Source organism: uncultured Vagococcus sp., assembly GCF_963518325.1.
GTDB lineage: Bacteria > Bacillota > Bacilli > Lactobacillales > Vagococcaceae > Vagococcus_D.
The window spans coordinates 1-57,671 of record NZ_CAUQJB010000008.1; the positions used below are offsets into that span (position 1 = coordinate 1).

51 protein-coding genes are annotated in these 57,671 nt (G+C 38.6%); 5 read left to right on the forward strand and 46 right to left on the reverse strand.

Annotated features, from left to right (window positions below):
* Positions 1-143: 143 nt before the first annotated feature.
* From RWN13_RS08790 to RWN13_RS08800, 3 genes are all read right to left on the reverse strand, one after another.
* Positions 144-1,619, reverse strand: coding sequence for a helix-turn-helix domain-containing protein (locus RWN13_RS08790; RefSeq protein ID WP_314062300.1), 1,476 nt, complete (start codon positions 1,617-1,619; stop codon positions 144-146).
* Positions 1,620-2,354: 735 nt separating this feature from the next.
* The gene (locus RWN13_RS08795; protein WP_314062302.1) at positions 2,355-3,260 is read right to left on the reverse strand and encodes a LysR family transcriptional regulator; all 906 of its coding nucleotides are present in this window, start codon (positions 3,258-3,260) and stop codon (positions 2,355-2,357) included.
* A 239-nt stretch (positions 3,261-3,499) separates the two neighbouring features.
* Entirely contained in the window at positions 3,500-4,090 is a 591-nt protein-coding gene (locus tag RWN13_RS08800; RefSeq protein WP_314062305.1) for a recombinase family protein, read from the reverse strand.
* Positions 4,091-4,425: 335 nt separating this feature from the next.
* Between RWN13_RS08800 and RWN13_RS08805 the strand changes: the two genes are divergently transcribed.
* Entirely contained in the window at positions 4,426-5,916 is a 1,491-nt protein-coding gene (locus tag RWN13_RS08805) for a helix-turn-helix domain-containing protein (protein WP_314062308.1), read from the forward strand.
* Positions 5,917-5,943: 27 nt separating this feature from the next.
* Here the strand turns inward: RWN13_RS08805 and RWN13_RS08810 are convergent, their stop codons facing one another.
* The 7 genes from RWN13_RS08810 to RWN13_RS08840 all read right to left on the reverse strand — a co-directional run bounded on the left by RWN13_RS08810 (position 5,944) and on the right by RWN13_RS08840 (position 13,129).
* Positions 5,944-6,531, reverse strand: a complete 588-nt coding sequence (locus RWN13_RS08810; RefSeq protein WP_314062310.1) for a hypothetical protein — start codon at positions 6,529-6,531, stop codon at positions 5,944-5,946.
* Complete coding sequence (locus RWN13_RS08815; protein ID WP_314062313.1) at positions 6,506-7,603, reverse strand: DUF916 and DUF3324 domain-containing protein; 1,098 nt, start codon at positions 7,601-7,603, stop codon at positions 6,506-6,508. Before RWN13_RS08815 ends, RWN13_RS08810 begins: the two co-directional genes overlap by 26 nt.
* A 67-nt stretch (positions 7,604-7,670) precedes the next feature.
* A complete protein-coding gene (locus RWN13_RS08820; protein ID WP_314062316.1) occupies positions 7,671-8,465 on the reverse strand; it encodes a WxL domain-containing protein in 795 nt (264 codons plus the stop codon).
* Between the two features lie 5 nt (positions 8,466-8,470).
* Positions 8,471-9,310 carry a WxL domain-containing protein gene (locus tag RWN13_RS08825; protein ID WP_314062318.1) on the reverse strand — a complete coding sequence of 280 codons (840 nt, stop codon included), beginning with the start codon at positions 9,308-9,310 and terminating at the stop codon, positions 8,471-8,473.
* Positions 9,311-9,339: 29 nt separating this feature from the next.
* The gene (locus RWN13_RS08830; RefSeq protein ID WP_314062320.1) at positions 9,340-9,585 is read right to left on the reverse strand and encodes an LPXTG cell wall anchor domain-containing protein; all 246 of its coding nucleotides are present in this window, start codon (positions 9,583-9,585) and stop codon (positions 9,340-9,342) included.
* Positions 9,586-9,607: 22 nt separating this feature from the next.
* Positions 9,608-12,547, reverse strand: a complete 2,940-nt coding sequence (locus RWN13_RS08835) for a MucBP domain-containing protein (RefSeq protein ID WP_314062322.1) — start codon at positions 12,545-12,547, stop codon at positions 9,608-9,610.
* 18 nt (positions 12,548-12,565) lie between these two features.
* Positions 12,566-13,129, reverse strand: a complete 564-nt coding sequence (locus RWN13_RS08840) for a recombinase family protein (protein ID WP_314062324.1) — start codon at positions 13,127-13,129, stop codon at positions 12,566-12,568.
* A gap of 347 nt (positions 13,130-13,476) precedes the next feature.
* On the opposite strand from RWN13_RS08840, the gene RWN13_RS08845 reads away from it, so the two are divergent.
* Positions 13,477-14,055, forward strand: coding sequence for a recombinase family protein (locus RWN13_RS08845; protein WP_314062327.1), 579 nt, complete (start codon positions 13,477-13,479; stop codon positions 14,053-14,055).
* Between the two features lie 103 nt (positions 14,056-14,158).
* On the opposite strand, the gene RWN13_RS08850 is transcribed toward RWN13_RS08845, so the two are convergent.
* The gene (locus RWN13_RS08850) at positions 14,159-15,049 is read right to left on the reverse strand and encodes a hypothetical protein (RefSeq protein WP_314062328.1); all 891 of its coding nucleotides are present in this window, start codon (positions 15,047-15,049) and stop codon (positions 14,159-14,161) included.
* Positions 15,050-15,435: 386 nt separating this feature from the next.
* Between RWN13_RS08850 and RWN13_RS23635 the strand changes: the two genes are divergently transcribed.
* Positions 15,436-15,798: a linear amide C-N hydrolase gene (locus tag RWN13_RS23635; RefSeq protein WP_399553646.1), complete on the forward strand. Its 363-nt coding sequence runs from the start codon at positions 15,436-15,438 to the stop codon at positions 15,796-15,798.
* Positions 15,799-16,008: 210 nt separating this feature from the next.
* Here the strand turns inward: RWN13_RS23635 and RWN13_RS08855 are convergent, their stop codons facing one another.
* The 13 genes from RWN13_RS08855 to RWN13_RS08915 form a co-directional block, all read right to left on the reverse strand.
* Positions 16,009-17,388 (reverse strand): polysaccharide biosynthesis C-terminal domain-containing protein, encoded by a 1,380-nt coding sequence (locus tag RWN13_RS08855; protein WP_314062330.1) that lies wholly within the window; start codon positions 17,386-17,388, stop codon positions 16,009-16,011.
* Positions 17,385-18,557 carry a hypothetical protein gene (locus RWN13_RS08860; RefSeq protein WP_314062332.1) on the reverse strand — a complete coding sequence of 391 codons (1,173 nt, stop codon included), beginning with the start codon at positions 18,555-18,557 and terminating at the stop codon, positions 17,385-17,387. Before RWN13_RS08860 ends, RWN13_RS08855 begins: the two co-directional genes overlap by 4 nt.
* Entirely contained in the window at positions 18,539-19,657 is a 1,119-nt protein-coding gene (locus RWN13_RS08865; RefSeq protein WP_314062335.1) for a glycosyltransferase, read from the reverse strand. The genes RWN13_RS08860 and RWN13_RS08865 overlap by 19 nt, the downstream gene beginning before the upstream one ends.
* 9 nt (positions 19,658-19,666) lie before the next feature.
* Complete coding sequence (locus tag RWN13_RS08870) at positions 19,667-20,155, reverse strand: glycosyltransferase (RefSeq protein WP_314062336.1); 489 nt, start codon at positions 20,153-20,155, stop codon at positions 19,667-19,669.
* 3 nt (positions 20,156-20,158) lie between these two features.
* Positions 20,159-20,608 carry a PssD/Cps14F family polysaccharide biosynthesis glycosyltransferase gene (gene pssD / locus RWN13_RS08875; protein ID WP_314062339.1) on the reverse strand — a complete coding sequence of 150 codons (450 nt, stop codon included), beginning with the start codon at positions 20,606-20,608 and terminating at the stop codon, positions 20,159-20,161.
* Positions 20,609-20,658: 50 nt separating this feature from the next.
* Complete coding sequence (locus tag RWN13_RS08880) at positions 20,659-21,258, reverse strand: Wzz/FepE/Etk N-terminal domain-containing protein (RefSeq protein WP_314062342.1); 600 nt, start codon at positions 21,256-21,258, stop codon at positions 20,659-20,661.
* A gap of 973 nt (positions 21,259-22,231) precedes the next feature.
* Positions 22,232-23,116 carry a hypothetical protein gene (locus RWN13_RS08885; protein ID WP_314062346.1) on the reverse strand — a complete coding sequence of 295 codons (885 nt, stop codon included), beginning with the start codon at positions 23,114-23,116 and terminating at the stop codon, positions 22,232-22,234.
* Positions 23,117-23,455: 339 nt separating this feature from the next.
* On the reverse strand, positions 23,456-23,755 hold the full coding sequence (locus tag RWN13_RS08890; RefSeq protein ID WP_314062349.1) for a hypothetical protein: 300 nt from the start codon (positions 23,753-23,755) through the stop codon (positions 23,456-23,458).
* A 122-nt stretch (positions 23,756-23,877) separates the two neighbouring features.
* Positions 23,878-24,108, reverse strand: coding sequence for a hypothetical protein (locus RWN13_RS08895; RefSeq protein ID WP_314062352.1), 231 nt, complete (start codon positions 24,106-24,108; stop codon positions 23,878-23,880).
* A gap of 336 nt (positions 24,109-24,444) precedes the next feature.
* Entirely contained in the window at positions 24,445-25,488 is a 1,044-nt protein-coding gene (locus tag RWN13_RS08900) for a sugar ABC transporter substrate-binding protein (RefSeq protein WP_314062354.1), read from the reverse strand.
* Between the two features lie 71 nt (positions 25,489-25,559).
* Positions 25,560-26,525: an ABC transporter permease gene (locus RWN13_RS08905; RefSeq protein ID WP_314062357.1), complete on the reverse strand. Its 966-nt coding sequence runs from the start codon at positions 26,523-26,525 to the stop codon at positions 25,560-25,562.
* A 65-nt stretch (positions 26,526-26,590) separates the two neighbouring features.
* Positions 26,591-28,096: a sugar ABC transporter ATP-binding protein gene (locus tag RWN13_RS08910; protein ID WP_314062358.1), complete on the reverse strand. Its 1,506-nt coding sequence runs from the start codon at positions 28,094-28,096 to the stop codon at positions 26,591-26,593.
* 31 nt (positions 28,097-28,127) lie between these two features.
* The gene (locus tag RWN13_RS08915) at positions 28,128-29,747 is read right to left on the reverse strand and encodes a glycoside hydrolase family 43 protein (protein ID WP_314062609.1); all 1,620 of its coding nucleotides are present in this window, start codon (positions 29,745-29,747) and stop codon (positions 28,128-28,130) included.
* 351 nt (positions 29,748-30,098) lie between these two features.
* Here RWN13_RS08915 and RWN13_RS08920 point away from each other — a divergent pair, with 351 nt between their 5' ends.
* Positions 30,099-31,265 (forward strand): ROK family transcriptional regulator, encoded by a 1,167-nt coding sequence (locus RWN13_RS08920; protein WP_314062361.1) that lies wholly within the window; start codon positions 30,099-30,101, stop codon positions 31,263-31,265.
* A gap of 313 nt (positions 31,266-31,578) precedes the next feature.
* On the opposite strand, the gene RWN13_RS08925 is transcribed toward RWN13_RS08920, so the two are convergent.
* The 6 genes from RWN13_RS08925 to RWN13_RS08950 all read right to left on the reverse strand — a co-directional run bounded on the left by RWN13_RS08925 (position 31,579) and on the right by RWN13_RS08950 (position 39,143).
* Complete coding sequence (locus tag RWN13_RS08925) at positions 31,579-32,178, reverse strand: hypothetical protein (protein WP_314062363.1); 600 nt, start codon at positions 32,176-32,178, stop codon at positions 31,579-31,581.
* 232 nt (positions 32,179-32,410) lie between these two features.
* Positions 32,411-33,007: a hypothetical protein gene (locus RWN13_RS08930; protein ID WP_314062366.1), complete on the reverse strand. Its 597-nt coding sequence runs from the start codon at positions 33,005-33,007 to the stop codon at positions 32,411-32,413.
* Between the two features lie 812 nt (positions 33,008-33,819).
* A complete protein-coding gene (gene yicI / locus RWN13_RS08935) occupies positions 33,820-36,078 on the reverse strand; it encodes an alpha-xylosidase (protein WP_314062369.1) in 2,259 nt (752 codons plus the stop codon).
* 58 nt (positions 36,079-36,136) lie between these two features.
* Positions 36,137-36,961 (reverse strand): carbohydrate ABC transporter permease, encoded by an 825-nt coding sequence (locus tag RWN13_RS08940; RefSeq protein ID WP_314062371.1) that lies wholly within the window; start codon positions 36,959-36,961, stop codon positions 36,137-36,139.
* Complete coding sequence (locus tag RWN13_RS08945) at positions 36,961-37,827, reverse strand: sugar ABC transporter permease (RefSeq protein ID WP_314062374.1); 867 nt, start codon at positions 37,825-37,827, stop codon at positions 36,961-36,963. Before RWN13_RS08945 ends, RWN13_RS08940 begins: the two co-directional genes overlap by 1 nt.
* 41 nt (positions 37,828-37,868) lie before the next feature.
* Positions 37,869-39,143: an ABC transporter substrate-binding protein gene (locus tag RWN13_RS08950; protein ID WP_314062377.1), complete on the reverse strand. Its 1,275-nt coding sequence runs from the start codon at positions 39,141-39,143 to the stop codon at positions 37,869-37,871.
* Between the two features lie 129 nt (positions 39,144-39,272).
* Here RWN13_RS08950 and RWN13_RS08955 point away from each other — a divergent pair, with 129 nt between their 5' ends.
* Positions 39,273-40,214 (forward strand): AraC family transcriptional regulator, encoded by a 942-nt coding sequence (locus tag RWN13_RS08955; RefSeq protein WP_314062380.1) that lies wholly within the window; start codon positions 39,273-39,275, stop codon positions 40,212-40,214.
* A 216-nt stretch (positions 40,215-40,430) separates the two neighbouring features.
* On the opposite strand, the gene RWN13_RS08960 is transcribed toward RWN13_RS08955, so the two are convergent.
* From RWN13_RS08960 to RWN13_RS09035, 16 genes are all read right to left on the reverse strand, one after another.
* Positions 40,431-41,138 carry an HAD family hydrolase gene (locus tag RWN13_RS08960; RefSeq protein ID WP_314062383.1) on the reverse strand — a complete coding sequence of 236 codons (708 nt, stop codon included), beginning with the start codon at positions 41,136-41,138 and terminating at the stop codon, positions 40,431-40,433.
* 20 nt (positions 41,139-41,158) lie between these two features.
* Positions 41,159-41,857: an HAD family hydrolase gene (locus tag RWN13_RS08965; protein ID WP_314062387.1), complete on the reverse strand. Its 699-nt coding sequence runs from the start codon at positions 41,855-41,857 to the stop codon at positions 41,159-41,161.
* 62 nt (positions 41,858-41,919) lie between these two features.
* Positions 41,920-43,923 carry a transketolase gene (gene tkt / locus RWN13_RS08970; RefSeq protein WP_314062390.1) on the reverse strand — a complete coding sequence of 668 codons (2,004 nt, stop codon included), beginning with the start codon at positions 43,921-43,923 and terminating at the stop codon, positions 41,920-41,922.
* A gap of 77 nt (positions 43,924-44,000) precedes the next feature.
* Positions 44,001-45,272, reverse strand: coding sequence for a class II D-tagatose-bisphosphate aldolase non-catalytic subunit (locus RWN13_RS08975; RefSeq protein ID WP_314062393.1), 1,272 nt, complete (start codon positions 45,270-45,272; stop codon positions 44,001-44,003).
* A gap of 53 nt (positions 45,273-45,325) precedes the next feature.
* Positions 45,326-46,378, reverse strand: coding sequence for a PTS fructose transporter subunit IIC (locus tag RWN13_RS08980; RefSeq protein WP_314062396.1), 1,053 nt, complete (start codon positions 46,376-46,378; stop codon positions 45,326-45,328).
* Between the two features lie 37 nt (positions 46,379-46,415).
* Entirely contained in the window at positions 46,416-46,730 is a 315-nt protein-coding gene (locus RWN13_RS08985; protein ID WP_314062398.1) for a PTS fructose transporter subunit IIB, read from the reverse strand.
* Positions 46,731-46,754: 24 nt separating this feature from the next.
* The gene (locus RWN13_RS08990) at positions 46,755-47,225 is read right to left on the reverse strand and encodes a fructose PTS transporter subunit IIA (RefSeq protein ID WP_314062400.1); all 471 of its coding nucleotides are present in this window, start codon (positions 47,223-47,225) and stop codon (positions 46,755-46,757) included.
* Positions 47,222-49,138, reverse strand: a complete 1,917-nt coding sequence (locus RWN13_RS08995; protein WP_314062402.1) for a BglG family transcription antiterminator — start codon at positions 49,136-49,138, stop codon at positions 47,222-47,224. Before RWN13_RS08995 ends, RWN13_RS08990 begins: the two co-directional genes overlap by 4 nt.
* Positions 49,139-49,481: 343 nt before the next feature.
* Entirely contained in the window at positions 49,482-50,633 is a 1,152-nt protein-coding gene (fucO, locus tag RWN13_RS09000) for a lactaldehyde reductase (RefSeq protein WP_314062405.1), read from the reverse strand.
* The gene (locus RWN13_RS09005; protein WP_314062409.1) at positions 50,623-51,213 is read right to left on the reverse strand and encodes an LPXTG cell wall anchor domain-containing protein; all 591 of its coding nucleotides are present in this window, start codon (positions 51,211-51,213) and stop codon (positions 50,623-50,625) included. Before RWN13_RS09005 ends, fucO begins: the two co-directional genes overlap by 11 nt.
* Positions 51,170-53,272: a BglG family transcription antiterminator gene (locus RWN13_RS09010; RefSeq protein ID WP_314062412.1), complete on the reverse strand. Its 2,103-nt coding sequence runs from the start codon at positions 53,270-53,272 to the stop codon at positions 51,170-51,172. The genes RWN13_RS09005 and RWN13_RS09010 overlap by 44 nt, the downstream gene beginning before the upstream one ends.
* Before the next feature lie 30 nt (positions 53,273-53,302).
* Positions 53,303-54,349: a 2-hydroxyacid dehydrogenase gene (locus tag RWN13_RS09015; protein WP_314062415.1), complete on the reverse strand. Its 1,047-nt coding sequence runs from the start codon at positions 54,347-54,349 to the stop codon at positions 53,303-53,305.
* Positions 54,349-55,770, reverse strand: a complete 1,422-nt coding sequence (locus tag RWN13_RS09020; RefSeq protein WP_314062417.1) for a PTS transporter subunit IIC — start codon at positions 55,768-55,770, stop codon at positions 54,349-54,351. Before RWN13_RS09020 ends, RWN13_RS09015 begins: the two co-directional genes overlap by 1 nt.
* A gap of 235 nt (positions 55,771-56,005) precedes the next feature.
* Complete coding sequence (locus tag RWN13_RS09025) at positions 56,006-56,302, reverse strand: PTS fructose transporter subunit IIB (protein ID WP_314062419.1); 297 nt, start codon at positions 56,300-56,302, stop codon at positions 56,006-56,008.
* Between the two features lie 17 nt (positions 56,303-56,319).
* On the reverse strand, positions 56,320-57,156 hold the full coding sequence (gene rhaD / locus RWN13_RS09030) for a rhamnulose-1-phosphate aldolase (protein ID WP_314062422.1): 837 nt from the start codon (positions 57,154-57,156) through the stop codon (positions 56,320-56,322).
* A 5-nt stretch (positions 57,157-57,161) separates the two neighbouring features.
* The gene (locus RWN13_RS09035; RefSeq protein ID WP_314062425.1) at positions 57,162-57,644 is read right to left on the reverse strand and encodes a PTS sugar transporter subunit IIA; all 483 of its coding nucleotides are present in this window, start codon (positions 57,642-57,644) and stop codon (positions 57,162-57,164) included.
* Positions 57,645-57,671 lie beyond the last annotated feature (27 nt).

Here is a 57,671-nt window from a genome sequence, read left to right on the forward strand (position 1 = left end):
ATTTTATCTCTAAAGAAGAAAACGATAGGAATATCTTCGTTTTTCAGCAGCTTCCTTAACACATCTGAAGGTTTTTTTGATGCCAGCCTATTCACTAGTTCACAAAGAACTCACCCATTACTACGATTGGTAAATGAAACCATCTAGCTCGTCAAAACAGACAACTCCTTTTTGATATTATCCATATCGCGGCCACAAATTGGATAGGAAATTAACAGACTATGGTCCGTCGTATCCATGGGAATATTGGTTAACGTTAAATCCGGCTTTTGCAAATTAGGACTGTCGATAAAGGCTAAATTAAATTGACCTTTGAATTGATCGTATACCCATTCTTTTAAGCGGTTTTCCTGCAACAATGGCAAGTCAGTCTGAATCTCTATTCGAATGGCAGTTTCAAGTCTGGCAGTTAGTTGAGTAATCGACACGACCATAAAATATTTTTGAATTAAAAAGCGTTCTTCTAAAAAAAGATCATTACCACTCATGTGCCATAACCGATTAATAAAAGCCCCTGCTTTTTCGTAATAGTTCATAAAATTCGCCTGAATCTTCTCAGTAAAACTATGACCACAATACTCAAAATCACCTTGTCTATACACTTTAGCAAAGAGATGAATCCGAAAAAGATACAGATAAATCTCGTCATAATCCCCAGGTGTAATTGGACATATTTGACTACTAAATTCACTAATAAATAAATTTGTCGCCCTTATGATATCCGAGTCATTCCTTTTATGACTGTCAATAATAATTCGTTTTAGATGGGGAACTTCATGTATATAAGAAAACATGGAAAGATTAAGAGCCATAAATCGAACTTCTGATTGAGAATAAATGTGAAAGTCCCCAAACATCGTTTCAACAATCTCATTCAGTTCAAAATGACTGCGAGGGATATAAGTTTCCCACGCCCCCTGATAACTAACCTCGTTGCCTCGTCTGTGCCTTAAAATATTAATGCCTAAAATATACGAGATTTCCCGCACTTTTATCATATTAGAATCTAGGTGGAGTGATGTAAACAACCGATTCACCGCCAACTCTAGTTTGAAAGGATCTAGCTGATGAAAATAAAAGGGCCATTCCCCTGAATTGTATAACATCCAGGTAACACTATAAATAACCCCTCTGACTTGCGATTCTTCTCCCTTAAGACAAAAACCACTAATCGACGCTTTTAAACCTACTGGTTCTAAAAAATTCCCAATTTTTTCAAATGATTGTTTGATCGCATAAGTACAGATGATTCTTTTCTGAGAATATTCTTGAATAGACTCATATCGTTCAAATAAGAGATCAATAAGTAACTGAAACGTATGATCTTGTTCGTAGATATACGTATTTAATTGCTTATGACTGGCATTTCTCGCAATTAGTAATTTAATGCCTTTATTTTTTCTCATTTCTAGAACAAACTGTTCTTGATTTTCCCCATTAAACTCGCAGATAGTGTCCTCAAGTGAAAGAACATAACGCTGAAGACTCCTTTCTACCAAGCCAACCTCTTGGCTTAATTCTTGAATCGAAAACCATCTTTCCTCTTTTGCAATAATTTCTATTATTTGAATCAGTATTTGATTTTTATTCGTTAATAGTTGCTGTAATTGATGATGCATCAAAATCTCCTCCAATTATTTATATCAGTGTCACTATAGCTCTAAGAAACCTGTCTCTATACTAAAAGAGCAGAAATTAGACAGCTTAACGCTAACACTGAATTTATTCGATTAACATTTAGATAAACACCTTTTCTCACTATTACAACCTATCACCTATAACGATTCGAAGTATATCACTTTGTGAAATGTTTCTCAACTAAAAAAGCACTGAATGATAAAAAACACCTAAAAAAATACCGTTTTAAAAAAAGTGAAACCTGCCACTATATAACTGCATCACATTAAGAATAATAGACTAAAGCGCTACATCACTACGATAAGCAAGAAAAAAAAATTATCAATATCAAATAACCTCCCTAACTAACACTACTACGAATAAAAAGTAAACAAACTCCTTTTTTCCTTATATAACTATTAGTAATACGGATTATAAAAAATAGATATTGGAAAAAAGACGGAATTAGGGTTATATTACAAAGTGTGATGGAGCATATGCAACTTGCTAGATTCATAATTAACCTTATAACCTATAACATATTTCTCACCTTTCCATTGCTCGTTTTTTAACAAAGACAAACAAAAAACTCTACCTCTAGCCGCTTTTTGGACAAAAACGGCTAGAAGTAGATAAAAAAACGCCACAGACTTACTCACCTTAAGCACTGAAGGAAATTAGCTTCACAAACATTTGACATAAATTGAACTCCAAAAGGAGGGGATTTAATCACCTGTTTAATATTTCTTAAACTCCGTCGAAAAATACTTGATAAAAAACGTTTCAACATAGTCGATGATGGCGTTGTGATAAGAATGATCAAGCCGACAGATTCTAACCGTCCATGTAAACTTTGGCTCTAAATAACGACAAACCAGCTCATCTCCAGCATAATAATCAATAATCGGAGCTGGTAGTAGCGTTACCATATCAAGATTCTCACAGATGCTCACAAGTAAATCCCAGGAGCCCGATTGGAAAAAAATATTAGGGGTCACATTATTAAGGGCGAATCCTTTGATAATTTGATGATGCAACATAAAGGTATCGTTAAGAATAACCAACCGCTCCTCGGCTAGATCCTCGTATGTTAAAAATGATTTTTTTTCAGCTAGACGATGATGTTTATTAATAACAATAGCTATCTCATCTTCTAAGACTTTTTTGTGTTGAATATTAGGAATCGAAATAGTATCAATTAAAAAAGCAATATCAATTTCCCGTAACAACAACATTTTTTGAAGTTCCGACGCACCAGCTTCCACAATTTCAAGCTCGATATCAGGATTTTCAATAATAAACTTAGGAATAGCTTGACGAAATAAGACGGTTAGAATCACCGGTGGGATTCCCACCTTCACTTTACCAGTAAGTTCACTCTTTTTTAGTCGTAAATCTCTCATTAACTTACGATAATTTTCAGTCACCTTAAGGGCATTTTGATAAAATTCTTTGCCTATAGTCGAAAGATCAACTAATCGTCCTTTCGAGTGTACAAAGAGTTTAACCCCCTCTTCCTCTTCAAAATCTTTAATGAATTTTGTCAGCCCTGGCTGAGAAACATGTAATATCTTAGATGCTTTGGATAAATTATAATTACTTTCAACAATCGTGATAAAGTATTCTAACTGCTTAATATTCATAATCGCCTCCTTATGTCTCGAAAATGGCTTGTATTTGGCCTCAATGCCATTGTAACTAAATAGCCGACAAATAGGAAGTTGAATGCACCTCGTTGCATAAGGTCTACCGGAAAAGCTATCTTTTTATTCAATAAGGTGTTTAGTTAGTCACCTATTACCATAGATTTCACGAATTAGCCGAAACTTTCTAAAACATTAATACTGAGTATTGAAAAATAAAAATCCAGCTCATTCACTACCTAACATCTCTTTTTGCTAATAGTTCGGCGACGTAAGGGTACCTTATGCTGCTTCAAGTGACTGTATAAGGTTGCTTTAGAAATACCACACGTCTCAATAATTTCAGAAATAGCCATATCAGATGTTTTATAAAGTTGAATCGCCTGATTCACTTCTGCCGTTAAAAGCGGACGCCCTAGTTGTATTCCCTTTGATTTAGCCGCTGCAATGCCTGAATTTATTCTTTCTCGAATTAACTCAGCCTCCATCTCGGCAAATGCACTCATAATAGTAAAGATTAGCTTCCCCATTGGAGTTGAGGTATCAATATGATTACTGATACTGACAAAGTGTATGCCTTTTTTATGAAACAGCTCAAGCATCTTCAACATGTGCTGCGTCCCTCTTGCTAGTCGATCTAATTTGTAAATTACCAGTGTATCTCCCATTTTCAGTTCTCTCAATAGCCTGTTCAATATCTGTCGCTCTTTAATACGACCACTCTGACATTCCGTATAAATCTTATCAACCCCGTATTTTTTCAACGCTTCAATTTGTGAATCGAATTTCTGATGGCTGGTGCTAACCCGCGCATATCCTATAATAGCCATAATTAACCTCCTAAAAATACCGCCGCTCACGGCTAATCATTTGTGCGATTTCTTTAACACATGGTTTTTTGATTACTTTGACAGTTTAACATGATAAATTAACTTATATTTCTTGAATTATGGCAAAAAAAGTGGTCAACCTCCATAATACGAAGGTCTAAATGAACGAATCAAAAAAGTATTAACATCAGAGCCTCATATAGTATAATCAGTTAATATATCTTACTAGATAGCTCCTGTTAACTAATCACACTAGACCAATGGAACTACCTGTTCGAATTATTTTACGAGGATGTATATTTAAAGATTCTTACCGTGATTAAGGAGAGGATAACATGTTTTTAGAACCCAAGCACCTTGCTAAGTTAGCTATTTTCAAATCCTTATTATTTTCTGAAGAGCCAGTTTTGATCAGCTCCATAGCCACAGACTTAGGGATCTCCCGAAAAACCTTGCTACGTTATTTAGATCAGTTAATAGCGGATATCCTCCACTATTTTCCCGATTTTGACTTAAGATTTAAAATCAATCACGGAAAAATAATCATTTTCACCATAGAAGAAGAAACTGCCCTTTATCTTCTAAGCTACATGCGCCTTTCCTATATAGAAGAAACAAAGGAATTTAAAATGATTCATCTACTCTTGGATCGAAAAATAAAAAATGTGACCACCTTAGGAAAGGAACTACACCAAAGCCCTTCCAGCGTATATCTCACCCTAAAGAAAGTCACTTATTTACTCGATCATTTTGATATCCAATTGGATTTTTCGACTCACAACCGTATTTCCAACTTTGTTTACGAAGAAAAAAAATTACGCCTATTTGCCTATTACTTCTATTGGTTAACCTACGGAGGTATTAAATGGCCAACAGATTGGAAAGAAAATCATTGGGCTCAACCCCTTTTAGGTAAAACTCAAAAACACTTAATTTCGCAACTAGTCCCATCCAAACAAAACCAACTCCATTATATCGGCATGATTTGGTATCGCCGGCTACTATTGCGAATACAACCCATTCAAATGGACGAGCCCTATAGGACTATTATCGCCACAATGACAAGTATTCACGATCTTACAGAAACATACTTGTCCCTACCTTTAGGTATTGACACAACCTATCAAGAAGATGAACACCTCTTCATAAATATTTTTTTACGTCATTTAGTTGGAGACATTGATACAGCAACACAACAAATAGAAATGATGGCGCAGTTAGTAACACTTGATAATCCAATTAGTAACTTTTGCCAATCCCTTTTAAGCAATCTGATAAAAGAGTTTTCCCTCATCAGTTCAGAAGAAACACACGCTTTTTTCTTTTATCATTTAATCTTGTTTTTTATCTATATTCAATACTATGACATCAATCTACCCAGTTCTTTTTTTTCCGAAATCGTCTTTGAAAAACAACCGCCCAGAGCAGAACTAAACACTCAAATTAGGTATTTTTTAACTGATTTTTTTATTAAAGATCCCTTAGGAGAGACCTTTAAATTAACTGATTTCTATTTAAATCTGTTAGTCTCCCAGATTTACACGTATATTGATATGTCTACCGCTCACCCCTTAAGAATTGCTACTCAATTTTCTAAAAATGCCCTGGGCGAAGAACTTATCAAGCAACGACTTAGAAAAGTCTACACATCTCAGGTAGTGGTCTTCACTAAAGATTATCAACAAGCTGATTTAGTTATTTCAGAAAGTTATGAAGGCTTAAAAAAAGAGAAAGACTATTTTTACATAGATTCTCTGACAGATAACGCCGCTTGGTCTCGGCTCTTTAATTATATTCAAGAACGAATTTTAGACCGTAATTTTTAAAACGCCTCATCACTCTGGTCCAATGGGTCAACTTTTCAAAAATAGCAAGCGTTCTTCACTAAAAAAAGGGTTATTAAGATACAACACTGGCTTTCCACATAAAGGAGCGCCAGTTAACTTAAAATGGAAAAAAGAATCAATGTTTTGTCTGCCAAACATCCCACTGATTCCTTTTTTTGTATAAGTCACGACTAATTTAGTTGGGGTATCAATCATTACCTTAAACAGCTCATTGTCCTGAAAGAGTGGCTCAATCGTATCTCGATTAACTTCCTGAGAAACTAATTCTACACTTCCTGAGATATCCGTTCCCTCATAAATTTGACTAAAACGAGTCTGCCATCGCCCCTGATAGCACATCGTGTAGCCAGCAATCCCTTGGTAATTAGGGATTGTCAATTGCCATCTGTCATTTTCACTTCGCAATCTCATCTGCCCCTCCTTATATTCCCAACTACCAGTCACCTTTTGGCTTAGGGGCCAAATACTATATAATCCCAAGTCTAAAATCAATAAAAGAACCAAAATAACTCCTACTAAGATACGCTTCATCCTTATCACCCCACTAGCATGTTCTGTTACATCCCCCTTAATGCCTTTTTCTTCGATGACCATGCCCGCCCTTTTTTCTTTTATCGATGACTCGTTTACTCTTTTTTTGTTGCCCCTGTTTTTTTCTTAAGACCACTAAACAAATAAGTAAACTTATCACGCTCAACACTAGCACTACTCCCGCCATAATAATATAAGGTAAATAATTCTTTTCAAGATCAATAGCACGCTTATTTAAATTTTTCGCCTCTTTGGCAGAAATGGAAAACTCCTGTTCAAGGTTCCACTCATCACCAGTCTCTTCTGACTTTGCCTTTAATTTATAGAGATAAGTCCCTGCTTCAAATTCTTGATTATCCCAGCTAACAGGAAAATCAAAACGCGTATTTGGCGCAACCCGATACCCCTCGACCTTATTCTCATGTAGCACAGTCTCTTGGCCTTTTTTCATTACTTGACCGTGGTAGCTAACCTTATCAATAATCGTTGGAGTAGGATTAGCCAAGGTTGCCTTTACTGAATTTCGCCCCACAACCTGACTAGCCTGAACACTTTTCAACACAAGATCAGATGATGGCAATTCATCCTGTTCCTGCAAACGAATGGCAATCGTATAAGCGAAAGTATTACTGACACTAAACCCTTCATTTGGTTGCTTTTTCTGTTGTTCCTCAGCTGGAGAACTTTTGACTCGAATCCCCCCTAAAATAATGCCTGCAAAGGGCTCTTTAGGCAGTCTCAATTTAATGGCAACCTTCCCTTCCCCTTTGGCTGGTACACTAATCGTATCAACAGTTGAAGCTATATCTGTAATCGAAACTTTCATCGACTCATCTCTGTCGGTGTTCTTTAATGTATAAATAAAGCCGCCACTTTCACTTGTGGCTGCCGGATTGATTTCAACCTTAGTAGTGATTCCTTGATCACTCTTATTATAGACCATTAAAATTAACTCTTGTTCGGTTCCTGGGACAACCTTCAAATCATAAAAGCCTGAGCTAGCAGATACTTGATTGGTCGGTAATTCTGGTTTTACGGTAAAAGCCACTTCTTCCGCATAAACCTGTCTGCCGAACACGAACAAAAAGGTCCCGCAGATGAACAGCAGCCACTTCTTTACTTGATATCTTTTCATAGTTTGTTTCTCCTTCAAGACAAAATAGAGAAAATTCCCGGATTAACTCCGAGAATTCTCAGGTAATTTATGGTTCAATGGTTAATGTCCATGTCAAACTTGTACTATATGCTTTGGCACGAGCAGTGTCAACACTTGGAACTGACAATTTCACATCAGTGTTTTTATCTGCTAAAGAGGGCGCACCGGCTGCTTTTGAACCGTAGTCCTCACTATCATAGCCCTTCTTAAAGACCACCGATGAAATGGTTCCGTGAGTCGACGTTGCATCAGCTTGCCCCCCTTTGGAAGTCAAAATCGATAAACTCCCCCCATCTTTGCCCTTTACTGGAATTGTTGCATAGCCAGCTGTCATGACCGGTCCTGTGACCAGTGCCGTTACGTCTTTTAAGTTATTTGTCAGTGTCGGATTGTGAAGATGAATTCGTGATAAAACCAATTCATGGCCTTGTTCTGTCGGTGCTTTAAAGAGACTGTCCTGCTCCACATTGATCCGCCAATTAGTTCCCACATCTCCAGAAAAATCACCAACCTCAACAAAATGAGGAATCGCATAGGAAACGGTATTCTCGCCCTCCTGATAGTTTTCAAAGATCGCGTCAAAGGTTCCCCCTGCCTTTAACGCATTTTGACCAAAATTAAAGTTTGGAACATGCAGTAACTGAACGCCCTCAGTTTGAGTCTGCTCTCCCCCAATTACAATACCATCATCAGTTCCAGGTTTTATGACATCACCGATCTCAGTTGGCACAGTAAAAGAAGCATGTCCTGTCGTTTTAACCCCAGCCTCAACGGTGGTTGCAGCAAGAGTTACAGCTAAGCAACTAGCAACTATTGCTTTCATCCAATTATTAGATATCATCCAGCTTAAGGTTCCACTGTTAGTGTCCAAGTTAGATTCGCAACATAAGCTTTTGCTTGAGATTGATCTGCAGCTGGAACATTCAATTTCACACCCTCGTATTTTTCAGCTGTTGGTGTTTTCACTACTGAATAATCAGCCGCCAGATAACTGTCTTTAAATACAGCAGAACTATAAGAATTTAGCGTAAATCCAGCTGTCTTATTAGACAGAACAGCAAGAGAATCTGCGTTACCAACTGGAATCTCTGAGTAAGTGCCAAAAACATCAGTACTCCCTAATGCTGCACCCGATAACTTCCCACTCAACTCTTGGTTAGTATGAGCGCTACTTGTTAACGTATTGCCATAAATTCTAATTCGTGAATTGGTTAAGGTCTTTGGTTTGTCCCCTGCAGTTTTAAAGGCCTCGTCTTGACTAACCGATAATTTCCAAGTGGTTAAGTCATTTCCGGAAACATCAGCGACTTGGACAGAATGAGGCATGTGGAAAGTATCCGCGCCCTGATTTTTCGTACGTTTCTCCAATTGAGCCTGATATTCAGCTGTTTTTAAATCCGTTTTATTATCTGCCCCAAAACTAAAATTGGGTAAATGAGTCACATAAACACCATTTGATTCCGGTAAGGGTTTTGGTTTAGATGGATCTTTTGGATCCGGATCCGGATCTATTTGTTCAGGATCTTTAGGACCTTCTTCTGGTTTCCCCGGAGTTGGACGAGAACCTGTTAAAAATTCAGCATCAGCTGTTGTACTACCTTTACTTTCTGCGGCCAGTGCTACGCCACTTAAACCACCTAACACTAATGCACTAATTGTTACACTCGTTAATAATTTTGTTTTCATTTTTCTTCCTGCTTTCTTGTACCATTATTTTATGATTTTCTTAACTGACAATAGCCACCTGTTACGCTTAGTATCAGCATAACCAAGCCAGCTAATTGAAAAGACTGCTGCTGTTCACTCGTTTGTGGTAAACGAATAGGTTGTTGTTCTTCCTCATGAGTTCCTTGACTAAAGCCAATAGTTCCCTGAGTTTTTCCTTCTGTCTGAGCTGCTGCGACCGGTGAACAAAGGAAACAGATCAGTATCAATAAACAAATTATCTTTTTTTTTTCCATGTCAGGCATCTCCTCCTTTGTTCTATGGCCCTTGAATGAGTTCCCACGTTATCTCAGCTTGATAGGTTCCCTTACTCACGCCACTCCCCTTTGGCACTTCTAAACGCAATTCATTATTAGACTCGTCCGATAACTTTATCTCGTATGTTTTTGCCGGGTTTGCAGTGTTACTACGATAGATTTCATTCCCTGTCGTTGAAATTTCTCTTTCCATTGTGCCATCATTATAAATTAACTTGGCCCTGTTCAATGTTCTGCCATCAGCTTGTTTAAACGGCACTGATAGCACGCCAACAATTTGAAACTGCCCTCGCTTAAACCCTTCTGCCGGTGTATTCTGCGCCCGAAAATCCTGAACAGTTAACTTAAATGGCACGTTTCCCTCATAAGGAAGACTCTGATCTAGAGGTCCAATCAGTCCTGGTTTAAAGAGCATTTCCTTTGTGACATCCACTAAACTGATCAGCCCTTTAAAAGTAAAGACGATAGTAGTCTCATTCACTTCAATTAGCTGCTCGTTTGCTGGTGAATGAGTTAGCTCATACCCCTGGTTTTTGAGAGCTGCCAACCTTAATTGCAAATCAGCCATATTACTTAATTCCACTTTGTCATTAATAACCACTGGAATGCTTAAAGGTGCCGCCAAGTCTTCACCATCTTCATCCCGAAAGCTTATTGTGAGACTAGCCCCAGCTTTTGGTTTTAAGACAATAGTTTCACCTAATGAACTCAGCCCTTCATTATCATGAGCATAAAAAGTTATTTTGTGGTTGCCGATGGGTATTTCTGAGCTTGGAATCTGATAGCTAAAAGGCTGCCAAGTTCCCGGTTGTAAATTAGGGAAAACTTTGGCCAGTTTCAATCCCTGGTCATCCACTTTGTATAGTATTAAGACAGAAGAACTATCGTCTTTCCAAATACCCACAACCGAATAATCCTTTCCATCTGAAACCCCCTCTTTCACGGCTAACTTGAGATTTGGCGCCAAATTTCCACCCTCAGCCTCTACTTTTTGATAGACATAAATAACGTCTTGATTGAGCTTGCCATAAGTACCTTTACCATTAAGAGGTTGCTCAGTTAATTGATAGCTATCTATCACTGCTTCTGAAGATTGATAGCTTGCTCCTAATACGCCCGACAAAGTCTCCTCGGGAGCTAACACCTCGCCATTCCCCCCAACATGCTTAACTGTAACGGTCTGAAGTTGAATACGACCAACAGTTTCATTGCTCAACAATTCAAGAGTTTCTCCCGTCTTTTTTATCCCAATAAAAACCGTTGCTTTATTTGGGAACCATAATTCTCTCCCCGTTTGATCCATAAAAGGTTGAATCTCTTTCCCACTAAGATGTGTTTGAATATCCATACGATAAGTAGTGTTATAAAATAGGCTATTAGCCAGATAAGTTGGATTGGCTAGGACAAATACATTTTGCCCAGATTGAGTAATATTAAACATATAGTCTACAAGAGTTCCTGATTGATTATACATATGAACACTGTCAATCGTTAAAACAGACGGTAATGCGTCTTTAATAGCAAAATTAGTTAAAGCAGTTTCAGTTGAGAAAGCTGGTACTTGCTGGCTGATGGAATAGAGGATCCTAGTATCATCTAAAATACCATCTGCATCGGCCTGCTTCAGTGGATTGGTGTATTCAGTTTCCCTTTCTGCCTCATAAACAAATATCACATCAGAGTTTACCCGGTCGATCATACCAATTCGATTAGTTGGTTCCTTTGTTAACTTATAACCAGTAATAGTTTTTGGCTGAGCTTGGTAAATAGTCCCAATGTCACCTGTTAGTATCTCCATCGGCGCTAATTCCACTCCATTACCATTCTTGTGAAAGACTCGAACGGATCCCTGATTTTCTAAAGGTTTATCCATCTGCTCATAAAGATAAGTCACACTCGGAGTCTGGATAGCGAAAAGTCCAATCGCATTACTAGGTGCCTTAAGTAATTTATACCCAGGAATCGTCTTAGGCTGTGATTGATAGATCGTGCCAATTAACCCATGGAGTTGGACCTTTTCGGCAATCTCGATTCCTGATTCATTTTTGTGAAAAACATCTACCGTTGCTAAGTTATTCGGAGGCTCTACCTCTTCAACATAATCAAACTCTTCAAACTCCTGATAGCCAAAAAACAATCCCGTTCGAAAACAACTATAAGTTATCAGCAGATGACTGGCATTTTCATAAGCAACAGAAACCCACGCTCGTCGGTCTGTCTCAGAGACATCCTTACTATTTTGAGCTCGAATAATCGTCTTCTCTGGAGTAGAGGAACTATCAGTATTAAGAATCGTATCACTTAGAGCATAAATACTATCTACTCGGCTCCCAACGGGTTCAATAACAATCATTTCACTATTGTCCACATCACCAATGGTTAAATTACCTGACATCATTACCGGTTGTTTGGTTTGAGAATCAAGAAATTCTAGTTTAAATAAAGGATCAGAAGACCCTGTATCAGACACCGTTAATAAGGCATACTTGGTTGTCGTGTCATTTTTATCCAATCCCACAAAAAATGTATCTAGAAAATTAACCTGAGGATGAATAGATACTGGCGTAAAACGAACATCAATGGAGCGTCCATTCATAATGCCCATATTGGTCGCTATGATATACGGTTTATTAGCGGCAATAATCTCTTTATTAATGGTTGCTCTTTTTCCATCGTTTGGAATTTCCTTTCCATTATGATACACGCTGACTTTTGTCTGCGCCGTCGCCCTAGGCTGAAAGCCAAATTTACTGGCAATTGGTGTATTGACCCCTGTGTATATGGGCTTATACAAATCAGAACTTTGCAGCGAATAAATAGCTCGAGTACTAGCACGTAACTCTTGCCCAAACGCTACCAATTCATCCCCATATATTTTGAAAGGTAATAAAAATAACAACAAGCTGCTCACAATGTAGAAGAAGACAATCTTTTTTTTCATGGATATTCTCCCCTGTCTTTACCCTCTTATGCGGCTGTCTACTTGTTTAGTAAGACGAGTATACTTGTGAACTGTCCCCAAAGATACTTGACACTTATCTGCAATACTTCTTAGGGATTGGCGTTCATGAACAAAAAGATGCTGAATCTCTTTCACAATTTCTGCATCTATCGTCGGCCGTCCAATCTCTTTCCCCATAGAACGAGCCTTATCCAAACTTTTACGGATGCAATAACTGGCATTCTTCTCATCAGTATTTAAAATGAGCTGACACACTTTAAAAAATTGATGGTCAACCTCCGTGTCAACGTCATCCTTAATACTTTGAAGATGCAAACCGTGTTGCTCAAGATACAATAAAAAGACTTTTAGTTTTTTTAATCCCGTTCCAAATACTTGCAAATTATACATAATAATCTTATCACCCGCTGACATGCGACTCATTAACCCCGTTAATTTTTTATAGGTTGTCGTTTCACCACTTTCAATGATGACTTCCTCACAATTGCATTTCAATACTTCCTGTAACTGGATGACTTCCTTAATCGGATATCCCTCACGCACATAACCATACCGCACCATATCCGTTTCCTCCTTTCGGCTTTATTTCGCTAGAACAGACCACTGATGAAGTCTAATAATCTAAAGTTTGTTAGAACAGTGAAATAATTTGATTTCTCATACAAACAAAAAAGAGAAACCCCAGTTAATCGGGATTTCTCCTTTGAGAAACAAGACTCATCTCACTTAAAAATGAAGTAAAAAAATCATTAGTATAATTGACTAACAAGGATTTGTCAATATCTTTTTAACCATTAATAATAAAACAAAAAAACCGCCTTAGACTGGCCATTATTCTGACCTATCTAAGGAGATTCACTAAAGAAAAGAGTGGTTAACTTTACACTTATTGAAAGGAAGTGAGGATTATGACAACGATTGGCTATATGCGCGTTAGCACCCTGCATCAAAAATTTGATTCGCAGAAAAAAGCACTGGATCGTTACGGCGTTGATCTTATTTTTCAAGAATACGAAAGCGGTCGAAAACAAGAAAGAACCCAATTAAATGAAGCATTAAAAAAATTAAAACCAGGGGATACCTTTGTCATCTATAAATTAGATCGGCTAGCCCGCAATACTAAACAACTCTTGCAACTAGCTGATTTCTTCGAGTCACAACAGATTAATTTTGTCAGTATCGAAAATAATATCGATACCTCAACTGCCATGGGCCGCTTTTTCTTTACAGTAATGGGAGCATTTGCCGAAATGGAGGCCGAACTTATTCGCGAACGTGTCATGGCTGGTTTAGAGGCCGCTCGAGATAACGGAAAAACCCTCGGCAGACCCAGTCGAACAAAAGCCGTCACCAAAGCGATGAAACTCTATCAGGAAACAGAGCTCCCAGTCTCCTTAATCGCCCGCAGATGTCGCCTATCAATCCCGACAGTCTATAATCACCTACAAAAACAAGGCATTCCAAAAAGGAGAGACGTCAAAAAATAATAAAAAAATACCGCCAAATCAAGTAAACATACACCTTAATTTGGCGGCATTAAATTTATTTTTACATTTTGTCTCAGCCATTAACAGGCAAGACTTTTTCTTGTTACCCTTTCAATTCTCCCGACTCCGAATCCTCTTCTTTCTGATCCATCAATAGAAGAAGTAGGGCCGCTTGTTGTTCAGCCACCTCAACTAAGCGCTCATTTAGCTCAATCTGACGACTTGCCTTTGTACGACTAAGACGAGTTTTGGCTTGCTGATACACCTTCAAATGAGTGATTCCTTCCATGACATGCCCAACTAAAATAACCATCACAGCTAGGACACCACAACCAATCAACCAATTTTTAAGGACAAGCAATGATTGCCAAGTACTGTCTATTAACTGCGGAATCCCCGCAATAGCCTTAGTTTTATTAATAAACCCCTTTATTTGTCCAATTAAATCCAATCCGCTTGGAATCAGGCTGTCTAGAGATAAATCAGTCTGTCGAACTAACTCTTGAAGATAATCTCGGATACCAGCCAATTCATTCACACTTAAACGAGACAAACGCTGATTAATCGTTTCATAAGTATGATAGGTGTTCAGGGACATTTTAGTTAAAATAATCACCATAGATATCACTAAAAATAAATAACCTAGACCAACAAGTTTATCACTGAGACGCCAGCCATCTCGTTTCCTTAAAGCCCAAAACAAATAACCGATAACAGCCAATCCTAATATAATAATCACTAGTTCAACAATTATCAGAATCACCATATCATTTCCCATCAACTTGAACTGCCTTGTTAAACTTGTCAACCAATCATCGGAGGAGAAAAAAACAATAATACTGCCCACATTTAATTTAAAATACCTCGCAACAATCTTTTCAAAAAAAGCCTGTTGATTTATCACCATTGTAAACACTATCAGCAAATAACCAAGACTACTCAGGTGAAGGGCTGTGCGCCACTTCCCCACTTTTTTCATTTCCCCAACATCCATTCGTTTACCTACTTTCCAAGTCCGACATTATTCATTGTTATATGGTTAGTTTAGCTTTAAATCCTTCATTTAGCAAAAATAAGAGCCTTATCACCTTAATTGTTAGACTAACACAGTTAATTTAGTGATATAGCTCTTACTAGCAAACAGATTATTAGGCAACGCAATGAGAATATTCGGAGGGACAGTTATGATATAAAAAAAACTTATGACTAAAAATCCTGCCATTCATTCTTCCTTTTTTCTCTCAAGTTGTTCCTCTTCAAATATTTTAACATTTTTATCAATGCTGGCTACATATTCAGATCGTTTCGAGCCTTCTTGGTCATATCATTCCGGCGGTACAAATCTAATTCCATGCTCAGGTATTATTCATAAAATTTGTCTTGCTCGGCTATTTCAGTTACGCCAATCAGTGTATCAATCACCTCTTTAATCATAACGGATTCACCTACAAAATAAAATTTATTGCCACATTTAGTCTGAGTCTTAACTGTACCATCCGCACTACTGACAGTCCGCTATCAGGTGACAATGCTTCAATCGACGAGGTAGTCGCACCCCTAAACCACGTGGGCTTATTAGACAATCCTGTGCCCTTATTTAACTTAACCGTTCCTTTACATTTTCTTCTAATAGATTGGACTGACACCACCCTTCACATTAAAACTGAAAATCAACAATTAACAGGAAAAGAACATTCAATTGGTGTGATGGTAAATAGTCCTAATTTAGAATGTCATTTATAACCTCTTAATTCATTCGTTGGAATTCGGCCACATAATTTACCGCCTCAACCATTAGGCCAGCTGACATTACAAGCTTTCGCTCAAAACTCAGGAAGCTTACCACTCCCTAGCCGTTAAGTGTCCACTAATTCCTTTATCCAGGTCACCTTCTAATTTATCAATCTACGAGAATAATCGAGTCTATATAATTTCCTTGGAAGAAGAGCAAACCTAGCTTTTCACCAAAAAAACTGCCAGGCTCCTCCGATTAACCACTAAAATCAAAAGAAAAAAGATCCCATTTAATAAAAAACCATTTGTCATATCCAGAGTCACAACTGTTACCTGAATCCCAATGATTGCTAAGGTCTTAAACAACGAAGAGTGATAGAGCAATCGGCACCACTTTTTAGTGTCCTTAACACGATAAAGCCACACCGTCAACATGGTGAAACAATGGGCGATGGCCGCTCCTATCATGCCGATAGACGGCACTAATATCAGTGACAGCAATACAGATGTTATTGCACCGATAAAAGTAGAGACAAACATCCCTACGTTTCTTTTTGAGGCACTGTAAATCGTGCCAATAAAGGAAGCAAAACAAGAAAAAACAACACCAACCAATAAGATTGGCACATACTGCCAAGCCTCATAGAAATTTTCTCCAATAAATACAGCCATTATTGGCTTAATCAACATGACAATGAGTGAAAGCAAACTTAGTAGACCAAAACTCACATATTGAAAGACGGATGAAAAATAATCGCTGATGTTCTTTTCTGAAAAGACCTCAATGGCTGAAATTTGCCAAGCCTGAAAGAAAAAAAGATAAAAAGTTTCAAGTATCATCGGTAATTTATAGGCAATAGCAAAAATACCACTAGCTGACTCCCCTACTAGGTAATAAACAAGCAATCGATTCGAGACATTGATTAGCCACATTAGAGTCGCATTTAAAATCAACGGAAATGAGTAGGTCAATAACATCTTTAACAATTCCACATTATAATTCTTCGAATTAAATAACCCTTTTATCGGGCAAAAAAAAAGGAAAAATAAAACCGATACTAAATAAGATCCTACCCAAGCGATCATGTAACCAATCAGTCCTAGATCCAACCTGACCATACAAATAATATTGCCCACAGCGAGAATAATCCCCATCAAAAACCCATTAAACGAATAGATTTTGACCAAGCCTATTCCTCTAATAAACTGGCCAAGAAAATTTTGAATCACTTGAACCACCACGATAATGCTCGTAAATAATACCAATTGATTAGAAGTCTGTTGATAGGTAAACCAGGAAATAACGATCACAATCTGACACATGAATACATTAACAATCAGACCTGTGGCAAATAATTTTTCCGTCTCTAAGCCTTTTTCTAAAGTGAACCGCAAAATGCCTTCATATAAACACAAACTAGTCACAGGGAGTAATAAATTAGCAAACATTGTGACCAAATCCACATTGCCATATTCGACTGTCGTTAAATAACCTGTATATAACGGCAGCAACAAAAAGCCAATCAGTTTACTGCCGATATTTCCCATTCCAAAAATAATGGTATTTGTGACTAATTTTTTGACCGGTTGATTCATCATATCCTACTGCCCCCTTCTATCAAAGGCCTCCCTCGGATTGAGTCCCCTTGATTTGGAAAGAGGAGTCCCGTCACCAAAATTAGCGAATAATTAATAAAAATATTTGGTACTAGAACCTCTGTTGTGCCATAAACTAACATAATGATAATCAACAACACTTCCTTATACTGGTGATTTTGACACATCCTTCTCAAAAGAATAAAATAAAGACTCATAATCAGCACCGTAAAAATTAAGCCATAATTAATTAGCATCAACACATAACTATTGTCGATCATTTTAAAGTCTGTTTGTAAACTTGAGGACATTTTCCAGTTTGACAATTCCACAGGCTGCCCCCATAATTTAATCGAGTATTTAGTTAAATAATAATGAGATAAACTAATCCGTTGCTGCATGGCCTTGTCCAATAGATTTAACCAATTATCCGCGTCATATTGATACATAAACGAGAAAAAGAGGTTACTACTTATATAAACCATCATCAAATAAGGAACAAGGGGATTAAACATATATCTTTCCATCCATTTCCTAACTTCCGGTATCAAACAGAAGATAAAAAGCAATAATAACAAGGTTCCCGTTCGTGATTTAGTAATATTATAAACCAGTCCAATCATACCAAGACTAATCCAAAACCCCCGCCTAGTTAATTTATGAACAAAAAAATAACTGGTAACAGCAACAAAACAATAAACAAACAGCGTATTGGCATGGAAAAAACCTAAAGCATACCTATATTCCTGATAACCAATCCCAAACAGAGACCGATTAACCACACTTACCACATTCTCTCTAATTCCCATCATCATTAAGTAGAAACTTAATATCATGACAATCAGGCTACTGATACAAATCGTATGACATAATTTTTCCATTGAAGTGTCCTTTAAACAAAAAACAATTAGGACGAAAAGCACAGGTTGTTGTTTACCAGAAAATAAGTAAACAATGCAGCAAAGAACCATCAAGAAAAATGCTAACAGCCATTGTTTGACCGAATAATAGGTATGGTAAATTTTCAGAAAAAAAACAGCCCCGCTAGCAATTAAAAGGACTAGTTCCAGTTCCACAAAGCCGGCACCACTCCACTCCATGCCCCTCAAAATAAATAACACAGCAAAGAAGAGGTAAGCAAATACTGAATGATCTATTTGTTCCTCTGCCATCTTTTATCCCCCTGAGTGTGGTCCCATACAATCTCACCATATAGTTTTGCCAGCCCTTTAACATTGCGATCAGCATCAAAAGGACTGTTCTTTACTTTTATCTGACCCTTTTTCCGTGACTCTAGCTTGCAAGTCTCTTGATGAATTAGCCTTGCCCATTCTTTCAAACTATCCTCAATCGGTAAAAAAAAGACATCCTGACTTATTTTGACAATTGAAGGAATACGGTTTGAAGCATAACAAGGCAGACCTGCGCATTGAGCCTCCAATAATGCTGTTCCAAAAGATTCAAATAACGACGGCATAACAAAAATATCCGCGACGTCGTAATAATCGGCTGGATTAGTTAGTTGCCCTAGATAGGTCACATGGTGATTGACACCTAAGCGCTCACCGTATTCAACTACCGATTCAGCCAGCTCCCCATCACCAATTAAAATCAACCGGACATTTGAGCTGGTTTTAAGCAACGCTCCTAATAAATCCAGTAAAAAAAAATGATTTTTTGCCGGCGTAAAATTTCCCACATGGAGTAATACTTTTTGATCCTCTAGCTGCATTTTACTTCGCAGTTCCTGCCGTTTAATCGGCTTAAATCTAAAATCAGCACCCTCAATAAAATTGGAGATAACCCTATAAGCATCCCCCTGACAAATAAATTTCCCCGCCTCATGACTGCAGGCAAAAATCTGATCACACGAGGCCCCTAAAAGTTTTTTTGCCACCTTGTGAAACAAAGGATGGTCTGAATGAACGGCATGCCCATGGGCAATTATTTTAATCCGTTTACCTGACAATTTTGCTGAAAGAGTTTCTACCAACATGGTGGCACTATTTCCATGAATATGAATAAGCTCATAATTTCCCTGGCGAATGATTCCGATCAACTCTCTACAATAAGAAAAAAGATTCTTTTTCCTCCTTGAAAGAATGAAAAAGTGACTTCCTTCTAACTGACTTTTTGAGGAGTCAGCGATTGTCTCATTAACAACAAAATCAATGATAAAATTGGTCTGATTCAAGCGACGACAGTAAGCTAGTATATGTTTGGAAATACCATTATTATCGAATGCCACGGTGTTAACCACCAAAACCCTCATATGTGCCACCTATATTCCCTCAATTAAGTAACTTAATTGATTATTAAAATTCATTGTATTTGACTGATATCTTTGCTGATTACAACAATCTTCCTCAAAGTTAACGATGGAATTAGCCAGGTCGTCAATTTGCTCAACCAATAAAAAGCTATGATAAGTTTCATTAAATTTTTGACAAAATCTTAACTGATGATCATTAACATGTTCATTGTATTGGAACTGTCGTGGCACCACAATCGGAATTTTATTTTCATTTAAAATCTCCATAATCGTCGAAGGCCCACCATGACAAATTACAATTCGAGCTTTGCGAATAAAGCTTTTCATCTCTTGGGTGGTTAACATCTTAAAACAAGTACAATCATCGAGTTTCAATTGGCAAAAACCTGACTGAATAATAACTTCTTCACTCACTTGTTTGTTTTTTTTCAGCCGATCGATTTCTAAAATCAAGCGATCAAAAGACTGCTCGTGGGTTCCCACTGTTATAAAAATCATCTTTCAAAAAACACCTCCCAAATAAACCGCCTTCGGGTAAACTTGAAGCATTTCCTCCCACTGCACAATAAATAAATCAGTAATCGGGTACACGATTTTCCCAGTCAACGTTCCCGAGTCTAGCCGGTCAAACACTTCGAGAAAAATTAACTTAATGCCAAATAATTTACCAATATAGAAAAAAGGAATGCAAGAACCTGCTCCAGAGGAAATAATCACGTCTGGTTTTTCCTTAACCAATACCTTAATGGACAAAAAGGTATTGCGGATTAAATTAATCAGGTTACGATTCGTTGGAAAATAACAATGATAGACTTGCTCTTCTTTCAAAGCTGCCCGAGAATCTTCTTTGTCAAAGGTCACCCAAATTCGATGATGCTTTTCCCATAACTGTTCAAGTAATAATAAATGCTTTAAATGCCCACCACTGGAACCTACTAACGCAATTTTCATTGGATTCTCCTTTAAACTAATTTTTTTGAATCAAACCGATTACTTTTAAGTTAGGCCGGATGCCGTTTCAGAAAGATTGAGACAAACATCACAATAAAGCCTAGAACTGTCCCAACGACAATAATCACAGGTTTATTTGGTGGATATTGCCTGATTTCCACATCTGCATTCCCCAATTGTTTAACTCTAATTTGAGCAAAATTCTCGTCAACCGACGATTTAAGAGATGCGTACAACAGATTAATGATTTCTTTTGTTCGTGCTTTTTTAGAATTAGAAACGGTCACACGGACTAATTGAGAATTATCTTCATTGGTAATTGCAAAACTCTCTCTTAATTCAATCAAGGAGATCTTATCCATATTTTGGTTTGACAGTTCCTCAAGAACCGTCAATAAAATCGTATCTGAGAGAATCATATCCTTTAAAGTCGTGACTAATCGAATACTATTATCTGTATTGGATAAATTGTCATCTTTATTGACCTTTGACTGAACAATTAATTCAATGGTGGCAGAATATTTATCCGGAATATAATAAAATGAGATTGCCCCACTAATAACGGCACCTAAAATCATGCCAATGATGATCCTTTTAAAATGCAGTTGAATCAACATAAGAAGATCTTTAAAACTATATTCTGTTTTCACTTATTCTCTCCCATTCATTTAAGCTAAGCATAAGGCAGATAATACCAAAATCTTACCTAACACTAGCTAAGGATACTTAATACCATCAGATTGTCACACGTCTCTAAGACATCATCTTAAACAGTCAATTAATGAATCAAACAGCGAGCTTCGCATGACCAGCTTAACTAATTTTAGCTAGTGATATATTTATACAAATACTGTGTTACCTTATTCATGGTCATGAAACAAAATTCACAATCGTTAGTAAACTACCCCTTAATTAAACAGTCTGCTTCACAAGCTTAGCGGATTAACTAACTGAAACATAGGCAACTTGCTTAAGTAGTTGCTGAAAGTTCAAATTCGGTCAACTTCCGACCAAATCCATCCAAAACCAAGGCCATTTAACTAACTTGACAGTCGAATCCTCAATAATAAATGAAATTAATTAACCACTTAAAAACAAGCTGGGACATAAAGTCATTTTTTTTCCTCGTTGGACAACTCGTCACAGATAAACACATGCACCCAGCACTGCACAAGTTTCGATACCTTAACTCTTGCATGTTTACTTCCTTAGAAGTTTAGGATAACGAAACGAAGTAAAGTGAGCCTCATCTCTAAAGTTTAAAGACCTAAGAATGACGGCAATAATTAGAGACAAGGGACAGCGAAGCGCTGTTGTTCTTATTGCTTTACTACGTTGTCCCCTATTTCTAAGCCAATAAATTGGCAAGAATAACAGCAGCAATTAGAGACAAGGGGCAGCGAAGCGAGCAGACTTTTGGAACGCGTCTATCGCACAATGTTCGTAAAAGTATCGGAGGCTGGAGCCATTGTTCCAGCCTCCTTACTTCGGTTGAAAAAATGGTTTAAAGATCAGTTGACTAAAAAAAACAACCCCTTTTCCAATTGGATTAAGGTTGTTTCTACTGTGACTCTAATAAACAGGCAAACCAACTCATCCCTTAGGCGTAACCTAAGCTCAGGTCTACCCAATACCACAAGTCTTTGAAATCCATTGAACTAATAAACCACTTGCTGTATTTTTGAAAAAATCAGACGTAAATACTGAAGAATACGTTTGAATAAAGCCTTTAAATTTCGATTCATTTTTCTCTTTTATGATAACTAAAGCTTCCTCAGAGGCTTCTTTTAAGGTAGACTCAATTTTTAATTGCCCTAAGACCTTCTTGAATTCCGATTCTAACATCGTCCAATCAAAATCGGCACCAACTGAATTTAGTTCGTTATTCGAACCAAAGTTTGAGCCTTGGATTTGACTATCGTGTATGTCCATGGAAAAAGAAGACTGATCAATCTCATTATTTGAGTGAACTTGTACATCTTTTTGAATCCCTGTGTTCAAATTATTATTGTCGCCAGTAATTACCTGGTTATTACCACTCATAATGATACGATCCCCAACATTAACGGCAAAGTCAACATCTCCTTTAAGTATGGATGTTTCAACCACATCTCTGACATCTGTCAAAAATATCTCATCACTAAATGGCACGATATAACTATTCCCAGAATTCATAAAAAATTTCAATAAAAACTTAGAGGCCAAGTATTTTTTATAAACCACGTAGCCAATAAAAAAAGTGATGACAATCCCAATAAAACCGACAACTTTAATAAAAGGAAATTCAACTGAAAAAAATGCGATAACACTGATAATGCCCAATATTATGTGACTCATTGAAAATTTAAGTTTATTTTTACCAGCAAATATCTGAGAAATATTGCTAATTTGAACCGTGACATTTTGAAATTTCAATAAATTATCTTTAATAATAAAATTTTCTGTCACCAACTCGACCTGACTTCTTTTATTAAACCCTTCTATGACCCTTTTTAGTTCTTCTTCCATCTAAATAGTCTCCTTTTTATTTTCTAACACAATAATTATATCAAACAAATAGCAAATGCTTTTTTATTTGAATATATTACTCCTTAAGTTCTTTGAAATAAAAATGTGCTTAGAAAAAACTCATCTGGTATTTGATGGTTCACCATTATTCTTATTCATATTTTTCAGGCTAAAAAAACAGAGTAATTCTAAGAGATTGTTTCAGCAAAATCAGAGGACTCCTTCAGCTGAAAAATCTTTATCTCATTCTTAATTACTATGGTGCAAATTGTGTCCTCTCGCTTCATCATTAAAAAAACTAGTTATAATGATTATTCTCGGAATACCAATAAATAAGAACTACTTGTAAGATGAAGGGTTAACATCAAAAAATTCTCTTATATGATGAACTGAATCATAACCAATTGATACATGGGTAATTTCTGAATGCCCAAAGATGATAGGAATCTCCCAAGTATAAAATGTCGTGGTTTGAACTTCATATTTGGATGATTGATCATCACTCAAATAGGTTTGCAAAAATTCTTCGGCCGTATATCTGTTAATAACATTGCTACCGATCATTTGCAAAAACCAAATGTCATCAACCTTATCAATAATTGTTTTGCCATTTATTAACTTAACAGTAATGGTTTGCATAAAATGATAGAACGCTCCTTTCAATAATCGCTATGAACTCACTTTAATAACGAATCAAAATGGTTATAATCTAACCAACAATTGGCTAAAAAAACAGACTAACTCTATTTTTATAATACCTGTTATTGTAGCCCTAGTAATGAGCTTATTTTAGAATAGATAAAGACTAAGATATCAGGTAAAACGGAAATAATAAACGTCCAAAAAAGGGATTTTGTCAGGTCTTTATCTGAAATCAAAAAATACCAAAATAGAAATAAGCCTATCGTAAAAGCTAAATGATTAACCCACCTTCTATTTCCTAATACGAAAGTATATGATGTTGAAACAGATTTACCATAAAATTTTTTCATTGTAAAACCTCCCTATAATAGTCATTGATAAGTATAAACAAAAGGAACCATAGATACAATCACTAATAAACAAATAACCTGATTACCCATCAACCGAAAGGGATTGAACAGACTTAGAGATCTCTTCTCGATTGCAAATAAACTTATCCCACTATCATCATTAGATTAAATAGGCCTTTTCTGCGATTCCCTCACTAAGACTCATTTAACCCCTCAAAATTTTATCACAAATTCCTTTTTATTATCTGAACAGCCCCATCAAACCATTGTTTGATGGGGCTGTCTCATGACTCCGAACTCTCTAGTATTTATCTAAATCGCGCTCAAAAAAATTGATTACTTTGTACTTTCCTTTGTCTCATCTTCAGCAGAATCAGTCTTAACTTTGCTCTTTTCCTCACCATAAGCTTTCAATTCGCCAGCTGGGACATATTTGACATCGATCGGAATAGTTTTATCAATTTTTTCACCATCAATCGCTTTAACAAGATTTTCAATCACCTGATACCCAATTTGATAAGCGTCTTGATCGACGATTGCAGTGATTCGACCATCCTCCACTCCTTTTAACCAAGTGTCAGTATAATCAAAACCATAATGAAGAATATCCCCAGATTTACCTTGAGATTCAATCGCACTCATCACTCCAACATCTGGCCCTTCAGAACCAAGAGAAAAGACAGTCACTAAATCCTTGTTAGCTGAAATATAACCTTCCAGTTGTTTTTTTGATTCAGATGGCTGATCATTATCCTGAATGGTCGCTAAGAATTTAAAATTTTTGGCATCTGCCCCATAAACTTCTTCAAAGCCTTCTTTTAGTCCTTTTTCTCTATCAATCATGGTCGGTTGCGCCACATCTACACAGACAATGGCGATTGAGCCACTGTTAATTCCCTTGGCCTTCATTTCTTCTGCTGCACGTTTACCCAACTCTTTGCCAGCGGAATGATTATTTGTCCCCACATAAGCCGTACGATCTGCTTCATTTTCCAAATCCGCATCAAAGGTAATCACAGGAATATCTTTTTCCTGTGCCGCTTTAATAGAATCCACAAAAGATTTTTTCTCGATCGGGGCAACAGCAATTCCTGCTACGCCCTTCGCAGTGGCTTCTTTAATAAATCCGATATGCTTTTCTTTCTTACTTGGTTCAGCTGATGGCGAGGTTTTAGTGACTAAAGTATAGTGATAGTGCTTGGCAGCATCTTCTGCGCCTTTTTTCATTGGGTTCCAATAAGCACCCGTATCAACAATTGGAATAAAATAAAGTGTTTTTTTATTGTCTCCAGCTGCTGACTTTTCTTTGCCACATCCGGCTACTACTAACAACGTTACTGCTAACAACGCAATAAGTAATCCTTTTCCTTTTCTTAACATCGTACATCGTCTCCCTTGTTTAGTTTGATTGATAAAACACCTGTGATTTTTCTAACGAACACTGTCCCTTCCTAAGAGTAGCGACTTGCTTTACGTTTCAGATAATCAATAATGATCGCAAAAATAATGACGCCTCCCGTTACGGTGTCTTGGAGAAATGAGTTTACACCCATTAAGGTTAAACCATTTTTGAAAATCTGTAGTGTCATAATACCTGCTACCGCACCACCAATGGTTCCAATCCCACCACTAAAGGATGTTCCACCCATAATCGCCGCTGCCATCGCAAACAAATCAAGTCCATTAGCATCCTTTGAAGCACCACCATTCAAATTAGAAATAATTAATAAGCCTGCAATCGCAGCTAACATCCCTTCAATCATAAATATTTTAACAATGTGCAAGTCAGTATTAATCCCTGACAAGCGGGCAGCTTCTTGGTTAGACCCAACTGCATAAGTATACTTTCCTAATCTCGTCTTTTTCATCACAAAAGCAAAAACAATAATAACTATCACAAAAATTAAAGCATTGCTTTTGAAGACCTCAGTCCCAATTGGCGTTTTTGCCAAACGATTAAACCATTCTTTTTCCGATCCGATAAATTGCTCATCCGTAAAAAAACCAAGCATGCCTTTAATCACGTAGCTTGTCCCCAATGTTAAGATAAAGGCAGGAAGGTCAAACTTTTTAATCAGCAAGGCGTTCATGGTTCCTAAAAGCGCCCCAACAGCTAACGCTAGCGTAATGACCACAACAGGTGGTAAGCCCCGATTAGCGGCATATAGTCCGACCATTCCGGCGGCCATGCCAACATAACCAATTGATAAATCAACATACCCACAAATTAAAACCATCGCGTAAGCCACTGTCAAGATTCCCACTGGTGGAATCTGTTGCAAGAAATTTTCCATATTGTAACTACTTAGAAAATCACCATTTGCTAGGGAAAAATAGACAATCAAAACAATTAAGACGAGGTAAACAGAATAATTCATAAAGAGCGTTTTTAGATTCATTTTTTTTTTATTTTTCATTTTTGCACTCCAATCATTTCAGGTGCCCAAAACCGTTGATTCACCTTTCATCAAATCCTTTCTAATTAACTTGTGGTTGCATACTTCATGATAATCTCCTGGGCTTCATCTTTACGAGTCAGATAATCTGACACTCTGACAGTCCCAGTTATTTCACCTTCACGAAAAACATTGATTCGATCGCAAATTCCAAGAAGTTCTGGTATTTCAGATGACACAATCAGAATCGTTTTTCCTCTGAGAGCCAATTGATTGATGATGGCATAAATTTCTGATTTTGCGCCTACATCAATACCTTTGGTTGGTTCATCGAAAATGTAAAGTTGACTATCTGTATTTAACCATTTGGCTAAGACCACCTTTTGCTGATTACCACCAGACAAACTTGAGACTGGATTGTCAATTCTGCTAGTTTTAATGTTAACCTCTTTGACAGAATCATCGGCCATTTTTGTTAACGCCTTATCATTTAAGAGAAAACGTCTTAATGTGGTAATCGTAATATTATCGCGAATTGACAACCCAGCGAATAACCCCTGATGTTTGCGATCTTCGGTCAACAAACCAATGCCATTTTTTATGGCATCCACTGGTGATTTAATCATCACCCGGCGATTATCAATGACAATCTCACCCGATTTTAAAGAATCAGCACCAAATAATAAACGCATGGTCTCAGTTCTACCACTTCCAACTAATCCAGCAAAGCCTAATACCTCTCCCCGTTTCGCCTCGAAGGAGACATCTTTTATTTTGCCCAGCTTGTCTGTTAAATTTTGTACCTTTAAATAGATTTCTCCAGGCTCTGTTGCTTGTTTTGGGTATAAATCCTTGATTTCCCGTCCAACAAGCATCGTAATAATTTGATGTTCGCTTAAATTTTCCACCTTATCCGTTGCGATATATTCACCATCACGCATAATGGTAATTCGTTCACCTAAATCAAAAATCTCTTTCATTCGATGAGAAATATAAATACTTGAAAAACCTTTTTCCTTTAACCGTCGAATGATGATAAACAACACTTCAACATCTTTATCAGACAACGAGGTCGTTGGTTCATCAAAAATAATAACTTTAGCATTTAAACTTAAGGCCTTAGCAATCTCAATTAATTGTTTATTGGCAGTCGAAAGCTTACTGACCAAATCAGTCGGCGATACGTGGACTCCGACCATATTCAACCAATATTGTGTCTCTTCATTCAGTTTCTTGAAATCCACAATTCCTAAAAATTGATTGAGATATGGCAGTCTGCCAATAAAAACATTTTCAGCCACCGTTAAGTCTTCTGCCAAATTTAATTCTTGATGGACAAAGCCAATCCCTAGTTCCGTTGCCAGTTCCGGCGTCATCTTTTTAATTTCCTTGCCTTCAAACACAATTTTTCCATCGTCTTTGGGCAATAACCCCGCTAGAATATTCATTAACGTGGACTTTCCTGCGCCATTTTCGCCCATAAAGGCATGAATTTCGCCTTTCCTCACTTCCAGCTGTGCTTGTTTAAGAACATGCACATTGCCAAAACTTTTTTCAATATTCGTCATAGAAAACAGAATATCATCCGTCATTTTTTTCACCCCATTCAACAATCAGTTACCTTCACTGAGACTCGTCTTTCTCTTGATACCTGAAGTAATCAAATTTAGCCTCTAAGTCATAGCCCGAGTAATCCATATTGACCATTCCCACAAAAGCACCCGTAAAGAAGCCACCATGGGTTTGATTAACATAATCATCAGACAGTACTTTAGCATCTAAGCGAACTGGTACATCATGCCATTCCTTACCGTCAAATGAATACGAATAACCGTAATAATTCGTCTCAACCTTTGTTTTAAAATAGACATATTCAACTGTTTTAGGTACCGCAATCGCTTCCTCCTGTAAATAAGAAGTCAATCTCCCCTGATTAGTTTCGATGACTTCAATCACCCGCCCCTTGCTTTCATTCCACGTCAGTTGGATCATCGACCAATGCTGGCTATTATAATAATGAGTCAAGCCCGCCATTTGTTGATAAGTGACAGGATAATAACTCAGTTTTGTTTCAGCCTCAAAGTTAAAAGCTTGCCATCTTCTCGCCACTAGCGAATTATCATGCAGATTGGCCAAACTCCCTGAGCCCTTCAAAATTAGGTGACTATTTTCTAATCTACCCACTTTTTCAGTAAATGGAACACGCAAGGTATTAAAATGAAGATTTAATTGCGATTCTTCAAAGTCATCCTTCACTAGATAATTAGCTGGATAAGGTGCTGCCACCGTATGAGGGGCTACCACTTCAGTACTACCTTGTTTGCCACCGACAATCATCGGCCACAAGGCTTGACTCCATTCAACTTTTTGAATTGCGGTTTCTCTTCCCAATGTACACCAACCGCGAGGATCATGGATCGATTCTTGTGGATGATGCCATGGCCTTCCTGTTAAGTGGGCAAAGTACCACTCACCATCTGGTGTGTCTACTAGAGAACCGTGTCCACACTTTTGTAACGTATTATCAGGATGCCCAAATGCTGTTAAAAAGGTCTCTGGTTGGCTCTCGTAGTTACCATAAATCGACGTCGAGCGAGCTACAACTTCTTGATGGGCATACAATGTGCCACCTTCTGCACAAAATAAATAATACTGTCCAAATAATTTATACAAATGAGGGCCTTCCACTAATTTGACATCCGTCCCCCGCCAAATAATTTTGCTAGTTTCTGGAAGCAATCTTTCTTCTTCAGTTGAATATTCCGTACACTTAATGCCATTAAAAGGATGATGGTACTCACGATGATCCCATTCCATTTGCAGCAAGTATTTACGGCCATCCTCATCATGAAACAAGGAGCTATCAAATCCAACACCATTTAGCTTGATAGGCGAACCCCATGGACCATGTATTGTTTCGGCCGTTGTCAAATAGTTGGTACAATCTTTAAAAGCTCCGTTCACCACCTTGACATCTGTGTAAACTAGCCAGAACTTACCATCAGCGTAAGACAAATCCGGTGCCCAAATACCTCCTGAATCAGCATTGCCTCTCATGTCTAATAACTCAAGTGTTGATAGCGGGTGCGTAATCAACTGCCAGTGAATCAAATCCTTTGATTCATGAATTTGAACGCCAGGAAACCAGTCAAAAGTCGAATTTGCAATATAATATGTCCCCTCAACACGAATGATTGACGGGTCAGGATTAAAGCCCTTTATTATTGGATTTTTTATCATCATCATTTGCTCCATTCATCATTATTTATTTCACGACTAACTACAGTCTCTACCAAATATAAAGCCCTTTCAGTTCATTTTCTCGACACCTCCGTTACTTAATTATGGGCGTAGAATCAGCCATCTCAGCTCGGACTTAACTAAATACTAGCGTTCATGTTCACCACCTAGGTTGGTTCATTCACCTTACTAACTAACTCAATATCCATATTGTATCCGTTTTATTGCAGTTGGTCAAGTTCTTTTTTGATCAACCACCTTTTGTCTAAGTTCTTTCTTTATGACTAGTATTCTCTAAATAAACTAGGTATACTGTTAGTAAGTACACTAAATAAACAAAAGGAAGGTTTTCTAATGACAAAAAAAAAATACCTAATTGGAACACCTAGTGAAACCTTATGCCTGGAGACCATTATTAATAACCGTGGTATGTCACGGGCTGATTTAGCGAATGTCACGGGGTTAACCAAAACTACCATTTCGATTATCGTAAAAAAACTATTAGATGATCGTTTAGTCACTGAAACTGGCATTGGGAATGCCAGTGCATTAGGCGGTCGAAAGCCTATTAAATTGCAATACAATGGACACTCTGGCCTCTCAATTACGATTGATGTGGGTAAAAATTATATTCACGGCCTCTTAAGTTACTTGGATGGTGAGGAAATTTCCTTTATTCAAAAGAAAATAGATCAACTTGATGACGTCATCGTCACTACTCACTTCGCTGCCATTTTCGCCCATTTTGAAGAGATAAAACCTACAACAACCTATGATATAACTGGCGTAGTCATCGCGATACATGGACCAGTCTTCCAGGGGGAAACCATATTTACGCCTCACTATGCTATCGGTAGTATCCGAATTCGTGAAATCACAGAAAACCTTGTTCATTACCCGATTTATTTGGAAAATGAAGCGAATCTATCAGCCTTAGGTGAGTATACCTTCACCTCAGAATCTTCCAGCTTAATTAGCATTAATATGAATAGTGGCATCGGAGCAGGCATTGTCCAAGAAGGCATCTTACACTTAGGCGCCCATGGATTTGCTGGGGAAATAGGTCATCAAATTGTGGTGATGAATGGCAGGAAATGTGATTGTGGGAACATGGGCTGTTTAGAAGCTTACGCCAGTAATCAAGCCTGTTTGGCTCATTTTGCCAAAGAAAAACAACTTGACTTTGTCAATGCAGTGATTTTACGAGAGTATTTTTATAATCATGATTCAGATGCTGAAAAAACCATACTGGAAAACGCCCATTACCTAAGCCTTGCCATTAACAATATGATTGTCCATCATGATCCGGAAGTCATCGTCTTAAACAGCCCGCTCTATCGAGAAATTCCAGAAATGATTACCCTTTTAAAAGATAATTTAAACGAATATTACAAAGAAAAGGTGATAATTCGAAACAGTTCTCTCAATCAAAAGGCCACCGTTTTAGGAGGGGCAGCCTTCAATATTCAAAAATTTTTACACATCAGTCGCTTAAAATTGAAAAAAGAAATAGCTGAATAAAGGAACGACTCATAAAGTTAATTCATTGTGCATTTGCTAAAAATCCTGTCAAACTGATGACGTCAGTCTCTTCTTTTTACGCCTCCCTATGATTAAACCCTTAACTATGACATAACAATAGCCAAGTAATCTCCCTTAACTACTGGGAAACCACTTGGCCATATTGTTGGTTTTTATCAACTAATCAATAGACGGCTTCATTCCTAAAATAAAAGCATCTGAACAAACTTTATCAGGGAACCTAAGGGACTAGATACTTTCTTAGTTTCCTCTGGTCATAATAGATATGGGACTCCTGAAAGTAACCAACCATTTATAAAATCAAAAATGTATTAATGATATCGATAGCGATTGATATCACTCCTTGCAAACCAATCGCAATCGCAATTACCCTAGATACGTAGTACTTTTTTTGTTCCAAGTAATAGGACTGATAATAATCAAAGGAACATACCAACCTAATTAACGTATATAAGCAGGTCATGACAAAAGGGGCATAATAGTGAGTAAACAGCTCTAAACGAAGACTCTCTGTTAGTGGTGTTGAAAAGATGTACCACTCTATCATGCCTCTCAGTGAAAAGCAGATCCAAAAGTAAAAGAGACTTCCTAAAAGAAACCCTAAACTAAGTATAAGATTAGCCTTTCTTCGATTCTTTTTTGGTTTACTAAACCAACTAAAAACAAAAAAAATAATTGGCACCGAAAGAAATGAAAACGGTAGAATATAATAAGGAGATCTTGCCCAACCTACCTGTCTACGCCACTCCACGCTAAACATATCACTGGCAACTCCAGTATAGTAGACACAGAGGCCAAAAATAAGATAATCCACATAAACCATAACCTGCCCGATTTTACTCCGCTTGCCTCGTCGTTGCTGACGACGTACCTCTTGCTGAGAAAATTTCACTCGCTCCTCCGTTCAATGTTAAGACAGATATCGTTGGATGACTAATATCTCTCCTTAATCATTAAGTTTCATTACCCCACCAAGAATCGTAGTGTCTCATGGTCAACCTTAATCTACGGGAATACCCTAATCCCAATATCGCCGCTTTATCTGCCACTGAAACTGCCGTCGCCACAACAAACGAATGATAAAGAGTTGGAATTTTAGATAGAGCTACTTTAGGTACACCGTATCACTCCAAAAATGTATTAATGATATCGATAGCGATTGATATCACTCCTTGCAAACCAATCGCAATCGCAATTACCCTAGATACGTAGTACTTTTTTTGTTCCAAGTAATAGGACTGATAATAATCAAAGGAACATACCAACCTAATTAACGCATACAAGCAGGTCATGACAAAAGGGGCATAATACTGAGTAAACAGTTCTAAACGAAGATTCTCTGTTAGCGGTGTCCAATAAACAAACCACTCTATCATACCTCTCAATGAAAAACAGATCCAAAAGAAAAGGAGGCTCCCTAAAAGAAACCCAAAACTAAGTAGAAGATTGGCCTTTCTGCGATTCCTTTTTGGTTTACCAAACCAACTAAAAACGAAAAAAATAACCTGCACCGAAAAAAATGTAAACGGTAGAATATAATAAGGGTACCTTCTCCAGCCTACTTGTCTACGCCACTCAACCCCAAACATATCACAAACAGTCCAGCTATAATAGACACAGAGGCCAAAAATAAGATAATCCACATAAACCATAACCTGCCCGATTTTACTCCGCTTGCCTCGTCGTTGCTGACGACGTACCTCTTGCTGAGAAAATTTCACTCGCTCCTCCGTTCAATGTTAAGACAGATATCGTTGGATGACTAATATCTCTCCTTAATCATTAAGTTTCATTACCCCACCAAGAATCGTAGTGTCTCATGGTCAACCTTAAACTACGGGAATACCCTAATCCCAATATCGCCGCTTTATCTGCCACTGAAACTGCTGTCGCCACAACAAACGAATGATAAAGAGTTGGAATTTTAGATAGAGCTACTTAAGGTACACCCTTGATAGCTTCCATAGTAATCTCTAGCAGTATCTATAAAATTGTCGACAACGTCGGTGCTTATCTCTGATTCTATTTTCATAGTAGCAAATGACTCCTCCATATATCCCACCATTCCTTCTGGCGATGAAATTTCTATTAGATCCTTGCCATTATTCCATGTATCTTTAAACGTTTTAGATAATGCACCCCACAATATGTTAGCAAATTAATACCGGTAGTTTATTTACTAAACCTATCATACAGAAAAATGATAACGGTCTCAACAGCAGTTCGTAGCAACTTTTTCCCCATACTGGTAGAAAATTGCAACAACTAAATAATCTGGCGGCTGAAATACTCACAATGGCGGCTATTAAAATAACTTCCATTAAACCAAGTCACGTTTGTCACAGTTTGAATAGGATGAAAGTCTTTGTCTTTTATATTTGAAATACCTGCTACCTAACGAAAATACCACCAAATTAAGGAAATGACTTCCTAAATTTAGTGGTATTTCCTAAAAAAAATTTCTGATGCATCTGTCTAGCTTATCCAAAAAATAATTCGTCGCCCTAAGTGACACTTCGACTCACTTCAAAATTCATGATTCCAAATAGAGACAAGAACCCAACTCATGGCTTTCCATGCCCTCAATCGCCCGATTTCTAAAGATAATCTCAACCTTCTCTAACCCAGTCAGTTGCACCTCATAGCCAGTTCCCTTTGGTGTAATCAAAACAGCTCCGATATAGTTCCCCTGATGATCATAAACCTCCGTACTGGTTGACTCACTTATCTCAAATGCGTGAACCGTCAACTGCTTACCGTAATCATAGTCGGCCGTTTGATCCGTTTGGCCTTCGATAATCAAGCTATTCTGACGAGCTAGTAACGGTAGTGAAAAGTAATCATGAACCTCCTGATGCCACTGCCCCCCTTCATAAACCTCGTTGGTTAAATAATTGGTCCAACGTCCTGCAGGCAAGTAGAAATCCACCCTCCCTGCTTCATTAAAAATTGGCGCTACTAATAGTTGGCTTCCCAACATGTATTGTTTATCAATTGTATGAACCGTATAATCTTCCTCAAACTCTAAAACTAATGGTCGCATCATTGGCACACCTGTTTTGGCCGTCATCACTGCCTCTTTATAGATATATGGCATTAGTTTATTTTTTAATTTGGAAAACTGTTGAGTAACTAAAGCTGACTCTTCACCAAAGTTCCATGGGACTCGGTACTCGATATTGCCATGATAGCGACTATGCGTTGATAACAAACCAAATTGAGTCCACCGCTTGTACAAATCATGACTCGTATTTTCTTCAAAACCGCCAATGTCATGACTCCAAAAGCCAAATCCCGAAAGGACAAACGAAAGACCTCCCCGTAAAGACTCAGCCATTGACGAGTATTGCGAAAGATTATCACCTCCCCAATGAACTGGGAATTTTTGTGAACCAACAGAAGCTGAACGAGCAAAAACAATAGCCTGACCTTCGCCTTTCAGCTCCTCCAAAAGCTCAAAAACGACTTCATTGTATAAGTAAGCATAATAATTATGCATTTTTTGAGGATCAGAACCATCAAAATAAACAGCATCGGTTGGAATCCTTTCGCCAAAGTCAGTTTTAAAGGAATCCACGCCTAATTCAATTAACTCCTTTAGCTGCCCTTTGTACCAAGCCCGTGCTGCCGGATTGGTAAAATCGATAATCCCTTGGCCTGCCTGCCATAGATCCCATTGCCAGACGTCTCCTTGACTATTTTTGACAAAATATCCTTTTTCCTGACAGTCTTTAAAGACCTTCGCCTTTTGGCCAACATAAGGATTAATCCACAGACAGATTTTGAGTCCCTTATCCCGAATCCGCTTAAGCATGCCAGCAGGATCTGGAAACATCCTCTGATCCCACTCAAACCCACACCATTCGAATTCTTTCATCCAAAAACAATCAAAATGAAACACATCAAACGGAATGTCTCGCCCATGCATCTCATCAATAAACTGCATGACCGTTTTTTCGCTGTAGTCTGTCGTAAAAGAGGTTGATAACCATAAACCAAAGGACCAGGCTGGTGGCAAGGCCGGCTTACCAGTTAAGTCCGTGTATTTTTCAAGCACGTCTTTCATCGTTGGTCCATAGATAATAAAATATTCCAATACTTCCCCTTCAACACTAAATTGTGTGCGGGAGACATTTTCAGAAGCCACTTCAAAGGATACTTTTTCCGGATGATTGACCAGCACTCCATAACCTTGATTCGTTAGATAAAAGGGCACATTCTTGTAGGCTTTTTCGCTACCAGTTCCACCATCTTCATTCCAGCTGTCAACAGTTTGCCCATTTTTAGTAAAGGGTGTAAATTTTTCGCCCATTCCATAAACAAATTCATAAGGATCCAAGGATAATTGTTCCCGCATATAATGCTTACCATCATCCCCAGTAATCTCGGCCTGAGCCCGTGGTTTTGAAGAGGTCAGCAAACGATCCCCTCCGTAAAATTCAAGGGTGAACGGCCCCTCATGTGGCACAACCGCTTCTAGATTTCCCGTCTTAAAGCGATACCCCTCCTCAACCGAGATCTCAACACTCCCTGGGCATTCATTAATATTAAACTGCGGCGACGCTGGCGCAACATCGTGGTGAACCAGCCTTACTTTGATGATATCTTCTTGAGGCGATGACAGTTTCATAGTGGTCATGCCTAAATTTAAAGTGTCACCTCGTCGTTCTATCTGTTTATATGGCAAAAATAACTCTAACTCTTGGTCATCTATTCGATAGTCACAACATTCCTGTGGGTGATTAAGAGTGAACCCCTCTTTTGTCAGCCAGTATCCTTCAGTAAATTTCATGATTTCCTCCTATAAAAAATATTAGTAGCATCTTTTCTTGTTCATCAGTTCAGTCAGACTATTTAACTGCCCCATCTGAAATGCCTTTTACCACATGTTTTTGTAACAGTATAAATAAGATAATAATTGGAACAATCACGATGACTAAAGCCGCTAAAGCCAGATGCCATTGTTTGTTAAATTCCCCAAAGAAATAAAACATTTTTAACGGAATCGTATACATACCTTCTTTATTCACACTTAATGAAGGCAGTAGATAGTCATTCCAAAACCACAAGGAATTTAAGACAATAATCGTGACGGTCGTCGGTTTTAGCAAAGGAAAAATAATTTTCCAGTATATTTTTAGTGTGCTGGCACCGTCAATCAAGGCCGCTTCGTCTAAAGATTTTGGAATGCCTCGCAGGGCCCCGTAATACATAAATGTCGCCATACTAGTTGCCAATCCTAAATACATCACCATTAAACCAGGCCGATTCAGCATGCTGACTTTGCCGAAAAGAGAAATCAGCGGAATCATAATCCCTTGAAAGGGAATCAGTAACCCAATAGCAATAATGAAATAAATAAAACTACTTAGTTTACTAGTATTACGCGATAAGGCGTACGCTGCCAATGAGGACACGATAATAATCAGCATCAGTGATCCAATGGTAATTAGCAGTGAATTGGCTGCACTTCGGACAAAATCTAATTTTTCAACTGCCGTCCCATAATTCGTAAACACCAAACTTTTAGGCAAATTTAACGTATTTTGAAAAATCTCCTGTTTAGTTTTAAAGGAATTAATCAAAATTAAGAAAAAAGGATAGAACCATAAAGCTGAAAAAGCCAAACCCACAACTATTAACACTATTTTTTTAGACTTAAATTTAGCTTTCATTAGGCGCTGATCTCCTTTTTACGAGTGATTGAAATCTGAACAATTGAGATTACGACGATAATAACTAGGAAGATAATCGCTTTCGACTGAGCAAATCCCATTTTTCTCATGGCGAAGGCTTCATTATAAATATTCATGGCCGCCATTTGAGTGGAGTTATAAGGCCCCCCTTGGGTTAGGGCTAAATTTTGATCATATAGTTTAAAGGCATTGGATAAAGTTAAAAATAATGTCACCGTAAAAGCCGGCATTAACATCGGCAACTTAATTTTGAAAAAGGTTTGAATCGGCGATGCCCCATCCATGTCAGCAGCTTCCAAAATTTCTTCTGGAATATTGTTTAAAAACGAGACATAGATAAGCATCATATAACCACTCATCTGCCACACAAAAAGCATGACTAGCCCCCAGAATCCTGTCTCTGGCGTACTAAGCCAGCCTTTAAAGAAACTAAGGCCAGTCAGCGTCCCAATGCTTTCAAACGCCTTATTAAAAATAAACTGCCAAATAAACCCTAAAATAATCCCACCAATTAAATTAGGCATAAAGAAGACCGTTCGAAAAAAAGTAGTCCATCTACCTAATTTTTGTGTCACCAATGTAGCCAGCAGCAAGGCAATACCATTTATTAAGACAATACTAACCAGTGAAAATTTCGCTGTAAAAACCAAACTATCCATAAAGCCTTGATCCTGAAACGCTCGCAGATAATTTTGAATCCCAACAAATTGACCAACTGTATTCCCATTCCAATCTGTTAGCGAATAATACGAACCCACTAATAACGGAATAAACAAAACCAGGGTCAAACTGATTAATGCCGGCAACAACAACAGCCAAAAAGATGTTGATTTATTTGTTAACATACCTTTCCTCCTTCTCTGGGAGGCAAAGCCTCCCCAGTCTTCTACTGTCGTTCATCTTTCCAGGTGGTTGTTAGAGTCTTAGACAAGTCTTGCCACGAAAGTTGATCGGCTGTATAAGCTTGAACTTGCACACCAATCACATTCTGCCCAAAACCATCGGGATAGGAATTATGAACCCAAGGCACTGTTTTGCCCTCCGATAAGTAGGTGTAAATCTGATTCGAAAGAGGATCAGTAATCGCATCGCTTGAAAAATTAGTGTAAGCAGGGATAAAATCAAACTCATTAATAATCGCGTCCATGGCCGCCTCATCCGTGTACATCCACGTAAGGAACTCAATTGACGCGTCAATTTTCTTTTGATCTTTATCCTTGTTGACCCCCCAATACCAAGCTGGCCCTGCGACAATTTTACCTTCCCTCTCATTTTCAACAAACATTGGCACAATCCCCAGCTTTTCTTTAGCAAATGTCTCATCTAAGCTATTCAAAGTTGGCACAATCCAATTTCCCTGATGGATAATGGCCACTTTTCCACCAGCAAAAAGTTCCTCGACAGAGGTGCTGTAATCCATTGATTCAAGGGGTGACGCATTATAGGTGGCCGCTAGATTCAGATAAGCTTCCATCTGATCGCCATAACTAAAGTCTAGAGTCTTGCTATTGTAAGTCTCAACCAAGCTGTCATTAAACTCAGGACCAATAAAATTGGAACTGAATTGACTGGTTACCCATGTTTCACCACCACTAAAGGCAAAAACACCACTTAAGCCTAGTTCATCTTTCTTTTGGTCCAACTTTTTGACAGCGGATTCAAAATCAGCAAATGAGTGAATCTCATCTACCTCAATCCCAGCTTCTTTAAAAATGGCCTTATTGACCAGCCAGCCATACCCTTCAATATTCATTGGAATCCCTAGTACTTGATCCTTTAAGGTGGCCCCTTCCAAAGTCCCCTCCATGGCTTTGCCAGCTATATCGCTTTTGCTTAAATCATATAACTTGTGTTCCCAAGTTTGGGTATCCGATAACCCACCCAGCATAAAAATATCCGGCTCATCTCCAGAAGAAAACTTAGACTGCATTGCTGCCGTCGCATCCGTGCCGCCTCCAACCGTTGTCATATTGATGCGGATATCTGGATGACTTGCTTCAAAAGTTTCAACTAAATTATCCATTTGCTCCGCTGTTTCAGTTTTAATATTAAAGACTTCAATCGTCGTTTTTTTCTCACTGGCTGTGTCCTCAGACTTGCCACACCCCACTAATCCAAGCATTCCGACGAGTGTTGCCGATACGATAAATAGTTTCTTCATGATCCATCCTCCAATAGTTTATTCTTGAATACCCTTTTATTATAGGAGCAATTACGTTACAATGTGTTCGCAATATTAATCAAAATACATGAAAATATTGATATTTTAGACGAAAGGATATGACCGACAATGAATCCAAACATTTTCACCCCTAATCCCAGCGAAAAAGATATTGACCCATCTCTAAATGAAATAACCGAACATGGCAACAGCTTATTCCCTTTTGCCGTCCACTTCACCAACCACCCTGCTCAACGTAAATTTATGATTCATACCCATTGGCACCGAGAGATGGAAATCCTCTATATCTCACAAGGCCAGATGGACGTGCTGATTGAAGGCAATCATTTTATTGCAAAAGAAGGCGACCTCCTCTTTATTCCACCAAACTTGTTACACGGCGCCCTTAACTACCAAGACTCGCCCTGTTCTTTTTTTGCGATTGTCTTTGACTCCTTTTTTATTGAAAGCCATAGTTCCGATTTCATCCAGCAATCTTATCTCGATCCCATCATTAAGCATCCCGCCCAACATATCCTCCATGGGACCAAAGCTATTCCTAATATAGAATCATTAAGACATTACATAGCCCAACTAGTTGATGCCTTTGCTTTAAAAAGAAACTATTTTGAGCTCACCTTAAAGGCTAATCTGCTGCTGTTCTTTCACGAACTTTATCAAGAAAAAGAGCTGCTCTTTCCCTTTGATCAAAACAATGAAATTAAAAAGGACGTCACCTCCTATAAATGCAAAAAAATCCTCCTTTACATTGAGGAAAACTACAACAACCCGATTACCCTTGAAGACATCAGTTCACACATTGGCTTTAGTCAAGAGCACTTTTGTCGCTTTTTCAAAAAGAATTTTCGACTCTCCTTTTTTACTTATTTAAACAAAATGCGCATTATGAAAGCTGAGTACTTACTAATAAATACCTCTCTCAAAATTATTGATATTGCCTTCGAAAGTGGCTTCGAAGATCCCAATTACTTTGCGACTGTTTTCAAAAAAGAAATCGGCTTAACCCCCACAGCCTATCGAAAAAAGCCGAATGACATAACCCTTCTTTAAAGAGGGTCAATGACACCAAAAAAGCTCCCCGTATCCATTAGTTGGATTTGGGGAGCTTTTTGATGTTGGTCAGTCATACGGAATTGGCCATTTTATCATGTTAAACAATCAGCCAGTTAGTCCCAATAAATTCAGATAATCAAAAGAACGGATGCCAACTACCTCTCAAAAGAAATAGTAATATTCTATTGTCAGTTGGCCTTCTGACTCCTCTTCCTACAGTAAAACGCCTTCTAGCAAACGCGCTAAGTCTTTTGGACTTTGCACTGTATAATTAGGGTGAACAACTTCAGTTGGCTTAATCAATCGGTGATAATTTACCCAGATTGTTTGCCATCCTGCTGAATTCCCTCCAACGATGTCGTTGGCATAATTATCTCCTACATAAAGTAACTCAGAGCTAGCCATCGATAAGCGATGAGCCATCAACTCAAAAATGCCAGGCTTTGGTTTAGCCATTCCGACCTCTTCAGAAATCAACATGAGATCAGCAGGCATCCACTCTTTTAGCCCCAACCTCTCGATTTTTTGAGATTGTCTTTTTGTCGTTCCATTAGTAATAAGACCCATAGCCAACTTCCTAGCACTGATCCTTTCAAAGATTGAAGGCATTTCCACAAATAGTTCAATCTCTTCTTGATAGCCTTCAAAAGCTTGTTGAAATTTAAGAGCTAAATCATCTGATACCTCAATTTGATAGTCGCCCAAGGCACGTTTAACTCGATAGATTTGCATCCTTCGAAGATCCGAAAGTCCGTATCCTAAAGAAAAACTCTCGTCGCCATACATTCTCATCCTTTGAAACAAGGCACCATAGTCAACGTCATTTACATAAGTTGGTAAACATTCATTAAAAGCTTGAATAAACGCCTTTTGTTGGTCATACAGGGTGTCATCAATATCAAATATAATCCCTTTTATCATCGATTTTTTCTCCTTTATTCCTAAAAAGTTTGAACAAAGCTAAGCAAGCTTGACTCGTCATTAATCAAATAATCATAATTGATTGGTACGTCGGAAGGAAGATGACCCCGTCGATTACTCCAAACAGCTTGCCATCCCGCATTCTTGGCGCCTACTACATCATTTTGATACGAATCGCCAATATAATAGGTCTTCGATTTCGTTAAACCCATTCTTATTTCTGCTAGTTCAAAAATTTCAGCCTGTGGTTTAGCTAAACCAACTTCTCCAGAGACAATGATATTCTCCTCCCGTATCCACTTGGTCAGTTGCAACTGCTCTATTTTACGCCATTGATGCTTTTCAGGACCATTAGTGATGACCCCTATTAAAAAACCGTTGACCAGACAATACTCCAGAGTCTTTCTGACATCATCTATTAAACAAATGTCTTGCTGAAAACGATCGTAATCTCGTTGAAAACCTGCCGCTTCTGACGATGTCATTGACACACCAAAATCTGATAGGGCCCTTTGGATGCGGTAGTGGTGCATCTCCTCCATGGTTATTTGGCCACTTTCTGCTAAATGAAAGAACTGATCACTATACTGGCGGCTGCGAATAAACACTTTTTCCACTGAAAGTTGCTTAACATTTATATGTTGTTCCAATGCATATTGAAACGGCTGAAGCTGGTCGTAAAGAGTATCATCCACATCAAAAATAAACGCTAGCATCATGTCACCCTTTCTAGTTGAAAAGAACATGGATAAAACCACGATTTAAACCTTTCTCCAAGTCTTCATCCTATTATCTTATTATATCTTGCCATGACATTCTCAACTGTAAAGCCATAGTTATCAATGACCGTCTCACCTGGCGCACTTGCACCAAAACAATCGATGGCTAAACTAGCCCCTGCGGTCCCCACATAACGTTCCCAGCCAAAACTGGCCCCCATTTCGATGGATAAGCGCCGCTTAACCTTTGGTGGTAAAACCATCTCTTGATAAACTTTAGATTGTTGTTCAAACAATTCAAAGCAAGGCAATGAAACAACTGACACATCTTGGTCTTGTTCTCTCAACAGCTTTTGCGTTTGAACGGCTAAGGCTACTTCGGAACCGGTGGCAATCAAGATGCCATCGGGATGGCGACCATGTTGAGGTGACAGAATATAACCCCCCCTTGCGACCCCCTCTTCCGCTAGAATTTCAGACCCCTCAATGACCGGTAAGTTTTGGCGACTTAATACTAAAACAGTCGGTGTTAGTCTTGAAGTCATGGCAACCTTCCATGCCGCCACCGTTTCATTGCCATCAGCAGGTCGAATAACCTGAACATTTGGCAAACAACGTAAGCTAGCCAATTGCTCAATCGGTTCATGAGTTGGCCCATCTTCGCCAACTGCAACGGAGTCATGGGTTAAGACATAGATAACAGGTAATTTTTGCAAGGCACTTAGACGTAATGCCGCTCTTAAATAATCAACAAATACAAAGAATGTCCCGCCATAAACTCGTGTTCCACCGTGTAGTTGAATGCCATTCAGCGCAGCTGCCATGGCAAATTCTCTAACACCAAACCAAATATTTCGACCGCCATAGCTTTTGGCCGCAAAATCGGCCTCTCCGACGATCATGGTGTTATTAGAGGAAGATAAGTCGGCGGAGCCACCCCAAAAATAAGGCACTGCCTTAGCAATCTCTTGAATCGTCTCCTTACTTGTCACCCGACTTGCCACTGACCTCCCGACCTCAGTCCTTGGTAATTGCTGATCCCAGTCCTCTGGTAAATCGCCAGCATACGCTCGCTGATATTGGGCCGCCAACTCTGGGTAAACTTCTCCGTAGGCCGTAAACAATTGCCCCCATTCACGTTCTGCTAGTTCCCCTTTTGCCACCATTTGTTGACTAAAATGAGTTTTCACCTCTTCTGAAACATGAAACTCTTGTTTCTTATCTAAACCATAAAAAGTTTTAACAGCTTCGGTTTCCTCTTTTCCTAATGGGGACCCGTGAACACTGGATGTCCCTTGCTTAGATGAACCATAGCCAATAATCGTTTTGACCTCTATTAAAGTCGGCTGCTCACTATGTGCTTTGGCACAAGCAATGGCCTGATAAATCGCCTCTAAATCATTGCCATCTTCGACTAATAGATAGTGCCAACCGCTAGCGATAAAACGTTGTCCAACATTTTCGGTAAAGGATTTATCTGTTGGTCCGTCCAAGGAAATATCATTGGAATCATAAAGCACAATCAACTTGCCCAGTTTAAGATGGCCCGCTAGCGAACAGGCTTCTTGAGAGATGCCCTCCATCAAGTCCCCATCGCCACAAAGACTGTAGGTATAGTGGTCAACGATTGGATAGCCTGCCTGATTATACCTTGTGGACAGATGGGCTTCCGCCATGGCCATCCCAACTGCCATGCCAAGCCCTTGTCCCAATGGCCCGGTCGTCGCTTCAACCCCATCGGTATGATGGACTTCTGGATGTCCTGGCGTTTTGGATCCCCACTGTCGAAAGTTTTTTAAGTCAGCCAAACTCACTTGATACCCCGCTAAATGAAGTAAACTATACAACATTGCAGAGCCGTGACCTGCTGATAAAATAAAACGGTCACGATTTGTCCAATTGGTGGATGTCAGTGGGTTAACGGTTAAAAATTTAGACCATAGGACATAGGCCATTGGCGCGGCTCCTAAAGGTAAACCCGGATGTCCTGAATTGGCCCCTTCAATTGCATCAAGGCTCAATGCCCGAATCGTATTAACTGCTTGTTGATCAAGTGACGTAAACATCACATTACCCCTTTTCTAAAAAGGATAGCTAACCCATTGATTAGCTATCCTTAACTGTTATTTTTCTCATACAGCCTTTATTTAAGCAATCCTTTAATCCGTGTCGTAGCGCCTTTCAAGTTGTAGCACTCTGCATAATCGCGAATGGGGCGCTTGATATGATCGATAACATAACGTTGCCCGTCCACATTGTGTTGAGCCAAGTTTTTATACATCGTTGCGATTTCTTTTTTAACGGCCTCATCATTAAAAGTATAATGTCCGGCAATATCCAGTATTTCTTTTGAAAGCACTTCATCTGCTATAATTTGCTCCACTGTTAAGTCTGTTTGATCGCCAACCATCCACTTTCTCCAACGTTCACTTTTAATCGCGTGAGCCAATAACACATCACGAGTCTTAGACGGCGTCTTCACCAAACCGTACTCAACTAATTTGGCTTCTACTGCCGCTAAATTTAAGTAGGCCCGCGTTTCTTCTGTTCCATATTGTGGCGCCACATTAGTAGCCGTAATTTCTGACGGAATGTGTTCTAATAATGTCACGTCATCCAGGTAATCTCCATTATGCTCTTTAAGACCAACACCATAGCGTTTTGCCATCTGAGCTAATTCATAAGCATTCTTAAAATTAAAGGTTCCGACTTGTTCCGTTTTGCGGGTTAATGTTCCCGTTTGCCCCACAATAAAGGTCGGCATCGGTAAGCCTCTTTTTTCTAATTCTGTTTGCAACTGTAAAATAAAGGTTTCGTAAGTTTCTGTTGAGGTTAAGCCACCATTGGTTTCCTCTGTTCCCACTTCATAACCAATCTCAGGTAGATTTCGGGCTTTCCGTTCATTTTCACAAAATTCGATTAGATCAATGGTCCGTTCCAACACAACATCTAAAGGAATGACTTTCCCCACTTCAAAAGGGTCCTTTGTGGGATCAATCATCAATAAATCAAAGCCCGCCTCAATGTCTGCCACATAAGATTGTTGCCCTAACTTCATCGCCTCCTCTGTTGGGATGTGATCATTTCGTTCCTGATCACGTTGCCAAGGTCCCCCATGATCACGGCATAAATAATATAAATTATCATAGTCAATCGCTTCAGCTACATCGGCTACCGCTTGAGCAAAGGTAAACTGATTCCAGCCATTGACGTAGCCACCCCCTAATTCATCAGCATCCACTTGATTGCGACTCGCGATAAACATAACCGGATAATCGCCTTCTTTTGATAATTCCAATGTCGCTTGAACACAGTTCTTCGACATTGGGCCGATGCCTAATAACGTCGCACTTTTTCCTGTCTTTTGTAAGGTTAAAAGTCCTTCAACTACTGTTTTAATTGGTAATTTCTTCATCTCATCGCCATCTCCATCATTTTAATTTTCAATCATTTCATTACATGCCGAGTTTATTCTGATTTAAGATCGTCTAAATTCGGTTTCGTAAAGTGTAGAATTGCCACTGATACTAGTGTTCCTATTAGCATGGAAATCACGTACCATAATTTCCCATTCACAACAGGTAAAATAATCAAGCCACCGTGAGGGACTAGCGCTTCTACGCCATTCGCCATTCCCAAGGCCCCACCAATGGCACTGCCGATAATAATTGCCGGTAATACCCGTTTCATGTCTTTAACCGCAAAGGGAATCGCGCCTTCCGTTATTCCGATCAAGCCCATAAACAGGGCTGAAATCCCTAAATCGCGATCTTCTGAGGTGTACTTTTTACGATCGATTAAGGTCGAAATCGCCATCGCCAAGGGCGGAATAGCCACCGCAATCCGGTGTGCGCCATTAGGAGCGTAGATCCCTTCCGACATCAGGGCCAATGTAAAAGCCGTAGCCGTTTTATTAATTGGTCCCCCCATATCAACTGCTGTCATCGCACCAATAATCAAGCCAAGTACAATCGCACTGCCACCTTGCATCCGTCCTAGCACTTCTACTAACCAGTCCATCGCGGCTCCAATTGGCACAGCTATAACGTAGATATAAAGCATGCCTAAAACAAAGGTCGTCACGACTGGCACAATTAAAATCGGCATAATCGTGCGAATTGTTGCCGGCACTTTCCAAGTTTTACACCATCTGACAAAGTAACCGACCGCTACCCCCATGATCATAGCCCCTAAAAACCCAGTCTTAATCTGTCCTGCCCCAATTGGATTATTGGCAACAAAACCTAATATCATAGCTGGTGCTAAAGCCGGTTTTCCCGCTAGAGAATGGGCAATATAGCCGGACAATAATGGAATCATCATGGCAAAACCAGCAGCCCCTAGATCGTTTAGATTTTGCATAAAAGGACTCGTAATTTCCATCCCACTATCCGTTGCCTTACCAGTTGCCAAAGCAATTGCCAAGAAAATTCCGCCAACCACTACCGCTGGCAACATAAACGACACACCGGTGTTAAATGCTTTTTGCAAATCCTTTAACACTTTATTTTCTTTTTTCATGTCAAGTCATCTCCTTATTATCTGCTAATGAGTCGTTCTACAGTTTTTCAGCTCGATCGAGAACCTCTGTAGGATGTTTGATAACTTCCCCGGGATCAATCGAGATAACTTTCCCCGCTGCCATTTTCTCATCAAACCGCTCTTCTCCTTCAATCCCAATCGCAACGGCTAAAATTACCACATCAGCGGTATCCACCTCTTCTTGGGCCAATTCATTTTCAATTCCCATACTCCCTTGTGTCTCCACTTGTACCTCATATCCCCGTTTTCGACACTCTTTTTCAATCGCTTCCTGAGCCATGTAAGTATGAGCCACCCCAGTTGGGCATGCTGTAATTGCGACTACTTTCATTCTAATTCCTCCTTGCTCATCGACTTAAATATCAATGGCGCTTAATTGTTCAAAAATTTTATGCTGGTTTGTTTCTGTTAATAACCTATGTCTAAAATCATCGTCTAATAACTTTTTGCTTAATTGAGAGATAAATTTCAAATGTAATTTCCCCTCACTTTCCTCTGGTACACCGATCAAGAAAACTAAACGAACGCGGTCTTCATTTTGTTCCGACCACAGAAAATCTTCTGCCGTTCGCACCAATGCAATAAAAGGGTGTAAGACAGCCGCTGTCTTGCCATGTGGCATGGCAATTTGATAGCCGATAGCAGTTGGTATTTCCCGTTCGCGCTGCTGAACGGCTTCCTTCAATGCGAACTGATTGTCAATATACCCTTCCGCCAAGGCTTCCTCAACTATAAATTGGATCACCTCATCTTGCGTGGCTAATTGGCTATCTAAAAAGACTAATCCTTCTGTAATAACGGCTTTATTTTTTCCTTTTTGACTCACTTGTGCTCACTCCCAATCATCTTTAGCAATAAGGCTTTCGAAGAAACGCCTCTGATCTCTTTTAATTTTGTGGGATGATCAATAATCGTGTAAATATCTGATAATATCCCTCGCGTTTTTTTGATATCTCTCTCTGAGATACAAATCATAAAAATTACATCCACGTAATACTGACTCCACTTAAATTTTTTCTTGTTTTTAATGACAACAATCACTGTTTGTTCCACGTAAAGGGAACTTCCATGGGGCACTGCAGTACCAGATGGGAGATCCGTTCCTCCAAGCTCTTCTCGGTCACTAACACTAATGAGAAACTCTGGTTTAACAAATCCGCCTTCTACTAACTTAACTCCCACTTTTTCAACGAGCTCCTCTTTCGAATTATAATCACTATCCACCTCCATAAAAGCTGGTTGAATCACCGCCTCTAAATCCCCTTTAATTTCAGAGGTTTGCTCCCTGTGCTTGCGATAGCCCGCATTGATGATTTTGAGGATATCTTCATCACTTAAAAAAGGGGACACATGAATAACTTCGCGATTTGGCAAATTTATCTTGATGGTCGAAACTATTAAATCAAAGGAATCTAAATTAATATGCCCTAACTCTGGCACTGATGCCACCTCTAATGTATCTAAAGAAGGGACTTTGTTCTTAATTCGATTAATTAAAAATTCGGAGGTTGCGATGCCCATTTGACAGACAACTAAAATCTTACGATTTATTCTTGCCCGCTCAATCGCTGCTTGAAAATACATGGTCAAAAAAGCAATCTCATCCTCTGTAAAGACGATATCTAATTCTTTTTCATACTCACTCAAAACTAGCCAGATAACATTAAACGTCAGCGAAAACTCATTTTTGATGTGACTCGTAAAAGGATTTTCAGTTGTATTATGAAGTTTGAGCCGGTAAATCATGGGTGGAATATGATTTTTTAATTGCTCTTCCAATTTTTCATCTTGAGTAAAATCAATGTTTAGTGATTCAGAAACACTTAATAAAATACTTGTGACAATAGTTTGATCAATCTCTGCTTTTGGCAAATTCTTAAAGCGATTAGAGATTAAATGTTGCGCTAAATATTTGACCTCTTGTTCTGTATAAGTAAAGGTTAAGCGCAGAGCCGCTTTATTTAACATCTGGCTGGCACTTACTTCAAAAAAAAGGGTATCGTAATCCCCATCAACTTGCTTATCACCGAGTTGAATATGATGGCCGTTTATAATTCGATAAACAAGAATGATTAAAATATTTAAGACATTTTGAATATAATAATCCGAAATCGCATTAACATGTTCTTTGACATAACTGTAAAGAACATTTGTACAAACACTGACAACTTGTTCACCATAATCCCCTTCAAACAACTTGATTTTCTCAGATATGACCTCGTCTAAGTACCCATCAGAGTGACTTAACAAATAACGATTAAACTGTAGAAACGCTTTTTGTAGTTCTTCCTCACTGCCACTCAATTTTGTTCCTTGGGAGCTACTAGTTAACTTCACATCATTGCTAACCGTTAGAATTTGCATCACATAATCTAAATCATTTTTAATTGATGTTTTACTGACCATAAATAACTCTGATAACCCGTTAAAACTGATCCTCTCATGACTAAATAACAATAATTTCATCATTTGAATGCGCCGATTAAGAATTGAAAAAACATCAATTTCTGGTTCTCCACTACTCTGACCGCCTTCTTTAGGCAGCCTTAAGACAATCCCCACTCCTCTCTTTTTTTCAATGTAAGCGTCGGAACTGTTTAAGTAGTCTTCAACAGTTATCAATTCTGAATGAAGGGTTCGTTCTGATACTCCTAACTTTCTAGAAAAGAATTTAACCGTTCGAAACTCCTCTTGTTCGATTAATAGTTCTAACAACTCTTTTTGTCTCTTGGATAACATAATGATAAACACTTCCTTACTTTACTTCCTGTATTTGTTAGCGTTATCAAGTTGATAAGCTCATTATAGTCAGGAATTTATATTCTGACTATGACATTTCTTTGCAACAACTGATAACGCTTTATTGAAAGTTGTTGCAATTATGACTCAAAAAAAAAGGGGCGAATGACGACAATAGATATCAACAAGTGTAACACCAACTTTAATTTTGCAGCACAATTTGAGGCTAATAAAATAAAACGATAATGAATAAGAGATAATCTCTTCATTCATTATCGTTTTAGGATCTAACTACTGCTCCTATCGCTTCGTTAGTTCATTTATTTCCTCGTCACTTTCTCCCCTACAACAAGCTTTGGTACAACGCAATAATCTCTGCCACGCTTGCCGCTCTTGGGTTCCCTGGCGTACACACATCCTTAAATGCATCCTCAGCGATTGCTGGAATATCCTCTGCTTTCACACCTAACTCAGAAATAGTCGCTGGAATCCCAACCTCTTTACTTAATTGCTTAATTGCCGCTACTGCCACCTCTCGAATGTCTGCTAATGGCAAGGTATCAGCTCCTTGAAGGCCTAATGCCTTTGCAATGTCTCGATATTTCTCTCCCGTATAGTCTTGGTTAAATGCCATAACTGACGGTAATAATGCTGCACAAGCCACACCGTGAGGAATGTTGTACCAAGCACTCAAAGGATGAGCCATTCCGTGAACTAAGCCCAATCCCACATTAGAAAAACCCATGCCCGCAATGTATTGACCTAAGGCCATTGCTTCGCGCCCAGTTTGATCCCCTGCAACAGAAGCTTTTAGTGAGCGACCTATCATTTCAATGGCTTTAAGATGCAACATATCCGTTAATTCCCATGCCCCCTTTGTCACATAGCCTTCGATAGCATGAGTCATCGCATCCATTCCCGTGGCTGCTGCCAAAGTTTTAGGCATTCCCATCATCATGTCGCTATCTACAAAAGCCACAATTGGGATGTCGTGTGGATCAACACAGACAAATTTACGCTGCTTCTCTTCATCCGTCATCACATAGTTAATTGTGACTTCCGCCGCTGTGCCTGAAGTCGTTGGAACAGCTAGAATTGGCACACTTGGGTTCTTCGTATCTGCCTCACCTTCCAAGCTAATAACATCAGAGAATTCTGGATTGGTAATGATGATGCCAATCCCTTTAGCAGTGTCAATCGGTGACCCGCCTCCAATGGCAATGATGCAATCAGCCTCAGCTTTTTTGAAGGCCGTCACCCCTTTTTTGACTATCCCGACCGTCGGATTTGGCACAATCCCGTCGTATACCTCGTAGGCAATTTTAGCTGAATCTAATAAAGCTAAAACTCTTGTTGCAACGCCAAACTCAATAAGATCTTTATCCGTGATAACTAGCGCTTTTTGAAAACCTCTTGCTTGAACTTCTGGGATAATCTTTTCAATCGCGCCTTTGCCAAAATAGGCTGTTTCATTCAAAATCATTCTATTGACCATGTTTATTCACCTCAAAATAGTTTTTTCGAATCTCTTTACCTAGCTCTTTTGCGTCTTTTTCTTTTTTAAAGGGAATCGTTTTAGTTGATTCTTTGTAAGTAAGCACAAGAGAAAAATAAGTGTTCGTTGAATGAACCGAAACATTTTTCAAATTTTTTGTTGGAAATAACTGAAACAGTCCTTCTCTAAAATCAACTAATAAAAAATCCTTCGTACCAACCACTTGGTTTTTATTTGAAACAAATAGTTTTTCTGTTCTAATTTGTGCCACCAATTTTTTGTCCAATTGCTGAATTTCGTCAATACTTGCCAAGTTAAAGGTTTGATAAAGTTCATCAATTAATGGCTGATTTTTACTGCGTTTCTTTAACAGAAACAGAGCAATTCCACCAATAAGCAAACAACCAATTATCGTAAAAATCGGCGTGATAATTTGAAACGACGTATTTTTTTGCAAAAAGAGTTCGTTAAAAACGTACAACAGACAAATAACTGTCATCCCTTTTAAAAAAACCGTTAGCTGATTCAAGGTGTGACTAAAAGATATTTTCCGCATGAGAATTCCTTGGTTTAAAAACATACTCTTGATTCACCTCCATTAAGACTTGCTCCAAATAGTTTCTTAACTCTTTTTCATAATTAGTAGCTAAAATGTTTTTTAAGTGAAGTGAATTATGGACTAAGCTGTAAAAAGTAGACACAGCATCCATGTGCCCCTTTTGATTAACAGGTGCAATCATCACAATCAAACGAACAGTCAACTCCCGACTAAACGCAACCGGATGGGTCAGTTTTAATAAGGACATACTTAATTTGTTGACACCGTCTTCTGGTCCCCCATGAGGAATAGCGGTCTCAGGTGCAACCACAAAGTAAGGATAGTCTGGATTGTACTCTTTCAATATTTTTTCCACATATCTCGGTTCAATCGAGCGATCCTTCAGCAACGGCTTACTGACCAATCGAATCGCTTCTTGAAAAGATAAGGGATGATCACAAATTTGAATGTGTTTTAATGGCAATAGTTTTAGCAATGAATGCCTGTTTCCTTCCTCTACCTCTAACGTCTCTTCTTGATATTCCAGAGAAGAAAAGTAATGATTTAAGGCTTTTTCCAAATGATCCTTGTCACCAATATGGCCATATTGAGAAATTAAGGCCATTAACTTAGTTGTGTTAACCATCGCCGGTAGGTTACTGCCTTCCCCTCCACCTAGTTCCGTTTCAACTTTCTGCTTAAGTTCTCTTTTTTCCTGCTCATTCAAGAAATGTTTGATAATGAATGTTTGTCTAGTCGTATCTAAATAAACCGTTGAGAAAATAAAATCAGCGGATGGATTGACCTCATAAAATTCTCTTAAAGACATAAAACGAGTGAACTGAATCTGAGGAAACAACTCCTTTAAATTTTCTAACAGTAGTCTAGAAACCGAAATCCCGTGCATGCAAACAACTACTGCTGTTTTTTTTGCTTTGATTTCCCGTAAATCCTCTCTTAAAAACCCAAGAAAAATGATGGTTAAATAAACCAATTCCTGTTGAGGAAACCTAATGTTCAGCCTTTCTTCAATTGGCTGAATCGCTGATTCAACTAATTTATGAAAATAATCGTATTCACTTATGACTTCTTGTGATAACGGGTTAGAATCTGGCACACCAAATTTAATTCGATAAAACGCCGGAATCACGTGCTGATATAAACTGTTACTCAGTTCTTCTCGTTCTTCTATTTGAGTAATACTTAAGCGTTCAAAATTCCCAATGGCTTGCACAATAGCGTCCATTAGTAGTGGATCTGTTTGACTAATGCTATTTTGAATGGTATTTGTACTTAAAATTTGAATCGCAATAAATTGACAGTCATGTTCTTCCTCTTTGCCTGGTAGAATATCCCTAAATATGTCGTGAATTTGTTGGTAAATCAATGGGTCCACATAGGTTTCTAGCCACTCCATTTTAATCGTAAATCCCTGTGAACTTCTTAAAATCCCCATATAAATAACATACGAAAGTTGAATCAGCTTTGCCTCTGAAAAAAAGACCTGCCATTCTTTTTCCAATTGACTGATTCTATTCTCAATCTCTTGAATCAAGTCTCTATCAATGTTTAGCACCTTTTGAATGGTATGAAAAACGATACTATCTTCAACAATTTCTTTTAACAACATCATGCCTAATTTACGAATAGCCAATTCATCCCCACTTAACGAATAATTGGTCTTCCGTGAATACGCTAGTTGAATAGCTTGGTTTGTTAACCTTTCTTTGATTTTCTTCATATCAGAAAAAATCGTATTTTTACTGACAAACAACCTTTCAGACAGTGAGCTTAAGCTTTCATTCCTACTAAAAATAAGGATCAGCATGATATAATCGACTCGTTCATGATCAGAAAAATGGATCAGCGACGAACAAGTCTCAATGAACTGTTTTTTCTCCGGCATCGTTAGCTCAATATAAAGACGCTGATTTTTTTTAACAATCATTGGTAACTGCTCCTGAATTAAACAATCATTAATTTTTTTTAGGCGATAATTAAGTTGGCCTTTAGTCATTCCCAGTTCAGAAATCAGTTTTGTCATGGAAATGCCTGACTTATTCACAATCATTTCGATCATTTCAATCGTCATTGAATCCATTTTTGATCACTACTTTCTTTTGTCCAACTCTTATAGACGGATCAACATATCACTTTTACCTGTTTCAAAATAAGCATTTAAGACATTTCTCAATAAATAAGGTGAACGAGGAATGGCATCAATCGTGTCGCCAGCAATATGGGACGTGATCGTGAGATTATCCAGTTCCAAGAGCGGATCGTCTTGCTGAATCGGCTCAGACCAAATAACATCTAAAGCCGCTCCAGCAATTCTCTTTTCTCTCAAAGCTTCGACCAATGCCTCCTTATCTAAAATAGCAGCTCGAGCCGTATTGATGAGATAGGCACTAGGTTTCATCAAGGAGATTAAGGAATGATTCACCATATTCGTTGTTTCCGGTGTAACACGGGCATGAAGGGAGATAATATCCGCTTCTGAAAACACCTCTTCAATTGCTTTAAACCTTACCTTTAACCCTTCTGCGGCAATCGCTTCTTGATTGACAAAGGGATCATACACCAGCACCTCAACACCTAACCCGTTCAGTCGTTGAACAACCAATTTCCCGATATAACCTAGGCCGATCAAGCCAACCTTTAAGTTGGCAAGGGTAGTTTTATAGGGATCATTGGGAAAGCTTTTCCGCCACTCCCCCGCCATGACAGCTTGATGAGAACGAGCAATATTACGGGTTTCAGCAAACATTAAGCCTAAGGTAAAATCCGCAACAGGTTCAGCATTTCGAATGACGTGAATCAGGGGAATCCCTTTTTCTTTCACCGCCTCCCTTGCAACATGTTCAATACCACCTCGACAGGTCCCAATCAATTTCAACTGAGTCGCTGCCTCAATCATGGCTTTAGAAATTGGCGCAATATGCACTAATAAGTAATCTGCATCAACCATTGCCGCTAATATACCGGCTGGAATCTCAACGGCTTCTGGTCCCCCTTTCTCAATCAACAATATCTTTTCTTGAAATTGATCTTTCGTTAAATCAGAATACCATTGAAATTCAACAACCTCAATCGGTTCTGAAAGAGTTAATTCTAAAGCCGCTTCTTTTAAAGTTTCACTACTAACTAACCGGTCTCCAACTACCACTACTTTTGCCATTACGAAATTGCCCCCTCTATTTCTGCGTGTGAACCAGCTTCTAGTGCCGCTTGCTTCTCAAGATACCCATGAATGCCTTCTTTTTTCACTCGTACAAAGACATATAGAATCACATAAATAACAATCGCCAGCCCAATCCACAGTGGATTTTGTGTCATAAAAATTAAGAATAAGCCCCCCATAATATGATTCGTCATTACTGCAAAGCTACAAATTAATAAGGCACCAGCTGGAAGATTTACCCCAACTTCAATCGCCACTTCTGTAAAAATAGGAGCGACTGCTGTAATCATATATAAACCACCGACACACCATAGTGTGCCACTAATCAAGGATTTAAAAATATTCCCATTTGAAATACAGATAATTATTTCAATCATGTATGGAATCGCAATTAAATCAACCATTGGTAAAGTTTCATTTCCTGGTAAAATAATCGCTAAGACCAACACGATTGGCATTAACAACATCCCCGTCAGCAAGGTTGCGGTTTCACCATAACCAGCCGCATCATTAATGGCAAGGTACCAGACCCGATCTTTTCCACCAGATTTCGCTGTCCGTTTCGACGCATCCGTAATGGTTGTAAAAGCAGAAGCAAAAATGCCAGCAATTTTCGGAAAAATCGCCATGATCGCTGCCGTCGCAATCCCAACCGTCACAATTTCACCCCAGCCTTCAAAGGTATTCAAACGCATGAAGTTACCCGCTAGACCTAGCAGCATCCCTAAAATAAACCCTAATGAAACCGGCTCCCCCATAAATCCCAAGCGATCTTGAATGGTTTCCGGATTCCATTGGACTTTATTAGCCCCAAGTTTCGTTAAAAGCCAATCCATCCCAACTGCCAGCGGTACGGAACAAATATGGTGAGGAGCTGTCACGGTACAACTTGGATAACCATAATAGATAGACCAACGTTTGGCGACAATTTCAGAAAAAACTAAGCTGTATAAGTTAGATAAAACCATCAAGCCAATCGACAACCACAAATTCTTCGTTGAAATATACAGCATTGAGCCCCAAAGCATAAAGGAGTAGTTATTCCATAAATCCGATGGCATAAAAATATCAGTAAACTTCGTTATAAATAGCACCAATTGCATCACTAGCCCTAATCCTAAGAAAATCATTCCCACTTGAGTGGAATAAGCCACAACACTGGTAGCTTGCCAACCGGTATCCAAAATTCTTAAGTTGACACCTGTTTCTGCGACCATTCGATTAACAGCTGGTGTCACAATAGGCGAATAAGCACCGATGATCATATTAAAGCCTGTTAGCCCAATACCAGCATTCAACGCTGCACTAAAGGCCTTTTTAGGCTTCACTTTCATAATCAACGCAATAAAGAAGATAATCACCGGGACGACTATTGCCGCACCAAATGAATCCATTATTTTAGAAAGTACATCTAGCATTTTTCCATCTCCTTTTTTTAGGTCATTAAATAAATAATCAGGCACATCGTTTCATTTAATCATCCCCATCATCATCAAAAAGAGAGATACTTTCAGCATTTATCGGCTGAAAGTTTCACGATAAGAAGGCGATTATTTAATAGAAACTATCTAGTTAAAACATCCAGTGGCTGACTGCTCTCCCAACTTCAGTCATTCAATCGGCCAGCCACTCCCTCTTTCCACCTGCTTAGCTTTAGGCTAAACTTTGAACGGTTTTAAGCAGCTCTTCAAAAAATTCCTCTTCGCCCATGCCAGTTAGCAAACCAACAGAGTTGATTGTTGGCAGGTCATACTTCTTCTTCAAAGGACTTGTATGGACAATTACCTGCCAGCTCCCCGACTCTAATTGACTGTCAACACCATTTGGATTAACTTCAACCGTTTTTGCGCGGAAACCATTATCGGCTAAAAAATCTTTGACTTTTTCAGCCACCATTGAACTCGTGACAGTCCCTGAACCACACACGGAAATAATATTGACTTTTTTCATTTCATCCACCTATCTTTCTAATTTCTTGGCGCAAGAATGCCGGCTTTCGGTGTCACACCAAAACGATCGGCTAAATCCCATAGCTGTTGATCCGTAATTTTTTGAAGAATGCCAGCTGGTGTTGAGACCGCACGTAAATAGATATCGGCCGCTTTTTCGGCTGTCTCAACTAACCCAAAAGCATCGTCCATTGACTGACCCGCTCCCATAATTCCATGATGAGGCCAAACCACGATTCGTGTATCCACCATTTTTGCTGCCGAGGCCTCTCCCAACTCGACTGTGCCAGCTACCATCCAAGGTAAGATAGCCACCCCATCGGGAAAAACAACCAAACATTCAGTGATCATTTCCCAAAGGGTTTTTGTGAATTTTGCCTCATCTAACTCATGGACAAAAGTCATCGCTGAAATTGCAATGGAATGGGTGTGCAATATGACCCGGTGATCTGGATCTTCTTTCAACCGAACACTGTGACATTTTAAATGAGAAGCTAGTTCACTTGTTGGGACGCCACCTGTTTCTAACCCCCATAACACTTGATACTTTTCTCCATCCGCCGAGACTTTTAAGATTACTAAGTTATCTGCTGGATTCTGCCAAACATTCTTAAAGTATTTACCTGACCCAGAAACCAGAAAAATCAAGTTGGCTAGTTCGGGAATCTTAAACCCTAAATCCACTTCACTTAGGACACGGTCCGTATCGAGATAAAAGCTAACTTCTTCCTCATCTATCCGATAGCTAATGTTGCCACCATTTCTTTCAGCCCAGCCATTAGTCCATAAATTCCTTGTTGCCTCACACATTTCCTTAATAAACGGTGCATCGTAAATATTATGAATTTTAGTCATCTCTGCTACTCCTTTATCGTCGTATTAAAAAACTCACTAACAATTTGATAAAAAGCCTGTACCTCATTTACCGTCTTTATTTTGTTCATCACCTCTTCCGTTGAAAACATCTGCATCAAACGCTGTAAAACCGCCAATTGATCCGCTCCTTTTGCCATCCCTAATACAAACGTGCAATCAACATCAATCAGCGTATCAGTCGTCCCCATTTGACCGAACGCAATCGGTTTTTTCAGTTTAACCAGATAAATAAATGGTTTTTTTATAAATTGAGGATCTGTATGTGGAATTGCGACAGTAAAAAAAGGAGTTTGTAAGCCTGTTGGGTAGGCCTTTTCTCTTTCAATAATGGCGTCCAAGTAACCATCTTCAATATAATTCAACTGATTCAACTTCTGGTACACCCGTTGAAAATACTCTTTTTGGCCCCCTTGAATATCAAGAACATCAACCAATTCTTCGTTCAAATAATTTTGGGTTAATCCCATTGATTCACCTCCGTTCTGCCTTAACTA

Coding starts and splice junctions, on each gene's coding strand:
- RWN13_RS08860 (WP_314062332.1), bottom strand. CDS start 18,557: ATGGCAGAGGAACAAATAGATCATTCAGTATTTGCTTACCTCTTCTTT.
- RWN13_RS08995 (WP_314062402.1), bottom strand. CDS start 49,138: ATGTTATCCAAGAGACAAAAAGAGTTGTTAGAACTATTAATCGAACAA.
- RWN13_RS09025 (WP_314062419.1), bottom strand. CDS start 56,302: ATGAAAAAAGTCAATATTATTTCCGTGTGTGGTTCAGGGACTGTCACG.
- RWN13_RS09005 (WP_314062409.1), bottom strand. CDS start 51,213: ATGTTTTTAAACCAAGGAATTCTCATGCGGAAAATATCTTTTAGTCAC.
- RWN13_RS09010 (WP_314062412.1), bottom strand. CDS start 53,272: ATGGATTCAATGACGATTGAAATGATCGAAATGATTGTGAATAAGTCA.
- RWN13_RS08800 (WP_314062305.1), bottom strand. CDS start 4,090: ATGGCTATTATAGGATATGCGCGGGTTAGCACCAGCCATCAGAAATTC.
- fucO (WP_314062405.1), bottom strand. CDS start 50,633: ATGGTCAATAGAATGATTTTGAATGAAACAGCCTATTTTGGCAAAGGC.
- RWN13_RS08920 (WP_314062361.1), top strand. CDS start 30,099: ATGACAAAAAAAAAATACCTAATTGGAACACCTAGTGAAACCTTATGC.
- RWN13_RS08815 (WP_314062313.1), bottom strand. CDS start 7,603: ATGAAAAGATATCAAGTAAAGAAGTGGCTGCTGTTCATCTGCGGGACC.
- RWN13_RS08955 (WP_314062380.1), top strand. CDS start 39,273: ATGAATCCAAACATTTTCACCCCTAATCCCAGCGAAAAAGATATTGAC.
- RWN13_RS08825 (WP_314062318.1), bottom strand. CDS start 9,310: ATGAAAACAAAATTATTAACGAGTGTAACAATTAGTGCATTAGTGTTA.
- RWN13_RS08855 (WP_314062330.1), bottom strand. CDS start 17,388: ATGATGAATCAACCGGTCAAAAAATTAGTCACAAATACCATTATTTTT.
- RWN13_RS08900 (WP_314062354.1), bottom strand. CDS start 25,488: ATGTTAAGAAAAGGAAAAGGATTACTTATTGCGTTGTTAGCAGTAACG.
- RWN13_RS08960 (WP_314062383.1), bottom strand. CDS start 41,138: ATGATAAAAGGGATTATATTTGATATTGATGACACCCTGTATGACCAA.
- RWN13_RS08915 (WP_314062609.1), bottom strand. CDS start 29,747: ATGATGATAAAAAATCCAATAATAAAGGGCTTTAATCCTGACCCGTCA.
- RWN13_RS08845 (WP_314062327.1), top strand. CDS start 13,477: ATGACAACGATTGGCTATATGCGCGTTAGCACCCTGCATCAAAAATTT.
- RWN13_RS08795 (WP_314062302.1), bottom strand. CDS start 3,260: ATGAATATTAAGCAGTTAGAATACTTTATCACGATTGTTGAAAGTAAT.
- RWN13_RS08870 (WP_314062336.1), bottom strand. CDS start 20,155: ATGATTTTTATAACAGTGGGAACCCACGAGCAGTCTTTTGATCGCTTG.
- RWN13_RS08940 (WP_314062371.1), bottom strand. CDS start 36,961: ATGAAAGCTAAATTTAAGTCTAAAAAAATAGTGTTAATAGTTGTGGGT.
- RWN13_RS08950 (WP_314062377.1), bottom strand. CDS start 39,143: ATGAAGAAACTATTTATCGTATCGGCAACACTCGTCGGAATGCTTGGA.
- rhaD (WP_314062422.1), bottom strand. CDS start 57,156: ATGACTAAAATTCATAATATTTACGATGCACCGTTTATTAAGGAAATG.
- tkt (WP_314062390.1), bottom strand. CDS start 43,923: ATGTTTACGTCACTTGATCAACAAGCAGTTAATACGATTCGGGCATTG.
- RWN13_RS08890 (WP_314062349.1), bottom strand. CDS start 23,755: ATGCAAACCATTACTGTTAAGTTAATAAATGGCAAAACAATTATTGAT.
- RWN13_RS08910 (WP_314062358.1), bottom strand. CDS start 28,096: ATGACGGATGATATTCTGTTTTCTATGACGAATATTGAAAAAAGTTTT.
- RWN13_RS08975 (WP_314062393.1), bottom strand. CDS start 45,272: ATGAAGAAATTACCAATTAAAACAGTAGTTGAAGGACTTTTAACCTTA.
- RWN13_RS08965 (WP_314062387.1), bottom strand. CDS start 41,857: ATGATGCTAGCGTTTATTTTTGATGTGGATGATACTCTTTACGACCAG.
- RWN13_RS08805 (WP_314062308.1), top strand. CDS start 4,426: ATGTTTTTAGAACCCAAGCACCTTGCTAAGTTAGCTATTTTCAAATCC.
- RWN13_RS08865 (WP_314062335.1), bottom strand. CDS start 19,657: ATGAGGGTTTTGGTGGTTAACACCGTGGCATTCGATAATAATGGTATT.
- RWN13_RS08905 (WP_314062357.1), bottom strand. CDS start 26,525: ATGAAAAATAAAAAAAAAATGAATCTAAAAACGCTCTTTATGAATTAT.
- RWN13_RS09020 (WP_314062417.1), bottom strand. CDS start 55,770: ATGCTAGATGTACTTTCTAAAATAATGGATTCATTTGGTGCGGCAATA.
- RWN13_RS08895 (WP_314062352.1), bottom strand. CDS start 24,108: ATGAAAAAATTTTATGGTAAATCTGTTTCAACATCATATACTTTCGTA.
- RWN13_RS09015 (WP_314062415.1), bottom strand. CDS start 54,349: ATGGCAAAAGTAGTGGTAGTTGGAGACCGGTTAGTTAGTAGTGAAACT.
- RWN13_RS08830 (WP_314062320.1), bottom strand. CDS start 9,585: ATGGAAAAAAAAAAGATAATTTGTTTATTGATACTGATCTGTTTCCTT.
- RWN13_RS08945 (WP_314062374.1), bottom strand. CDS start 37,827: ATGTTAACAAATAAATCAACATCTTTTTGGCTGTTGTTGTTGCCGGCA.
- RWN13_RS08850 (WP_314062328.1), bottom strand. CDS start 15,049: ATGGATGTTGGGGAAATGAAAAAAGTGGGGAAGTGGCGCACAGCCCTT.
- RWN13_RS08985 (WP_314062398.1), bottom strand. CDS start 46,730: ATGAAAGTAGTCGCAATTACAGCATGCCCAACTGGGGTGGCTCATACT.
- RWN13_RS08820 (WP_314062316.1), bottom strand. CDS start 8,465: ATGATATCTAATAATTGGATGAAAGCAATAGTTGCTAGTTGCTTAGCT.
- RWN13_RS08840 (WP_314062324.1), bottom strand. CDS start 13,129: ATGGTGCGGTATGGTTATGTGCGTGAGGGATATCCGATTAAGGAAGTC.
- RWN13_RS08885 (WP_314062346.1), bottom strand. CDS start 23,116: ATGGAAGAAGAACTAAAAAGGGTCATAGAAGGGTTTAATAAAAGAAGT.
- RWN13_RS08810 (WP_314062310.1), bottom strand. CDS start 6,531: ATGGTCATCGAAGAAAAAGGCATTAAGGGGGATGTAACAGAACATGCT.
- yicI (WP_314062369.1), bottom strand. CDS start 36,078: ATGAAATTTACTGAAGGATACTGGCTGACAAAAGAGGGGTTCACTCTT.
- RWN13_RS08980 (WP_314062396.1), bottom strand. CDS start 46,378: ATGAAAAAAGAAAATAAAGTGTTAAAGGATTTGCAAAAAGCATTTAAC.
- RWN13_RS08835 (WP_314062322.1), bottom strand. CDS start 12,547: ATGAAAAAAAAGATTGTCTTCTTCTACATTGTGAGCAGCTTGTTGTTA.
- pssD (WP_314062339.1), bottom strand. CDS start 20,608: ATGAAAATTGCGTTAGTAGGTTCCAGTGGTGGGCATTTAAAGCATTTA.
- RWN13_RS09035 (WP_314062425.1), bottom strand. CDS start 57,644: ATGGGATTAACCCAAAATTATTTGAACGAAGAATTGGTTGATGTTCTT.
- RWN13_RS08790 (WP_314062300.1), bottom strand. CDS start 1,619: ATGCATCATCAATTACAGCAACTATTAACGAATAAAAATCAAATACTG.